Below are 54,535 nucleotides of genomic sequence, written 5' to 3' on the forward strand. Positions count from 1 at the left end.
CCCTGCCGTTCGGAACTGGTGGCGAGCAGCATTTCCTGGATGATCGTGTTCATGTCGGCTGCATCGCTCTGGGTCGCGCCGGTCAGCGGGTAGCAGCCCCGCGTCCGGAACCGCACCGACCGCATCACCGGATTCTCCGCCTCGGCCACAACCTCACGAAAAATGTGAATGCTCTCGGCTTCAAGCCGCTCAAGATGGGTCAAACTGCGCATGCGACCGCAGCTATACGCTGCGCTCGTCACGACAAGCGATTTTGCCTTTGCGCCGGGATGGCGCGCCTTGGGCTGTGGCTAACCATGTCGAGACTTGCCCTCAGCTATCAGGCACGCCAGAGACGCGGGCGAAAAGGGAGAAAGACATGAACCAGCCAGCAGGGCCGCTGTCCGGCCTCAGGGTGATCGAATTCAGTGGCATCGGCCCGGGCCCGCATGTCGCCATGTTGCTTGCCGATCTCGGCGCCGAGGTTGTGCGGATCGATCGACCCGGCACGCAGGTGAGCAATCCGGTGGTCGAGCGTGCGCGGCACCGGCTGGCGCTTGATCTCAAGAGCGAAGCAGGCAAAGCGCAAGTGCGCGACGCGGTGGCCAGCGCCGACGTGCTGATCGAAGGGTTCCGTCCCGGCGTGATGGAACGGCTGGGGCTGGGGCCGGAGGAGCTGCTCGCGCTCAACCCGCGCCTCGTCTATGCCCGCATGACCGGCTGGGGGCAGGACGGGCCGCTGGCGCACGCCGCGGGGCATGATATCAATTACATTGCTATCACCGGCGCGCTTGCAGCGGTCGGCAAGCCGGGTGAAACCGCCACCCCGCCGCAAAATCTTGTCGGTGATTTCGGCGGCGGGTCGATGTATTGCGCCTTCGGGATCATGGCTGCGCTCTATGAACGCGAAAAGTCGGGCAAGGGGCAAGTGGTCGACGCCGCGATTGTCGACGGGGCGACCAGCCTCATGAGCTTTTTCTTCGGTGTGCGCCATGCGCCGCACCTTTCCACAGCACGCGGGCAGGGCATGCTCGGCGGCGCAGCACATTTCTATCGCTGCTTTACCTGCGCCGACGGGAAGGAGATCTCGCTGGGCGCGATCGAGCCGCAGTTCTACGCGGAAATGCTCAGCCTTGCGGGCGCACCGGAGGAATTGGCGCAGGGTCAGATGAACCCTGCGAACTGGGACGATTACGCAGACAAGCTCGCCACTTTGTTCCGCACAAAATCGCAGGCCGAATGGTGCGCGTTGCTTGAAGGCTCGGACGCATGCTTTGCCCCGGTGCTTGAACTCGACGAGGCGCGCGAGCATCCGCACATGAAAGCGCGCGGCGCTTATCTGGAGCACGAGGGCGCATGGCACACGGCCCCCGCACCGCGCTTCAGCCGCACACCGGGCAGCGTTCGTTCGAGCGCGGATGATGGCGCGGATGTGGTCGGGCGCTGGCAGGCAGGCGCCTGATGGCGGGCAAGTTCTTTGACGAATGGGTTGTCGGCGAGCGGATCGAGCACGAGATCCGCCGTACGGTGACCGAGACCGACAATCTCCTGTTCTCGACCATGACCCACAATCCGCAGCCGCTGCACCTCGATGTCGAGGCAGCCAAGGCCAGCGGTTACGGGCAGATACTGGTGAATTCGACCTTCACTTTTGCGCTGCTGGTTGGCCTGTCGGTGGGCGATACGACGCTGGGCACGCTGGTGGCCAACCTCGGCTTCGACAAGGTGGTGACGCCCAAGCCGGTGTTCATCGGCGATACCTTGCGCGCGGTTAGCGAAGTCAAGGAACTGCGCGCCAGCAAGTCACGAGCCGATGCCGGGATCGTCACCTGGGTCCATGAAATGTGGAACCAGCGCGATGAAGTGGTGTGCAGGTGCGAGCGGTCAGCCCTGATCCAGCGGCGTGGCTGAGGCCCTGACTTCTCCGCCCAGCGCCTGCCACAACAGGATCCGCGCGCGCAACGCGCGGCCCATCGCTGCCGCCGAGCGCTCGCCGCTGGCATCGGCTGCGCGCCGGGCTTCGAGCACTTCGAGGAAGCTGGCCAGCCCGGCGCGATAACGGGTTTCGGCAAGGCTCGCCGCACGGGTGAGCTGGTCGCTTTCATTCACCGCCAGTCGGGATTCGGTATCGGCGGCAGCCACGATGCCGTAAGCTGCCTCGGCATCGCCCAGCGCCTGAAACACCGCTCCCCGATAGGCGGCAAAGGCGGCGCGCTTGTCAGCGGCGGCGGCATCGATCCCGGCACCCACGCGCCCGAAATCGAGCAACGGCCCGGCGATCCCGGCGGTCAATGTGCCGACGATCGAATCGTTGAAGAAATCCTCGGGATCGAAAGCCAGCAGGCCGATCACGCCCGACAGCGTGATCCGCGGGAAGCGTGCACGCGCAGCGGCGGCGAGATCGGCATCGCTCGCCGCAAGGTTGGCGGCTGCAGCGGCGACATCGGGCCGGTTGGCAAGCAGGTCTGATGGCAGCGCGGCGGGTGCTTCGGGGAGCGCCAGTGACGACACCGGAGCAGCCAGCGCCGTGCGCACGGCCGCGCCGTCCTGCCCGGTCAAGGTCACCAGCCGCCCGGTCAGGCGCGCGCGCTCGCTTTCAAGCGCGGCGAGGCGCACCTGCGACGAACTGGCGGTTGCTTCGGCCCGCACCCGGTCGAAACCCGGCGCAATACCGGCATCCTCGCGAACCTTTGCCAGCCCCGCGAGCTGCTGGGCCGCGGTGATATCGGCCTGGATTGCAGCGGTGCGCGCATCAAGCACGCGCCAGTCGGTAACGCTCGCGGCAATTTCAGCCAGCAGCGCCAGCCGCACGCCCTGCGCCTGCGCACTGGCAGCATCGATCCGGGCAATCGCAGCGCGTTCCTGTGCCTTCAGCTGCCCGAAGATATCGGGATCCCAGCTGGCGGCGATATTGGCGCCGTAGGATGTCTGTTCGCGCGGAATGAAACCCTGCTGCCCTGCTTGCCCGAATTGTGCGGGGTTGATGCGGTTGCGGGTGATCTCAGAACCTGCGGCGATGTTGGGCATTCGCTCTGCACCAGCGCGGCGTACGCCTGCACGCGCGGCCTCGATACGCGCAGCCGCTTCTGCGAGGCTCGGCGCGTTGGCCAGCGCGGCGCCCGATAATGCGCGATAGGCCGGATCATCCTGCGGCAAGAGCGCGGCCAGGCTGCTCCCCGACGCCGGGTCGGGCAGGAAGAAGTAGTTTTCGGGCAGCGCCGGTATCGGCGTCGCGATCTCTGGCGCGGGTTGCATCACGCAGGCGGCCAGCACCAGCGGCAGCAGTGCCGCGCTGGCGATCGGACCAAGCTTTGGGGAAACGGGGCGCATCGCCTTAGCCCTCCGTATCCGCCGGCGCATCCTTGGCTGGGATGAAGGCGTCCACTTGCTGACCGACGCGGAAATCGTCGCTTTCGGGCAAGGCATAGATCAGTTGCACGACCCGTACATCGACCCGTTCGGCGGCGCTGTTGGTGAGCGAACGCTTGGGCACCACCTGCGGCTCCGCGCGCACAAAGGCGGCATTGACGTGGAGCTCGGCCGCCCCGCGCGGGCTGACCACTGCCGGTGCGCCGAGCTTGACCCGCGCAGCCTCGTTCTCGTCGATATCGATGCGCACGTGAAGCGGATCAGTATCGCCCATCTGGATGAAGGGCTGGGTGTTGCCGCCGCCTTGTGTGGCAACGAATTCGCCCGGGCGGATATTGACGGCCAGTATCTCCCCGGCAATCGGCGCGCGCACGGTCAGGCGCTCGATCTCGGTGCGGGCAGCTGCGGCGGCGGCCTGCGTCGCGGCAAGGCGGGCGCGGGCAAGGCCGAGGCGGCTGGTGGCCGCGGCTTCCTCACCTTCGGCGCGGATCACTTCGGCGCGGCTGACGGCGGCAGGGTCGGTCAGGCTGCGGTAGAGATCGAGCTGCTGGCGGGCGGTCCGCTCTGCCGCCATCGCCTCACTAATGGCCGCACGCGCCTCGCTGATCGCGGCGGCGGCCTGCGTCAGGCTGGCGCGGGCGGCGCGGGCATCGACGGTGAACAGCACTTCGCCCTGGGCCACCCTGTCGCCCGGCTTGACCCTTACATCGGTTACCAGACCCGACAGCGCCGAGCCGATGTCGATGACCTCGCTCGCCGGTTCGACGATGCCTGCCCCGGCCACGCGTGGCGCATTGGCCAGCGCGCCGACCGCCTTGGGCGGCTGTTCGGCCGGTTCGACGGTGTCCCTGTTGGGCAGTTTGCCGATGATGAACCAGGCCGCCATGATCACCCCGACCACCGCAATGATCGGCAGGATCTGGCGCGAGAAACTCAGATTGCGGGGCAGGAGAGCCATGATGTCCTCGGGTTGCGGGAGAAAGGGATAGCGCTGCGCGAAGGGTGGGGGGCATCAGTGATCATCGGGCATGTCCTTGCCGTCATGGGTGATGCGCCCGTCCTCGAGCACGATGATACGGTCGGCGAGATCGAAGATACGGTTGTCGTGGGTAACGATGATGCAGGCGCGATCGGGAGCGACCGCGACTTCGCGCAGCAGGTCCATCACCCGCCGGCCCGAACGCGCATCGAGCGCGGCGGTTGGTTCGTCGCAGACGACGAGGCGCGGTTCGTGCACCAGCGCGCGGGCAATGGCGACGCGCTGCTGCTGCCCGCCCGAAAGCTGGCGCGGCAGCTTGTCCGCCTGATCGAGGATGTTGAGCTTTTCGAGCAGCACCTTGGCCCGTTCGCGCGCTTCGTTCACGGCCATGCCCTTGGCGATCAGCGGCACTGCGGCATTGGCGGCGGCATCGATCGAGGGGATGAGATTGTACTGCTGGAAGATAAAGCCGATATTGTTGAGACGGAAATTGACCAGCTCGGTGTCCGTCAGCTTGTAGATGTCGGTGCCGAACACCTTCACCTCTCCCGCCGTCGGATAGAGGATGCCGCACATGATCGAGATCAGCGTGGTCTTGCCCGATCCGCTTTCGCCCACGACATAGGTCATCTCGCCCGAACGGACGTCGGCGTCGATCCCGTGCAGCACGCGGATGGTGGTCTGCCCGGCCTCGAAATCGCGGGTGATGCCGCGCGCACAGATCGCAGATTGCGGGTCGCAGCCGCCGATCGCCTGGGTGTTCATGATGGCCGTCTCGCTCACCGGAACACCGAAGCCGGTTCGGTCTTGAGCACGCTGCGGATCGCAATCAGGCCGGTAATGGCGAGAATGATCACCACCGCCACGAAGCTGATGAGCGGGATCTGCCAGGGGATGTAGAAGCCCTTGAAGAAGGGGTTGGAGGAAAAGGCGGAGATGAACAGCACCGTCCCGATCACGCCCAGCGCATAGCCGATCAGCCCGACCAGCCCGGCCTGCGCGCCGACCATCGTAATGATCTTGCCATTGGTGACGCCGATCGCCTTCAGGGCCCCGAACTGCTTGATGTTGTCGCGGATGAACAGGCTGAAGGTCAGCCCGACAATGGCCACGCCGACGACGAAGCCGAGGAACACGGTGATGCCGAAATTGGTCGGGATGCCGGTGTTCTCGATGATGAAATTGACCCCGGCCTGAGCGAATTCGTCACGCGTGCGGGCCTTGAGGCCGGTCTCCCGTTCGATCCGGGCGGCGACATCGGAGGGGGTTTGTCCTTCGCTCACCCCGACCAGCACGAAGCTCAGGCGGTTGCGCGTGCCGGGGACGAAATTCAGCGCGTTGGAATAGCGGGTGTAAAGCACCACCGTGCTGGTGAAGCTGGGAATGGCATCGGCAACCCCGCGGATCACCGCGCGCTGGTCATTAAGTTCAAGCCGCTCGCCCACGGGATCGATTTCCGATGGGAAGAAATTCAGCGCGCCAGTATCATCAACCGCGACCGCATCAGGCGCGAACAGCACCGATTTATCGCCTTTGGCCATGCGTTCAGGCAGGCCGATCAGCGTCGCATCATCGACCCCGATCACCGCCACGCCTTCAAGATCGCCTTCCCTGGTGCGCACAGTGGCCTGTGCGCGCAGATGCGGCACAGCCCATTCGACGCCTTTGACCGATCGCACCTTGTCGAGCGCGGTCGGAGGCATGGCATAGCTGACATCGGTGGTGCGGCTGACCGGATCCATCACCCAGACCTCCGCCTCGGGGGCGTTGTAGACGCCGCTGGCCCCGCGCTGCACCAGATTGACGAAGATTGTCATCTGCTGGGTGATCAGCAGCGTCGAAAAGGCGATGCCGAACAGCAGCCCGTAGAACTTCTGGGCATCGCCGGTAAGCATCCTGATGGCTATCCAGAGCACGCTGGGGGACCTTTACGAGCAGACGGGGTTGCGTGAGTGGGCGAATCAAAGCATTATTGAACGGTTGCGTTTAAATGAACGGAGTCGTTCACTTTGTCAATCGGCGGTTCGCCAGAAAAAACAGGTTTTTGCGTCCCGCGCCGTGCGGGCCGTCCGCTCGACTCGGTCAAACGGCGTGCGATTATCGAAGCCGCCGCGCAGCATTTTTTTCACGGCGGCTTCGCTGCCACCGCGATCGAACAGGTCGCCGCCGATGCCGGGGTTTCCAAGGTCACGATCTACAATCAGTTCGGTGACAAGCGTGCCCTGTTTACGGCTGCGGTCGAATTCGAATGTGAAAAGATGCGCGGACATTTCTCGCTCGATGCTTTGCCTTCGGGCCCGATCCGCGAGCGTCTCATCGCGATTGCCGAGGTGATGTCCGCCTTCCTGTTCCGACCCGAGATGATCCAGTTCGAACGCCGCATCGCTGCCGAAACCGAACATGATCCGGCAATCGGTGAGGCTTTTCTTGCGGCCGGACCACGGCGGATGAAAGATGGATTTGCCGCCTATCTGCGGCGCGCGGTAGAGGCCGGAGAGCTGGTGATCGAAGATGCCGAGCTGGCTGCCGAACAATTCGTTTCGATGTGCAAGGGCATGGGTGATCTCGAGCGCCGCTTCGGCGCCGACGTCAGCCCGGAAAGCCGGCAGTCCCGCATTATCGGTGCGGTCGATGTGTTCCTTGCCGCCTATGGTGGGCCCGGCGCGCGCAGCGGACATCGATAATCCGCATCATCCTGTTCGAAAATTAGCATCACCGCGGCCCGCGTGCATTATCTTGCCATTCACCCTGCGCGCCCTACATTGAACGGGTGAGAAAGGAATCCAGCCGATGAGCGACCAGAACGATCCGCAGCAGCAGCCTGACGGGCCCAACCCATGGGTCAGGCAGTTGATGATCTGGGGCGGGATTTTCCTCGCCCTGTTGCTGGTGGTTACCTTGTTCAGCAATGCCGGGCAGACCCCTGGCACGGCGATCCGTTATTCCGACTTCCGCGATGCGGTCGCTCAGGGTGAGGTGCAGGACGTGCAGCTTGGCGACGAGCTGATCACCGGCACGCTCAAGAACGGGGAGACCTTCTCGACTGTTCCGGTTCCCAACGACATCGAGATTACCGGTCTCATGGAAGACAACGGGGTGCAGTTCACCGGTCGCCAGCGCGAACAGCCGAACATGCTGCTTTATATTCTCCTCAACTCGCTGCCATTCCTGCTGATTCTCGGCATTGCCTTCTTTGCCCTGCGCCAGATGCAGAAGGGCGGCGGCGGCGGCGCGATGGGGTTTGGCAAGTCCAAGGCCAAGCTGCTGACGGAGCGTTCGGGCAAAGTCACGTTCAATGATGTCGCCGGCATTGATGAAGCGCGCGAGGAATTGCAGGAAATCGTCGAGTTCCTGCGCGATCCGCAGCGCTTTTCCAAGCTTGGCGGCCAGATCCCCAAGGGCGCGCTGCTGGTCGGTTCGCCCGGCACCGGCAAGACCTTGCTCGCCCGCGCGATTGCGGGTGAGGCGGGCGTGCCGTTCTTCACCATTTCCGGTTCCGACTTTGTCGAGATGTTTGTCGGCGTCGGCGCGAGCCGCGTGCGCGACATGTTCGAACAAGCGAAAAAGAACGCACCGTGCATCGTCTTCATCGACGAAATCGACGCGGTCGGCCGTTCGCGCGGCAATGGGCTTGGCAATTCCAACGATGAACGCGAACAGACATTGAACCAGTTGCTGGTCGAAATGGACGGGTTTGAAGCCAACGAAGGCATCATCATCATCGCCGCGACCAACCGTCCCGACGTGCTTGACCCCGCGCTGCTGCGTCCGGGCCGGTTCGATCGCCAGGTCGTGGTGCCGATCCCCGATATCGACGGGCGCGAGAAGATTCTCGGCGTGCACATGAAGAAGGTGCCGCTGGCGCCTGACGTTAACCCGCGGGTGATCGCACGCGGCACGCCGGGCTTTTCGGGTGCGGACCTTGCCAACCTCGTCAACGAAGCTGCCCTGCTGGCCGCGCGCCGCAACAAGCGGCTGGTGGCGATGCAGGAATTCGAGGACGCCAAGGACAAGGTCATGATGGGCGCAGAACGCCGCAGCATGGTGATGACCGACGACGAGAAGAAGATGACCGCCTATCACGAAGCCGGCCATGCGATCGTTTCGGTGCACGAAGACGCGTCCGATCCGATCCACAAGGCCACCATCATCCCGCGCGGCCGCGCGCTGGGCATGGTGATGCGCCTGCCGGAGCGGGACTCCTATTCCTATCACCGCGACAAGATGCACGCGAACCTGTCGGTCAGCATGGGCGGGCGCGTGGCGGAAGAAATCATCTTCGGCCATGACAAGGTGTCCTCGGGCGCTTCGTCCGACATCCAGTATGCGACCGATCTGGCGCGCAACATGGTGACCCGCTGGGGGATGAGCGAGAAGCTCGGCCCGCTGCAGTATGAATCGAGCCAGGACGGCTATCTTGGCATGGGGCAGACGATGCGCACCATGGCGTCGGATGAAACCAACAAGCTGATCGATGCCGAAATCAAGGCGCTGGTCGAAGGCGCGCATTATCGGGCAACCGATATCCTCAAGACCCATGAGGATCAGCTTCACCTGCTCGCTCAGGCGTTGCTCGAATACGAGACGCTGACCGGGGAGGAGATCAGGATCCTGCTGGAAACCGGCAAGGTCGATCGCCCGGATTCGCCGCGCGGCCCCAGCATCCCGCAGGCAGTGCGCGGTTCGGCCATTCCCAAGGCGGGCAAGCGGTTTGGCGGTTCGAAGGAATCGGGCGGAGACGAGGCCCCTCAGGGCGCCTGACCCGATCTTGTCCTGATTTTGAGGGCGTCCGGAGCGATCCGGGCGCCCTTTTCATCGGCATTCAGAACGCCCCCAGCACCAGCAGGGCCTGCAGGAACAACAGCAGCACGATGGTGATGAAGAACAACAGCAGGAAGAAGCGCCACAGGGCTGAAAGCCGGGTCAGGCCATAGGCATGCTTCAACTGCTTGTAGAGGTGCAGCGGGGCCGCAATCGCAAACAGCGTGAAGGCCCAGCCGAGGCCGCCGGGAAGGGCGCTGATGATCGACATGGCGATAAACAACAGCGACATGAACGCCAGCGAATAGGTTACAAACACGGCGTGGTCATAGGCCTTGAACTTGCGACGCCATGCGAACAGCAGCCAGACGAAGGGGATCGACAGCGGGATCAGCAGCCAGCTGAACTTATATCCGTTGGCCTGCATCTTGTAGAGCATCAGGCCGGGGTTCTTCTGCCACTTCTCGACCATTCCGCGGTCGATTGTCTCGATCCCCGTCACGTTGACCTCGATCCCGTCTTTCGCCGTCGCCTTATTCGGGCGGCCGTCGAGCACCATGTTCAGTCCCTTGAGCTCGCTGTCGATCTCGGCCTTGCGCGGATCGGTCTCGCTCAGGTTGTTGCCCTCCTCCTCAAGCGTGGTGATCTGATCGCGGATATTGTTCTGAAAGGCGCTACCCTCGCCCGTGCCGAAGAAGTTGCCCGACAGGTCGGCCGGGGCGGAAAGGCCCACCATCTGGAACACCGCGAACATCGCGAAGACCGCGAACAGGAACATCGCCATCGGGCTGACGAACTTGGCGCGCTCGCCTTCGATGTAGCGGCGGGTGAGCTGGCCCGGCTTGAAGGCCAGCAGCGGCAAGGTGTTCCACAGCTTGCCATCGAGATGCAAAACGCCGTGCATGATATCGTGGCCGATTGCCGCAAGGCTGCGGTGGACATGCGCCTTCTGGCCGCATTGCCCGCAGTAATGGCCCGTCACCATGGCCCCGCAATTGGCGCATTCCGCTGGCGAATGCGGCGCGCCGGATGCCTCGCCATGGGCCGGCTCCACCACCCGGCCGAACAATCCGCCTTCGATGACCGCGCCGATCCCTTCACCTACACCATTCATCGCCAGCGCCCTTTCGTCCTTTGTGACAGCGCAATTGTGACGGTAAAAATCAGCCGAGACCAGCCGCGCCTATGCCTGCCGCTATCGCGAAGCGAGCTTGCGTTCGATGGCGGTCCACAATTGGGCAAAGCTGCGCGTGGCCGGGGCGCGCGGCGCAAAGGCGCCCACCGGCTTGCGTTCGACCGCGCATTGTTCGACCGCGCTTGCCAGCGGGATCGCGGGCCATTTCGGATTGGCCGTGCGGGCATCGCGGTGCAGCGTGCGGCGAAGGTCGATCATCGACAGCACTGGCAGGATCGGCGGATGGCCCTTGCCCGACCCGCGCACTTCCTCGACCACCACCTCAAGAGCGCGGGACGACAGCGGCGAGGGCGGCAGCGGCACGATCACCAGATCGGCGGCACGCATCACCTGCGCGCTCACCTCGTTGAGCACCGGCGGGCAGTCGAAGATGATCCGATCGTAGTTTCTGGTCAGCCCTTCGACCAGCTTGAGGAGGCGTTTCTTCTTGCCCAGCCGATCAAGCTGACGGCCCAGCGTGCGGATGCTTTCATCGGCGGGTAGCAGATCGAGATTGGTGTAGCCGGTGGTCTGGATCAGCCTGGCCGGATCGACCCCGTCAGCAAACACGCTTTCGGCCGCGCGCTTCTTCTTCGGATCAATCCCGAGCAGAAAGCCCGAGCCATTGGCCGGATCGAGATCCCACAGCAGCGTCTTGCGACGCGAGATGTTGGCCGCGCACCACGCCAGATTGACCGCCAGCGTCGTTTTCCCGACCCCGCCCTTCACGCTGTAGACCGCAATTGTTGCCATGCCTTGCCGCAGCCCCTGGATGTTACGCTTTGATTACAGCCTGATGGGATAGGCGTGCAAGCCGCAAAGGCAAGCGCAGGGCGGGGCGGGTCAGAATCCGGTCATTCAGCAGCCCACGAAAAAGGCCGCCCGAAAGCGGCCCTGTCCATTTTGTTTCGGGAAAATCAGGCCTTAGCCGTCGTAATCGCTACCCAGCGAAGTGGTGCGCGGCGGCGCCGAAGCGGTAATCCGCAGCGCTTCTGCCGACTGGCTGAGCGAGCCGATTTCATCCGCCTCGTCCTCATCATCAGGCAGGATCTTCTGCAGGCTGGTCACCAGCGATTCGTGCAGGTTCTTGGGCGCGACGGTCTGTTCCGCGATTTCGCGCAGCGCCACGACCGGGTTCTTGTCCCGGTCACGATCGATGGTCAGTTCGCTGCCACCGGAAATCTCGCGCGCGCGCTGGGCGGCCAACAGGACGAGATCGAAGCGGTTGGGAACCTTGTCGACGCAATCTTCAACGGTAACGCGTGCCATGGGCGGCCTTTTTGGTCAGAATCGCGGGGGATGGTCAAGCGCGCAGCTAGGCAGACCGGGGCAAGAAGTCAAGAAACGGACAGCGGCAGGCCCGAAAGCCTGCCGCTCCGAGCCTGTCCGGACCCCGCAGGAAGCCCGGACAGGTGGTATCACCGGGTTACCGGGTGTTCTGGTTGATCGTCACCGCGTTGTTGGTGCCCATCTGGATCACGTGCGACAGGTTCCCCGTGCCGTCCTGATTGACAGTCGCCAGGTTGGAAAGACCACCCTGTTCGATCTTGCTGACATTGAGCGTCCCGCGCTGGTTGGTCACCGCGACATTGTCGCTACCGTACTGGAGCGTTGCAGACATCAGGCCGTCGCCTTGCTGCATCACCGCGACGCGGTTGTTCAGGCCGCCGGCCTTCTGGATCGCCAAGGACGCATTATTGTCCCCAATCTGGGAAATGAAGGCGAGGTCATTGGTCCCCGATTGCACCACGTCCGAGGTGTTGTCATCGCCGGTTTGCCGGACTTCGGCCGAAACCTGGCTGACATAGCCCAGATCATACATCCCGTTCTGGATCAGGCCAGAGCGATTGCGGGCCCCGTTCTGGCGCAGTTCCACCCGCGACAGCGTGCGCGAGGGGGTGTCGGCATCCAGCCTGACCGCGATCTGGTTGTCATCGCCGGTCTGGGACGCGATGGCAAAATTGCTGTTGCCATCCTGTCCGACGATCGCACTGTTGCGATCACCGGTCTGGGCCACCGATGCGAAGTTCGAAACACCGGTCTGATCGATCAGCGAGACGTTCTCTTCTCCCGCCTGCCTGACAGTCGCGCTGGGCGACGTCAGCGGGCTGGTGCGGCGTCGCCAGAATCCGTGCGTGCCGGTCTGGTTGATCACCGACAGGTTGTCGGCACCGCTCTGATCGACGAATGCACCGGGCAGGCGCTCGAACTGGTTGGCAGGCAGGCTCTGGTTGATGATCGAGGCCTGGCCGCTGCCGGTCTGGGTGACAGAGGCAAAGGCACCGGCGCCCGCCTGTGAGATCACCGATCGGCTGTCACTGGCGCGCTGATCGACAATCGCCTCGCCAAGCGCGCCGGACTGGGCGGTCTTGGCAATGTTGCCGCTGCCGTTCTGCGCCACATCGGCGCGGTTTTCCGAGCCATTCTGGAACGTGACGGCAAGGTTGTCGCTGCCGGTCTGCGTCAGGGCCACGCTGCTGTCGCTGCCGGTCTGGTTGAGCAGCGCCGCATTCGCGCTGCCGAATTGTTCGACATCGATCATGTTGCCGGCGCCGGACTGGGTGATCGCGCTGGCATTGCCCGATCCGTTCGCCCCGCCATCATCCAGCGTGGTCTGCGTCAAAGTGATCGTGCTGTCGCTTGCCTTCTGGAGCACAAGGCTGCTGCCGCTATCACCGAACTGGTCGACCGCAATGTTCGCATCGTCCCCGTCCTGAAACACGTCCGAGGCGCTGCTGCCGGTCTGGTTGACCGTTACGCTCAGCCCGGAGCCGCCGCGCTGGGTGGTGTCGCTGGATGCGCTTTCGCCCCCTTGCGTCACCGCAACGCGGTTGGGGTTCGCGGCATCGGCGCCCTGGCCACTCTGGTCGATGGTCGCCCTCGCACCGCTTCCTGATTGTTCTAGCGTGGCTTCGCTGAAGCGGCTTTCGCCTTGCTGGGTCACATCGGCGGTGTTTTCGGAACCGCTCTGCGTGACTGTAACGATATTGTCGCTGCCGGCTTGCGCAACGCTGCTGTCATTCTGCTGCGCCGTCGCCACCGCCGCCGTGGTAAACGCGAGAAGTGACGCTCCCGCCAGGATCAGGTTCTTCATGCTATTCTCCGTTAGTGAGGCTGCACACGGCTGGGGTGCTTTGTTCGTATGCACAAACAGGACTCTACGCAGTAATGCGTAAAGATGTGGTTAGCCGCCCACGATGCCGCGGCAGTGCGTAAGGGTGGGCAAATTGGAATTGCCTGCGGCCCCGGTTGCCTCGCCCGGTCGCGAGCGGCCTGGTGCCTTGTTGAAAAGTGGTCCAGTCCTGCGGCTTCGTGCTAAGATCAGGAGATGGATACCCCTCCTGATGCCTCCTACCGCGATCCCGATCCCTTCACGGTCCAAGCGCAAGGGCACAGTTTCACCTTCCTGCCCCACGGCGCCGATCGCCTGTCCGCGCTGATCGAAATGATCGAAAGCGCGCAGGCGAGCATCGCCATGTATTACTATCTGTTCGACGATGATGTGTGCGGCACGCAGGTGCGCGACGCGCTGGCAGACGCAGCGCGGCGCGGGGTGGCGGTGCGGCTGATCGTCGATGATTTCGGCAATGACGCAGGCCGGGCCTTCTTCGACCCGCTGATCGAGGCGGGCGGGAGTTTCGCGCTGTTCTCCTCGCGCTGGAGCATGCGCTATCTGGTCCGCAACCACCAGAAGATCGTGATAGCCGACGATCTCAGGGCGATGACCGGCGGGGCCAATGTCTCGGATCACTATTTCAAACCGCCCGAGGAAAACGGCTGGTGCGATCTGTCGGTGATCATCGAAGGGCCGGTGGTTGCAAAGTTCGTGGCGTGGTTTGCGCTGGTCAACCGCTGGGTCCAAAGCGAGCAATCCGGACAGGTCGAACAGTTGCGCCAGTTGCGCGATATCGTCAGCCGGTGGGATGCCGGGGATGGCCCTGTTCGCCTGCTGGTCGGCGGCCCGCTGGTGCGCGATGGGCATTGGGCATGGCAGTTCCGCCAGGATCTGATCCGGGCCAAACGGCTGGATGCGGTCTCGGCCTATTTCTCGCCCCCGCGCAGTTTCCGCCTTCAGATCGCCAAGCTTGCGCGGCGCGGGCGGGTGCGGCTGATCATGGCGGGCAAATCCGATATCGGCGCGGCGATCGACATGGCGCGGCTGCTTTACAGGAAACTGCTGGCGGCCGGCACCAGTATCTTCGAATTCCAGCCGTGCAAGCTGCACATGAAGCTGATTGTGGTCGATGATGCCAGCTATGTCGGCAGCGCCAACCTCGACAAGCGTTCGTTCCGCATCAATGTCGAACTGATGGTGCGGATCGAGGATGCCGCGGTGGCCGCCGCCTTGCGCGGCATGATCGACCATTTCGAAAGCGCGAGCATCGCTGTCACGCCGCAATGGTATGCGCGGCTGGCTGGCCCGTTCACCCGGCTGCGCTGGCGGCTGGCCTACTGGATGTCGCTGGCCGATTATCGCGTCAGCAGCCTGTCAGCGCGCTAAGGGTCGCCGCCAGCCTGCGTGTTGGAGACACATGAGACACTGTACAGGGCCGGAAATCCCCGCCCCCCAAACGCGCATCGTGGGCAGATTGCGGGGCGGGGCAATGGTCCATGCACGCAAGCCTGCCCGTTATATGCCGGGTAGGAAAGCTGCACGGCTGCCCCGGCCAGCGGGCGGCCGGTAACGGATCGGCAGGATCGGTGAACGAAAACCGCTCCAATTGCCAGATGACGGGAAGTGTGTGTTAAGATCGCACTGCAAGTTATCGCTTGGGGGGAGAAATACATCACGACCATCCACCAAAGATTGCGTCAGCAACACCTCAGGACCGTCAGCGGATCATGTCGGCAGTCATGCTCGCATTCGCGACTGATCCTATGATGCGTTTTGCATCGCCCACGGCCGACAAATACCTAGGGCCACTTCTTGAATTCATGACCTTGTTTGGCGGCAACGCCTTTCACCGCTCATTACGCCAATGTATCGTGCGGCACGCCGATGATCGCGGGAAGTGGATTATCTTGACCCGCCAGATCGAGCGACTTCAAAATCCATCCGGTTTTATGCCCGCTCACCACCCGATTCCTGACGCAGGACGGCCCAGACACCGCCCGAAAGCGGCCATTGCCCCAACGCACCTCGCCGCGCCTCATTCGTAGCCGTAGTCGGAGTAATCCTTGAAGCTGGGTGAGGTGAATTTGGTGATGTCGCTCTGGAAATGGAGCGGGACATTGCCGGTCGAACCGTGGCGCTGCTTGGCGACGATCAGCGTCGCTTTGCCCACCATCTGTTCGAACTTTTCCTCCCACGCGCGGTATTTTTCCTGCACGTCCGGGGTGGAGTTGGCATCGGGCGTGTCGGGCTTGACCAGCATCTGATAGTAATCCGAGCGGAAGATGAACCACACCATGTCCGCATCCTGCTCGATCGAGCCGGATTCGCGCAGGTCGGACAATTGCGGGCGCTTGTCCTCGCGGCTTTCGACTGCGCGCGACAGCTGCGACAGGGCGATCACCGGCACCTGCAATTCCTTGGCCAGCGTTTTCAGGCCCCGGCTGATTTCGGAAATCTCGTTGACGCGGTTGTCGTTGGCGCGGCCCGAACCTTGCAGCAATTGCAGGTAATCGACCACGATCAGCCCGATATCATGCCGCCGCTTCATCCGCCGTGCGCGGGTGCGCAGGGCGGCGATGGTGAGCGCCGGGGTGTCATCAATATAAAGCGGCAATTCGGACAGCCGCTGGCTGGCGAACGACAGCTTCTGGAACTCCTCGCGCGACAATTTCCCGCTGCGCAGGTTTTCCGATGATATCTCCGCTTGTTCGGCCAGAATACGGGTGGCGAGCTGATCGGCGCTCATTTCAAGGCTGAAGAAGGCGACCGGCGCGCCGTAATTGAATTCGCCCCCGTCGCGCTGCCATTCCAGATGCTGTTCAGCGCAGTTGAACGCGATGTTGGTGGCCAGCGAAGTCTTGCCCATGCCCGGCCGTCCGGCAAGGATGATGAGGTCGGAATTGTGCAGGCCCGACGTTTTCTGGTCGATCGTGGCCAGCCCGGTGGTTTTGCCCGACAGCCCGCCGCCCGAATTCATCGCCGCTTCGGCCATCTTGATCGCGGTCAGCGCGGCATCGCGGAAGGTCGCCGCCTCGCGCCCGGTCGCCGCACCTTCGGCCACGCGGAACAGATCAGCCTCGGCCTGCGCGATGCGATCCATCGGCGAGGTGTCTTCAGAGGTATCAAGCGCGCCTTCGACCAACCCGCGCCCGACGCTCACCAGCTCGCGCAGCAGGGCCAGATCATAGATCTGCTGCGCCAGTTCGCGCGGGGCCAGCAGGCCCGCTCCGCTGGCGGTAAGCTGCGCAAGGTAGGACGTGCCGCCCAGATCCTTGAGCGGTTCGTCAGCCTCGAAATAGGGGCGCAAGGTGACGGGCGAGGCCGTGGCATTGCGCTCGATCAGCACCAGAATGCGTTCGTGGATGCGCTGGTGGACCGGTTCGAAGAAATGTTCGGGCCGAATCGGCACCTGCAATTCCTCGATCACCCGGTTATCGATCAGCACCGCGCCAAGAAACGCGGCCTCGGCCTCGAGATTCGCCGGCAGCTTGCGCAGCGGACTGTCCGCTGCAGGCGCTGACGCGCTGATCGGAGTGACTTTTTCGGGTTCGGCCATGCGCGCCTGATGCGCTGTGCGGGACGCATCAGGCAAGAGCGAAACGCGCCAATATTTATTTTCCCGGCTGTGGATAGCGGGGAGATTTCATCGAAGTGCTTGAAGTGCGGCCCCTGCATCTGCGAAGGCGGGTGTATGGTCGATCTGCCGCCCGATTCCCTGCCCATCTCGCCCGCCGCCGGAGGTTCGGGCGCGTACCGCATTGGGGAGGTGACGCTCGACGAGGCGACGATCCTGTGGCGCAACGCCGATGTCGAGCAGGAACGCCGGGTCGCGATCTATGACCTGATCGAGGAAAACACCTTCAAGCCGCTGCGCGCCGCCGAGCGCGGGGGCAAGGGGCCGTATCACCTGCACCTTTCCGTCAATGACGGGCGGCTGGCGATGGATATCAGCGACAAGGCCGGGCAATTGCTGGAAACCCTGCTGATCGGCATGGCCCGTTTCCGCCGCCCGATCCGCGAATATTTCGCCATTTGCGACAGTTATTATCAGGCGATCCGAAAGGCCACCCCGACCGAGATCGAGACCATCGACATGGCCCGCCGCGGCATCCACAACAACGCCGCTGAGCTGCTGCTTGAGCGGCTGGAAGGCAAGGTCGAGACCGATTTCGCCACCGCGCGGCGGTTGTTCACGCTGATCTGCGTGTTGCACATCAAGGGCTGAGGCGGCAGGGGATGGCCCGCAAGCGTCCCCGAAGGACGGCATCGGCGCGCGCCGTGTCGCGTGGGGGCACATGGCGCTGGATGCTGCGCGGTTTTGCGCTGGTGGGGCTGGTGGCCTTCGCCTTTGCCGCATGGTTGTGGTGGGACATGCGCGAATGGCAGCCGGACGAAGCGCTTTATCCCGAACAGGGGGCGGTGATCGCCAGCGGGGCCGGGCCGGTGCGGTTCGAGACGATCCGCGCGCTGGGCGGGGCGTTTGTCTATCTTGAACTTCCCGTCACCGGCGGGGCAGCCGATCCGGGCTTTGCCGCGCGGCTGGGTGCGGCGCGTGCGGCGGGTCTCAGGGTCGGGGTGATCCATCCCTTCGATCCGTGCCAGCGGGCTGATCGGCAATCAGGCGATTTCACCCGCCAGATCGCCCGCGATCCCGAACTGCTGCCGCCTGCGATCACCTTGGTGCCGCTGGCTGATGGCTGCAATCCGAACGTCAGCGACGCAGCGGTTGAAAGCGAGCTGATGACGCTGATCAACCAGATCGAAATGCACACCGGCAAGCCTGCGATCCTCAGGCTGGGGCGGGCGTTCGAAGGGCGGCATGGCATCGCGACCATGATCCAACGTGACCTGTGGCTGATGCGTGACCGCGCCCGGCCCGACTATGCCGGGCGGCCATGGCTGCTATGGAGCGCCAACAGCCAGCGGATGACCCAGGCAGCCGAGGAGCCGATCGAATGGGTGGTGGTGCAGAAATGATGCTCGAACCTGCGCAGGAACAGGCGCTGGTCGCCGCTGCCTTGGCCGCGGCAGAGCGGGCCTATGCGCCCTATTCCGACTATCCGGTGGGCGCGGCGCTGTTGTTTGATGATGGCGCGGTGATCACGGGCTGCAACGTCGAGAATGCGAGCTACGGCCTTGCCCTGTGCGCTGAAACGGTCGCCGTGGGCAAGGCGTTTGCCGAAGGGCGGCGCGGCGGATTGCTGGCAGTGGCGGTGGTGGGATTGAAGGCCGGGGCCGCACCGATCACCCCCTGCGGGCGCTGCCGTCAGGTGCTCAATGAAATTGCGGCGCTGGGCAACACCGATCCGCTGGTGCTGTGCATCGGTTCAGACGACACGCGCCGCGTCACGCTGTCAGCGCTGCTGCCGCACGCCTTCGGACCGGCCAATCTCAAGCCGGACTAATTGCCCAGCAGGCCGCCCAGCCCGCCCAGCGGGTTCTTGCGAAAGCCGCGTTCTTCGCGCCCGATATAGGTGAAGATACCGTCCAGCCCCTGATCGGTGACCGAACGGTTGATGCTTTCGCGGTTCAGTCCGGCATCGCGGATAAAGCTGTGCTGCTGGGCCAGCTTGTCGAATTCGCGGTGAATTCCGGCATTGTCGAGCGCGCTGTCGATCAGCGGCTGAAGCCGCGAATGGAGCCGGTCATTGGCGGAGCTGCGCAGATATTGCGTGCCGCCGTCGTCCTCGCGGATAATGCCCGGCGCATCGTCGAAAGACAGATCATCGATCGCATCGCGGAAGATCGGCTTGGCCTCTCCGGCAGCGGTCCCGGCGGCGTCATTGATGCCGCGGGTCAGCCCGTCGAGCAGGCCGAGCCGGCTGCCTGCGCCCATCACCGATCCCAGCAGGCCGCCGCTGCGCCCGCCGGCATTGCCGATGATCGGCAGGCCGATGCGCACATCCTCGTCACCGAAGAACGCCCCCGGCTGCGCCAGCTTGTCGAGCGCGGAATCGGTCGCCTTGCCCAGCAGCGCGGACAGGCCGCCGCCTGCTTTCTTGCCGCCGAGCCGCAATCCGCCCAGCCCTTGCGCGCCGACTGCGGAAGGCAGCAGGATCGCCAGCGAGATGGCCCCCATCCCGGCCATGATCCGGCGACGGGTCAGCAAATCGTGCTGTGATGTCATGGTCTTTCTCCTTTTTGCGCAAGAAACCCGATAGCATACTGGCCACCCGGCGGGGAGAAAAAGGCGCTGCCCCACCCGGTTGCTACCCCGCGCGTGTTTCCAGCCATTCGGCCAGCGCTGCCATGCATTCGCGGCCCAGCAGCTTGCAGCGTTCGGGCGACCAGCCCTGATCGGGCTCGGGGAAATCGGCCAGATCCTTGTACGGCATTTCCAGCGTCATCGCGACCGCGCCGAAACGTTCGGCCAGCTGGTTGGTGCTCATCGACAGGTTGGCGGTGCCGGCGCGCGCCTTGGGATAGCCGAGCTTCGTCTGGAAATCCGGGGTGCGACGGTCAAGGATGCGCTGGTAGAGGGAATAGCCCTCGCCCTGCTGCTCGGTCCATGACGGGATGCCATCGAACCCGGCCAGAAACACGGCCGGGATTGCCTCGTCAGCGTGGACATCCATCGCGAAATCGACGCCGGTTTCATCCATCCGGTTGCGGATGGCGAGCACTTCGGGCGATTTGCCGGGGGTGGGTATGGCCCATTCGCGGTTGAGGTTGCTTCCAACCGCATTGGTTCGCAAATGCCCCCTGCGCGAACCATCGGGGTTGCAATTGGGCACGATATGGATGCGGCACTTCGCTCTGAGCGCGCGCGCGACCGGATCGGCCGGATCGGTCAGGCATTCCAGCGCGCCTTCGATCCACCATTCGGCCTGGGTTTCGCCCGGATGCTGGCGGGCATAAAGCCACACCTGCGTGTTTCCCTCGCCCAGTTCAAGGCAATCGATCGGCTGCCCGTCGATCGTGGTACCAAGGCGGACGTAATCGACCCCCTCGCTCGCCGCGGCTTCAGCGACAAGATCATGGTGCCGTTCCATCGAAAAGGGCGCAAAATAGGCCACCCAGAACACGTCGGAGGCAGGCAGGTGGCGGATCGTCAGCGTGCCGCCTTCCTCGTCCTTGTCGAAACTGCTGGCCGCGCGCGCCCAGTAATCGCGGTCTTCCGACACGCAGGCGTTGTAATCGGGCCAGCCGCCGGGATAGGCGCTGGCATTGAGGCCGGTGATCTTCAGCACCACTTCATTGCCCGCGCTGGCCGCGACGCGGAAATGGAACCACTGGAAGAATTCGGAATCCTGATCGCGGCGGATGGCAAGCCGGGCGGTGCGGTCTGCAATCGCCAGCACTTCGATATTGCCGCTGTCGAAGGCGGCATCCACAAACATCGCGGTCATCAGGATCCCTGGAGCTTCTTGGCGTTGATCGTCACGGTTTCGCCATTGCCACCCGGGAAGTCTTTGAACAACCCGGCGGCGAGCGTCGCTGCGCTGGTGGTGAGCTGCGAAAACGGCGATTTGACCCCGGTGGCAAGCTGAGCGCGGCCTTCCCACAGCGTCTCTCCGTCGGTGCGGGTGATGCGCACGGCAAGATCGGTCAGGACGCTGGGGCTTTCGCGTCCGCCGCCCAGATTGATGCCAACGCCCATGCCCACGCCCGAACCAAAACTGCCGGTCTGCCCGCCAACCCCGACATTCACCGGATTGCCGCGCGTGTCGGCGGCGGCGATGGCATTGCGGCTGGTGCGGATCGCGGCGGTCTGTGCCGCCGGGACGCCTTCCGGCACGACGGTATAGCCGAGCTGCGCCAGTTCCTTGCCAACCGCCGCAGTAAAGGCCGACCGCGCCGCGGCATTGCCGACTTCGTCCGGAAAGCTCAGCATGATCGTGCCTTGCCCAAGCCCGGCCGAATCGGGCGCGACAAAGCGGGTGACCTCGACCGGGCCGGTGTAGGGGCTGGATGCACAGGCCGGCAGCATCAGTGCGGCGGCGCAGGCAAGCAGGGCGATGGGTCGGAAACGGGGCATGGCGATATCCTTTCGTGGCCGACCTTATAGGTGGTGCTGGCGGCTATCCACAATCTCTGCTTTTCGGCACAAGGTGTTGACGTTTTGGCAGAGCAATCCTGTTAGAGGCCCGTTTCATGAATTTGGCCAAGAAACCTCCCGTGCTGGTGACCGGCGGCGCCGGCTATATCGGCAGCCATGCTGTGCTCGCGCTGAAAGATGCGGGCTGGCGGCCTGCGGTGATCGACAACCTTTCAACCGGGTTCCGCTTTGCAATCCCCGATGGCGTGCCGCTGTATAAAGGCGATATTGGCGATGCTGCGCTGCTGGCGCGGATCTTTGCCGAGCAGGGCATGGGTCATGGCAAGGGCGCGATCATGCATTTTGCAGGGTCCATCGTGGTGCCCGAAAGCGTTGCCGACCCGCTCAAATATTATCACAACAACACCGCCAACAGCCGGGCGCTGATCGCAGCGGCGGTGCAGGCGGGCGTGCCACATTTCATCTTTTCCTCGACCGCGGCGACCTATGGCATCCCCGATGTCGCAGCGGTGAGCGAGGATACGCCGCAGCGCCCGATCAATCCCTATGGCTGGTCCAAGCTGATGACCGAGCAGATGCTGGCCGATGTCGCGGCGGCCCATCCGTTCAACTATGGCGTGCTGCGCTATTTCAATGTCGCCGGCGCCGATCCTGCGGCGCGCAGCGGGCAATCCACCGCAGGCGCGACGCATCTTATCAAGGTGGCGATCGAGGCCGCGCTGGGCATGCGCGAATCGGTTGCGGTGTTCGGCACCGACTATGCGACGCCTGACGGGACGGGCGTGCGCGATTACATCCATGTCAGCGATCTGGCAGCCGCGCACGTGCTGACGCTGGAGGCGCTGATTGCCGAGCCAGCGCGCTCGCTGACGATGAATTGCGGCTATGGCCGGGGGTTTTCGGTGCTTGAGGTGCTGGACGCGGTTGACCGGGTGACCAATCGCCAGCTTGATCGCCGCATCCAGAGCCGTCGCGCAGGCGATCCCGATTCGCTGATTTCCGATTCGCGCCACCTGCGGGCCACTCTCGGCTGGGAGCCTGCTCATGCCGATCTCGACACGATCATCGCCCATGCACTGGCGTGGGAGCGCAAGCTGGCCGATTTGCGGGCCGGTTGATCCGGGTGCGCATGGCAGACTCGCATTGACGCGGGGGGGCTTGGTCGCTAACGGCACGCTTCAATTTCCGCGCGTCGGGCCTGCTCCGGCGCGCTTCTCTTTTGGAAACGAAACCCATGAAGATCGTCAACAGCCTCAAGTCGCTGAAGGGCCGCCACCGCGACAACCGCGTGATCCGTCGTCGCGGGCGCACCTATGTCATCAACAAGACCAACCGCCGTTTCAAGGCCCGCCAAGGTTAATTGGCGCGCTGATTGATGCGCGGTGCGGCTGCCATGGGTGGCCGATGAATTCAGCGGCCCGCCTCCTGCAACGGAGCGCGGGCCGACTGCATTTGAGGAGCAGGCGAAGTGCAGCAGGCGGTGGTGTTCGATGTCGGGCGGGTTCTGTTCCAGTGGCAGCTTGCCGCCTTGTTCGAAAAGCTGATCGACGACCGTGAGGAGCTTGACTGGTTTCTCACCCACGTCGTGACCGAGGAATGGCATTTCGAACATGACCGCGGGCGCGCGCTGGCCGACATGGTGCCCGAACGGATCGCGCTGTTCCCGCAATACGAAGCCCATATCCGCGCCTATGCGACGCGTTTCAACGAGACGGTGCCGGGGCCGGTCGCAGGCGCGCATGCGATTGTCGAGCGGCTCCACGCGGCGAATGTGCCCTTGTTCTGCCTGACCAATTTCGGCGACGAGTTCTGGCAGGCCTTCCGCCCGACCCAGCCGATCTTCGACCTGTTCGACGATATCATCGTGTCGGGCGTGGAGAAGGTCGCAAAGCCTCACCCGCGCATCTACGAAATCGTCGAGGCGCGAACGGGCCGGACGGGCGAGGCGCTGTTCTTCACCGATGACAACCCCGCCAACATCGTCGCCGCACAGGCGCGCGGCTGGAACGCGCACCTGTTCACCGACGCGCCAGGGCTTGAGGCCGCATTGGCGGAGGCCCGGCTGCTTTAGGGCTTTTGCCAAAGCTAAATCGGATGCCTTCAAACGACGCCGAAGGCGTCGCAAGGCCGACCGGCCGCCCGCAGGCGCCCGTAGCGAAGCGGAGGAGCAGCGCCGAGGACGCACCCGCGCAAGGCAGGTGCGCAACACAAGGGACTCTTCAAAAAACCCCCGGTCGCGCTTTGGGGAATGCGCGCCGGGGGTTTTGGAGATCCGCGCGGGCTGGAGAGGCGCCCGCGCGGGGAGGATCAGCTACGGGGCTGAATCAGCCGTTGCACTTGGCCAGTTCTTCGGCGGGCAGTTCTTCGCCATCGACCACGAAGCTCGCCACTTCGCCGAACTTGCGGTTGAGGCCGCGGCAGATGCGCAGCGGGCGGGCGCTCGCCTTGTTGGCGACACAGGTGGTGCCTTCGCAGGCCCAGGCCACACCGCTGGCGACCGCGCGGCTTTCGCCCGCCGGAGCCGTCAGCGTGGCGTTGTAATAGGCGCCATTGGCGGCGGTCACCGGGCTGGCGCCCGTGGCCACGCCAAAAGCAAGGCCGGTGTAAAGCACGGCCGAAGCGAGGATGGCGAGCTTGCCAGTGCGGGAAAGAGAGAGGGTATTGGTCATCGGGGGGATCCTTTGCCTTGGTCTGTTTTGGGCGGTTGCGCTGTGGCCCTTGTCATCTCATTTTGCAATGCAACATTTCAATTCGAAACCAGTTGCTATTCGCTACCTAATCGCTTAAGTTTCGACTTGCAACTGAAAACTGAATTTTTTTTGTGACTGCCCGCAAAAGCGGTTACACATTACCCCGCAAGGGGAAGGGACTGACAAAATGGGCGACTTGAGAGAACCGCTGCGCGACCTGATCGAATGCGGTCTGCCGCAGGCGCTGGAGGTGATGGGGGAACGCTGGTCGTTCATGATTCTGCGCGCCAGCTTCAACGGGCTCAAGCATTTCGAGGAATTCCTGAGCGAGCTCGGGATTGCCCGCAACATCCTTTCCAACCGGCTGGCCAAGCTGGTCGAACATGGCATTCTCAAGCGTGAGCCCTGCGCCGATGATCGCCGCAAGATCGAATACCGCCTGACCGAAAAGGGCTTTGATCTGCTGCCCGCAATGGTGGCGCTGCGCCAATGGGGCCAGAAATACGGCAGCGAACAGGTGATCGAGGATCCGGTGCTGGTGGACGAGCATGACCGCCTGCCGATCGGCCCGGTCTCGATTCTCGCGCATGATGGCCGCATCCTTGGCCCGCAGGACTTGTTGCTGGTGCGTCCCGCCAACCTCGGCAAGCGCGCGGATGGCTCGGTTGCCACGCCGGGTGCCGGACTGGGCATCGGCCTGGGCCGGGGCGATGTGGTCGATCTTGCCACGGCAAAAGCGGCCGCCGCCGGATAAGCCGTCGATAGCGGCCCCGGCATGGGTGCCTTCTGCGCCGTGGATCGGTAAGAGCGGCAGGCATGAACGTGGTCGCAAACCCCGATATTCACGAAATCCTGCGCCGCACTTTCGGCTTTCCCGGCTTTCGCGGGCAACAGGAGGCGGTGATCGGGCGTGTCATGCGCGGTCAGCACAGCCTTGCGCTGATGCCGACCGGCGCGGGCAAGAGCCTGTGCTATCAGGTGCCCGCGCTTGCCCGCAATGGCACCGCAATCGTCATCTCGCCGCTGATTGCGCTGATGCACGACCAGATCCGCTCGGCCGGTGCGGCGGGCATCCGCGCTGCCTCGATGACTTCCGCCGATACGGATAATGCCGCCACTGCCCACGCGTTTCGCAATGGCGAGCTTGATCTGCTTTACGTGGCCCCCGAACGCGCATCGACGCCGGGCTTTCAGGCGTTGCTGGAACGCGCCGAGATCGCGCTGTTCGCCATCGACGAGGCGCATTGCGTGTCCGAATGGGGGCATGATTTCCGCCCCGATTACCGGATGCTGCGCCCGGTGCTCGATCGTTTTGCGCATGTCCCGCGGCTGGCGCTTACGGCGACCGCTGACCCGGCGACCCGCGCCGATATCCTGCGCCAATTGGGCATTCCGGAAGACGGGATGATCATCGCCGGGTTTGACCGGCCCAATATCCGCTATGCCATCACCCCGCGGCAAAGCGGCCCGCGCCAGATCGCCGATCTGCTGGCCCGGCTGCCCGGCGCTGGCATTGTCTATGCCCCGAGCCGCAAGGCGACCGAGGATATCGCCGCACAGATCGCCCGGACGGGCCGCGAGGCGGGGTTCTATCACGCCGGCCTTGATCCGGAACGCCGCGCCGCCGTGCAGGCGCAATTCGTGCGGTCGGAAAGCATGGTGATGGTCGCCACGATCGCGTTCGGCATGGGGATCGACAAGCCCGACGTGCGCTTTGTCATCCATGCGGGCCTGCCCAAGTCGATCGAGGCCTATTATCAGGAAACCGGCCGCGCGGGCCGTGATGGCGATCCCGCCGAAGCGCACCTGCTGTGGGGGGTGAGCGATTTTTCGCGCGCGCGCCAATGGCTTGGCGATGTCGAGCCTGAGCGGTTGGCGGGCGAACAGGCGCGATTGAACAGCCTTGCCGCGCTGGTCGAGGCGCCCGACTGCCGCCGTGCGATCCTGCTCAGGCATTTCGGCGAACACCCGCCCGCGCAATGCGGGAACTGCGACAATTGCGAAAATCCGCCGACCATGATCGATGCCAGCGAGTTGGCGCGCAAGCTGCTGTCGGCGGTCTATCGCACCGGGCAGAGCTTCGGCATCGGCCATGTCGAAAAGGTGCTGACCGGCCAGAGCGACGAACGGATCACCGCGCGCGGGCATGACAGGCTGTCGGTGTTCGGAATTGTCACGCCGCAAGATGCGCCGGTGCTGCGCCCGCTCGCCCGCACGCTGACGGCGCGCGGGATGCTGGCCGCGACCGAGCATGGCGGGCTGATGCTCGGCCCGCAGGCGCGCAGCGTGCTGAAGGGCGAGGAAGCTGTCACGCTGGCTGAGCCGCCGCCCAAGGCCCGCCGTTCGCGCAAGTCGCGCGGCGAGGCAGTGCCCAACCCGATCGGCAATCCGCTGTTCGAGGCGCTGAGGGCCCGGCGCAAGGAACTGGCGGCTGAACACGGCATCCCTGCCTATGTGATCTTCCATGATTCGGTGCTGCGCGACATGGCGCATCGCTGCCCCGAAACGCTCGCCGAAATGGGCACGATCCCCGGTGTCGGGGCCAAGAAGCTGGAAACATGGGGCGGCGATTTCATCGCTGTGATCCGCGATTCCCTGCGTGGTTAGCGTACCCGGGCCAGCGAATAGTCGATCCGGATCCGCACCCAGGTGCCGAACTGCTCGCGCCCGCCGATCCGTGCCGGACGCACCCGGAATTGCCACGCGGCGGCCATGACCGCGCGGCCCATTTGCGATCCTTGCGGGCTTTCGCTCAGCAATTCACAATCCTCGACGTAATAACCGGACACGATCCTGCAGGCGATCAGCGCCGATGCCGGCCCGGTGGCGGTCGAGAGATATCCGGCCAGTTCCTGCCGGGTCGGTTCGCGATACCAACGCGCGGCGTAAAGCGGCTCGCCATTGGGCGCGGTGCCGACCCGCTCGCTGTCGGTGCTGCCCCGCGGCGGGCCGGTATCAGCCGGGCCAAAATTGCGGCCGGGATTGATCCGCGCGGCGATGGTTGGCGATGCGCTCGGCTGGGCGCTGGGCTGGGGTTGGGCCGGGGGCGGTGGAGGAGGAGCAGGGGTCGGGTTGGACACCAGCGGCGGGGGCGGACGCACCGGTTCGGGCGGCAACAGCGGCTGGGCCTCGTCCGGGACCGGTTGCGGTTCGGGCGGGGTGGCGGCGCTTTCAGCCGGTGGTTCGGGCGGCTGCTCGGGCTCGGCCTCGGGTTCGGGGGCGAAATCGGTGGCGGCAAATTCGGTCACGATCTCGCTGGCCTGCTTGTCGCCCGCAATCTGCGTGCCGAGCGTGAACAGCAGCAAGATGATCAGCGCCTCGATCAGCAGCGCGATGGCAAGGCTCGCCGCCTTGCGCTGCCGCGCACTATCCCCCAGCCGCGCCTGCAGGTCGTCCCGCAGGTCGTTCCATCGGGCAGCAAGCCCGCGGGGCAGCTTGGCCGCCAATGCTGAAGGATCGTCCGAAATTGCCAATGCGCCCTTGATCGGCCCGGCGGGAGGGGGGATTGCGGCCCGGCCTGCCTTATCCAATAGGACGAAACGCGCCGGATTTGAACCGCGCTTCAGCCGGTCATCTGACGATAGGACAGCGCCTCGGCAATATGGGTGCGGCCCACGCTCTCGGCCCTGGCAAGATCGGCGATGGTGCGCGCAACCCGCAGCATCCTGGTATAACCGCGCGCCGACAGGTGCAGCTTTTCCGCCGCCTGCAACAACAGCTTGCCTCCCGCCTCGTCAGGGGTGGCGAAGGTTTCGAGCTTGTCGCCCTCCAGTTCGGCGTTGGAGCGCACGCCCCGCGCAGTCTGCCGCGCGCGGGCTGTCGCAACGCGCCGCGCGACTGCGTCGCTGCCCTCGGTGGGCGGGGGCAGGGCCATGTCGATCGCGCTGACCGCCGCGACATGAACGTGCAGATCGATCCGGTCGAGCAGCGGGCCGGACAATCGCGCCTGATAATCGCCGACACAGCGGGGATATTTGTTGCAGTTGCGCGCCGGATCGCCCGCGTATCCGCAGCGGCACGGGTTCATTGCCGCCACCAGCTGCACCCTTGCCGGGAAGGTGACATGGGCATTGGCGCGGGCGACATCGACGCGGCCTGTCTCCAGCGGCTGGCGCAGCGAATCGAGCACCGGGCGCTGGAATTCGGGCAGTTCATCGAGGAACAATACGCCCAGATGGGCCAGGCTGACCTCGCCGGGCCGCACCTTCAGCCCGCCGCCGGTCAGCGCCGCCATGCTGGCCGAATGGTGCGGGGCGCGGAACGGGCGCGCGCGGCTGATCCGGCCTGCCTCCAGCGTGCCCGCGACCGATTGCACCATCGACACCTCCAGCGCCTCGGCCGGCGGCAGGTCGGGCAGGATGCCGGGCAGGCAGCTCGCCAGCAGGCTCTTGCCTGATCCCGGCGGGCCGACCATCAGCAGATTATGCCCGCCAGCGGCTGCGATTTCGAGCGCGCGCTTGGCCGTTTCCTGCCCCTTTACCTGTTTCAGATCATTGCCGAGAGCCGCCTCGGCCACCGCTCCGCGCTGCGGCTCGTCGAGCACCAGGCTGCCCTTGAGATGGCCCAGCAGGCTGACCAGATCGCGCGGGGCCAGCACTGGCACCCCGCTGGCCCAGCGTGCCTCCGGCCCCTGTTCGGCCGGGCAGATCAGGCCGGTCCCCGCCTCGCTGGCGTGCAGCGCGGCGATCAGCACGCCGGGGCTGGCGACCACCCGGCCATCCAGCGCCAGTTCGCCCACCGCGATCCAGTCACCCAATTGCTCGGCATCGGTCACCCCCATCGCCGCCAGCAGTGCAAGCGCAATCGGCAGATCGTAATGCGATCCGTCCTTGGGCAGATCGGCGGGTGACAGGTTGATCGTGATCCGTTTGGGCGGCAGCGCAAGGCCCATGGCGGACAGCGCCGCCTGCACCCGTTCACGGCTTTCGCTCACCGCCTTGTCGGGCAGGCCGACCACGGTGAAGCGCGGCAGGCCGGGGGCGACCTGACACTGCACCTCGACGCTGCGCGCCTCCAGCCCGAGATAGGCAACCGTCCTCACCAGCGCGACCATCTGCAACCCCTTGCACGCCCCCGAGCGGCGTTTGTGCAGGGTCTGGAGAGGCTTGTCGAGCGGCTTGGGAACCGCGCTAAGGAGTTTTTAAAGGATATATCTTGGCAATTTCGGAAGGCGCGCGGGTCAAAGCTGTGCAGCATGAACCGCGCCCTTGTTCTTTTGCTTGCCGCCTTTGCGCTGCTGCCCGGCACCAACGCTCTTGCGCAACCGGGGGCGCAATCGGGCGCGCAATCGGGCGCGCGGGTGGTGGCGACCACCAGCTGGGTCGAGGAATGGGACCCGGCCACCGGCCAATGGGTGCGGGTGGATGACAATCCGGCCTCTGTCGCCCCGGCTGCCTATCAGGCCACGACCACCACCCGCGCGGGCGGTGTGACAATTACCGAGACCGTGATCGCCGAACCGGTGCGCTTCATCGCCCGTCCGGCGCGCAATGCTGGCAAAATCGCGGCGCTCGGCCAATACGGCCCCTTCCGCGTGCTCGACAACCGGCGCGCTGCGCTGGTGGATTCGACCGATGCCGCCAGCCCCGGCGCGTTCAGGGCGATGCTTGCGGCTTTTCCGGGGCTTGAGGTCATCGAATTTCTCGATGCGCCGGGCACCAGCAATGATCTTGCCAATCTTGCGCTGGGCCGCGCGATCCGGGCGGCGGGCCTTGCAACCCATGTGCCCGAGGGCGGATCGGCACGGTCGGGCGCGGTCGAGCTGTTCCTTGCCGGAATCCGCCGCAGCATGGACGAAGGCGCGCTGTTTGCGGTGCATTCGTGGCGCGACGAGGCCGGCCGGGAGCCTGATGATTTTGCGCCGGACGCGCCGGAAAACCGGCTCTATCTCGATTACTATGCCGAAATGGGCATGAGCGAGGATGAGGCCCGCACGTTTTATGCGATGACCAATTCGGTGCCGCATGCTGGCGCGTTCTGGCTGAAAGGCAGCCAGATGGCGCAGTGGATCGCGCCCGAAGCCCCTGAGCGCAGCCGGATCATGCCGCCGTTGCTGCCCAAGCCGGTGCTGCTGGCTGGCTTGCCCGCCGCCACGGTGCTGGGCGACAGCGCGCATGCCGCGCTGGCGGCCTTGCTGGCCCCCTCGCTGGCCACCTCGCTGGCAGTGCTGCCGGACAGCGCGTGTCCGACCGCGCGCCCCATACTGGCGTATGCCGGGCTTGACCGGATGGCGCTGGGTTTGCTTGACTCGCGGTTGGCTTTCCCATAAGCGCCCGCCCCTGATCAAGGCTGCCCCGTGGCGGCCTCGTGCCGGCCAGCCGGCCACATTTTTCGAGGATGATATGAAGCGGACGTTCCAACCCAGCAATCTCGTGCGTGCCCGTCGCCACGGTTTCTTCGCACGCAAGGCGACCCCGGGTGGCCGCAAGGTGCTGCGCGCCCGCCGCAACCGCGGCCGCAAGAAGCTCTGCGCGTGATTGATTTTCGCACCCGCCTCCGCGGGTGCGACTTCCTCGCTCATGCGATCTGAAGATCGCGTCGCTGCGGGCGGCCGGTCAGCCTTGCGGGCTCCCTTTGGGAGCCCGTTTGTCGTATGGTGACCTGCGTGATCTCTGTCCTCACCAAGCGCGCGGACTTTCTGGCCGCGAACAGCGGCATCCGCAATGCGCGGCCCGGATTCGTGCTGCTGACCCGGCCGAATGATGGGCAGGGCATGCGTTACGGGATCACCGTCACCAAGAAGATCGGCAATGCGGTGGTGCGCAACCGGATGAAGCGGCGCTTTCGCGAATTGCTGCGCGCCGGGCTGCCTGATCAGGGCCTTGCCGATCACGATCACGTGCTGATCGGCCGGGCTGGCGGGGTGGAGCGCGATTTTCACATGATGGCCACGGAACTCGCTAGGGCGCTGGAACGCGCAGGCGAGGGCAAGGGCGATCCGGCGGGCGGGCGGCGGCCGCGCAAGGGGAATCGCGTCAGGAAAGGCGGGCGGTGAAGCAGATCCTGATCCTGATTGCACGGTTCTGGCAGCTCGGCCCTTCGCGCCTACTGCCGCCGACTTGCCGCTATGCACCTTCATGCAGCGAATACGCGATTCAGGCGATCGGCAAGTATGGTGCGCTCAAGGGTGGATGGATGGCATTTAAGCGGCTAATGCGCTGCCACCCATGGGGCGGGCACGGGCATGATCCGGTGCCCTGAGGGTGGAAATCGCAGCGTCATAGTACCATAATACACTTCTGGTCGTATTCTTTCAGGGCTTCATCTTGGACAATCAGCGTAATCTCCTGCTCGCCGTCGTGCTTTCCGGCCTGCTCATTCTCGGTTGGGATGTGGGCATGCGGTTCTTCTATCCGGAAGCCTCGCTTACCGCGGCGATGGACCCGGCCGATCCGGCCGCGCAGACCAGCGCTGCCGGCGCGCCCGGCACAAGCGTGGTCGCCGCCGATCTGGGCGGCGAAGGCACGCTTGCACAGACAGTCGATCTGTCCGCCGCGCTCGCCAGCCCTGACCGGGTGGCAATCGACACTCCGCGCATGGCCGGTTCGATCAACCTTGTCGGCGCGCGGATCGATGACATCGTGCTGAAGGACTACCGGCAGGATGTAGACAAGGATTCCGGCCCGGTCCGCCTGTTCGCGCCCGAGGCAACGCCAGACCAGTATTTCGCCGAATTCGGCTTTGTCACCGGCGGGGTGCGCCAGCCTTCGACCGCGCGCTGGCAGGCCGATGGCGAAAAGCTGACGCCTGAAACCCCCGTGACCCTGACCCGCACCGACGCGGACGGCGTGTCCTATACCATCCGACTTGTGGTGGACAAAAACTACATGATCACGGCCGAGCAGACTGCGACCAATGCAGGCGAGGCGGCGGCAATCATCCAGCCTTTTGCCTTGATCAAGCGGACCGACAGGAACGCCACGCCCGACCAGTTCATTGCCCATTCCGGCCCGGTCGGCGTGTTCGGCGGGACGCTGTGGGATCCCCATGCCTATCACGAGCTCGCCGAAATCGGACGCGAGACGCCCGAAGGCGCGGCCAGCTGGCTTGGCTTTACCGACCAGTACTGGCTTGCCGCGCTGGTGCCGGTGAAGAATGGCCAGACCGACAATGTCGGGTTCCGTTCGCTGGGTGACACCCTGTTCCGGGCCGATCTTCTCTATGCCGCACAAACCGTGCCCGCAGGCGGCAGCCTGACACAGTCGACCGGCCTTTATGCCGGGGCCAAGGACAGCGAGATCCTCGATGCTTACGAGGATTCAGGGATCACCTATTTCGGCAAGGCAATCAGCTGGGGCTGGTTCGAGATCATCGAAAAGCCGCTGCTATGGCTGCTGCGCACGCTGAACGGGCTGGCGGGCAATTTCGGCGTGGCGATCATCCTGCTGACGGTGATTATCCGCGGGGCAATGTTCCCGATCGCGCAGAAGCAATTCTCCTCGATGGCCGCAATGAAAGCGGTCCAGCCCAAAATGAAGGCGATCCAGGAACGCTTCAAGGAGGACAAGCAGCGCCAGCAGCAGGAAATCATGAAGCTCTACAAGGACGAGAAGGTGAACCCGTTGGCCGGGTGTCTGCCGCTGGTCCTGCAGATCCCGATCTTCTTTGCGCTGTACAAGGTGCTGGTGCTGGCGATCGAGATGCGCCACGAGCCTTTCGTACTGTGGATCCGCGACCTTTCGGCCCCTGATCCTGCGCATATCCTCAACCTGTTCGGGATGCTGCCCTATGATGTGCCGGGCTTCCTTGCGATCGGCCCGCTGGCGGTGCTGCTGGGTGTGACCATGTGGCTGACTTTCAGGCTGAACCCGACCGCGATGGACCCGATCCAGCAGCAGATGTTTGCGATCATGCCGTGGATCCTGATGTTCGTGATGGCGCCGTTTGCGGCTGGCCTGTTGCTGTACTGGGTCACCTCGAACCTGCTCACCCTGGCACAGCAGAGCTATCTTTATTCCAAGCACCCGCAGTTGAAGGCGGCGAGCGCGAAGGAAAAGGAAGCGGCCGAACGCGAGAAGGCAAAGGGTTAGCGCCGTGACCGATCCGGAGGATCAGGCCACCCGCGAGGAAGCCGCATCGAAGCTCTTTTCCGGGCCGGTGGATTTCCTGCTGTCCGCGCCGCAGCTGAAGTTCCTGCCTGAGCCGCAAGTGCCGGAAATCGCCTTTTGCGGGCGGAGCAATGTCGGCAAGTCATCGCTGCTCAACGCGCTTACCGGCAGGAAGGCGATCGCGCGGGCTTCGGTCACGCCGGGACGCACGCAGGAGTTGAACTTCTTCGATGTGGGCCGCCCGGAAGAGGACGGCGCGCTGCCGCTGTTCCGGCTGGTCGACATGCCGGGCTACGGCTTTGCCAAGGCGCCGATCAAGGTGGTCGAAAAGTGGAAGTCGCTGGTGAACTCCTACCTGCGCGGGCGGCAGGTGCTGGCGCGCACACTGGTGCTGGTCGATAGCCGTCACGGGCTGAAAGAGGTCGACCGGGCGATGATGAAAATGCTCGATGAAGCCGCGGTCGGATACCGGATCGTGCTGACCAAGACCGACAAGATCAAGGCGAGCGAACTTGCCGCAGTGGCCGAAAAGACCGCCGCCGAAGCGAAGAAACACGTCGCCGCCCACCCCGAACTGCACCTGACCAGCGCCGAAAAAGGCATGGGCATAGCGGCCCTGCGCGCTGCCGTGCTGGCCGATGCGCTGGGCGAGGGCTGGACCGGCTAGGCTGTCCGTTGGCGGGCTTGCCTGCGCCGCTTTCAGTCGCCCATCTGCCATTTCCTGCTCACAGGGCAGGCCTGCTACCGCGATGATCTGCGCAGGATGGCGTATTCTTTGCCCGGAGTGCCCGGCCTAGGGGTAGCGCGCGCTATCAAGCAGGGGACGAGACATGAAGCAGACCCTCATCAACCTCGTGCCGCCGGCGACCGTCGCGGCGGTGCTGGCCTTCTGGGCCTTTGCCCCGCGAGCCTGGATCGAGGCGCCGTGGACCATCATTCTGGTCGGGCTGGCGGTGATCGCGCTGGTGCAATTGCTCGAACTGCTGTTCGAACGCCACGAAGGCTGGCGCATCAATGGCACGGAGCTGGCGACCGATATCTTCTATGTCGTCTTCGGCTACGGCGTGATCGGCACGCTGAGCGAATTGTTGGTCACCGAGCCGATGATGGAGCTGAAACAGTCGCTTGGCATTGCCACCCCGTGGCTGGCCGAATTGCCGTTTCTGGTGCAGGTCGCGGTGGTGATGCTGGTGTTCGAATTCGGCCAGTACTGGATGCACCGCGCGATGCACAACTGGCATCCGCTGTGGCTGACCCATGCGCCGCATCATCACGTCACGCAGCTCAATGCGATGAAGGGTTTCATCGGCAATCCGATCGAACTGTTCCTGATCAGTCTCAGTGTGATCGCGCTGCTGGATGTCGATCTGCCGGCATTGTTTGCCGCGTTCAGCACCTTGGGCGTGATCGCCACCTATGCGCATGCCAATGTCCGCGCCGATCCGCCGTTCTGGTACGGGTTCTTTTTCACCACCATCCGCAACCACAGCCTGCACCACACCGCATTGAGTTACGAGGACACGCGCTGCAATTACGGCAACAGCGTGATCCTGTGGGACCGGGTGTTCGGCACCTATCGCGAAGGCGAATCCGCGGTCGTAGGACAGGATGACCGGCGGCGCCTGTCGATCAGGGAGCAGTTCCTGTTCCCCTTCCGCCCGCCGCCCGCAGGACAGGCCGAAACCAGCGGGCAATAATCCGGCTGCGCAAGCTCGCCGCCTGCCGCATCTGGCCAAGCGGCTGAAAAACCTTATGCTGGCGGCCCCTGCTTGGCCCACAGGTAGCACGAGGTCGTCGCATGAAATTCTGTCCGGTCTGGTGGATCGCCTTTGTTCTGGCGCTGGCTTGGGCGCAGCCGGGGCTCGCCGCGTGGCACGAAGCGTCGAGCGATAATTTCGTCATCTATGCCGATGAAAAGCCTGCCGCGCTGCAACGCTATGCCGAGAATCTCGAACGCTATCATGCCGCCATGGCTGCCCTGCTTGGCCGCCAGCTCGATCCGCCAAGCCCGTCCAACCGCGTGGTGATCTTCGCGGTTGGCGACCAGCGCGATATCCGGCGATTGTCCGATTCGGGTTCGCGCAGCATTGCCGGCTTCTATATCCCGCGCGCCGGGGGCAGCCGCGCCTTTGTGCAGGACCTGCGCAATGATGGTGACGGGGATTATCCCAGCTTTTCAACCATCGTCCTGCTTCACGAATATGCCCATCACTTTCTGATTGCGAGCAGCAATTTCGCGATGCCGCGCTGGCTCAATGAAGGCGCGGCGGAGTTCTTCGCGGCGGCGAGCTTCCAGCGCGATGGCAGCGTGATGATCGGGCGGGTCGCCCAGCATCGCGCGGGCGAGATCCTGTTCGGCGACCGGATGACCGTGCGCGACCTGTTCGAAGCCGATCTGCGCAGCGATGACGAGCGGGGCAAGCGCGACAACGCCTTTTACGGCTATAGCTGGCTGCTTTATCATTACCTGACCTTTTCGGAAGAACGCGCCGAACAGCTGAGGGAATATCAGCGCAATCTGATCGCCGGGATGGATGCGCTCGCGGCGGGAGAGGTGGCCTTCGGCGATCTCGCCGCGCTCGATCGCGAGCTCAAGGCCTATACCCGCGAACGGCTCAAGACCTTCCGGCTGCCGCCCGAACGTTTGCAGATCGGTGCGGTCCGCATCCGCGCGCTGCCGCAGGGCGAGGCGGCGATGATGCCGATCATCATGCGATCGCAGCGCGGTGTCGATGCCGATGCCGCCGCCCAGCTGCTGGTCGAGGCGCGCCGCCTTGCCGTGCGCTATCCCGATGATCCGGGCGTGCTGACCGCGCTGGCCGAAGTGGAATATGACGCAGGCCATGATGCCGAGGCCATCGCCGCAGCCGACCGCGCCATCGCGCTCCATCCGATGCGGGCCAATGCCTATCTGCAGAAAGGCTATGCGCTGTTCCGTCAGGCCGACGCGGCGGATGATCCGCCCGCCGCCTATGCCGCGGCGATGGCGCCGTTCGAAGCGCTCAACCGGATCGAGAACGACCATCCGATCCCGCTGGTCTATTTCTACCAGAGCTTCATCCGCAAGGGCGAGCAGCCCAATGAAACCGCGCGCGCCGCGCTTGAACGCGCGGCACAGCTTGCGCCGTTCGACCTCGGGCTGAAGTTCAATGCCGGGCTGATGCTGCTGGGCGAAGGCAAGATCGGCATTGCCCGCACGTTTCTCCAGCCGGTGGCGGTCAATCCCCATGGCGGCAGGCTGGCGGCCAATGCCCGCAAGCTGATCGATGTTCTTGCCGCGGTGCCCGAAGGCACGCCGATCGGGCCGGACCAGCTGCCCGATATCGGCGGTGATGAGGAGGCTGGAGAGGCGGGATAGGCCGCAGCGCAAACCCGGCGGACGCGCGCGATGCAGCAGCGCGAACAGGCCTTCCCCGCCCGGCCCCGGCGTGAATCCCGAAAGCCCGGAGCCTTGCGGCTCCGGGCTCGGTGGTCGCCTCGAAGGGGGGACGAGAGCGACGCGGGGGTCTTACCGCAGCAGCGACAACACGTTCTGCTGCGACTGGTTGGCCTGGGCCAGCATCGCGGTGGAGGCCTGGCCGAGGATCTGCGCCTTGGCGAGCGCGGTGGTTTCCGCCGAATAATCGGTGTCCATGATCCGCGAACGGGCATCGGTCAGGTTCGTCGACACGTTGGTGAGGTTGTTCACCGCCGACTGCAGACGGTTCTGGAACGCACCCAGATCGGAACGCGCCGTGGTGACGGCACCGATCGCGGTATCATACTGATCCAGCGTCGCCGCCCCGACCGCTGCCGGGGTGGCCCCGAAGGTGACGACCGCAGTCATCGCGGCGGCCTGTTCCAGATCGGGCAGGGTCACCGTCAGCGCATCCACGGCTTCCGCGCCGGCCTGGATGGAAATTTCGTTGGTCGCGGTTGAAAACAGGTTGATGCCGTTGAAGGTGGTGTTCTCGATCACCGAGTTGATCTGCCCGGCCAGCGCGTCGCGTTCGGAATCGATGTTGGCGATGTCGGTGGTGGAATAGGTTTCGTTCGAACGCTGCACCGTCAGCTCGCGCATCCGCTGGAGCATGTTGGTGACTTCATCGAGCGCGCCTTCGGCCGTCTGGGCCAGCGAAATGCCGTCATTGGCGTTGCGCACGCCCTGCGCCATGCCGCGGATCTGCGACGTGAAGGAGGCCGCGATGGCAAGGCCCGCAGCGTCGTCAGCGGCGCTGTTGATGCGGCGGCCGGTCGACAGACGCTCCATCGAAGTGCCGAGCATGCGGCCGGCCTGCGTGCTGGCATTGGTGGCGCGCAGGGCCGAGATATTGGTGTTGACTACGTTCATTGTTCAAGCTCCCGAATGGTCAGGCAGGACGAACAGGCCCGTCGCTGCTGGCCATTAGATCGGCCGGTTATCGGGATGTTTAAGCCGGTTTTTTTCAGCGCTTGCCCGAATGCCTGCCCCAAAGCCTGTCACGCCTGCTGTCTGCCGCAGCGGCAAACCGCCGCCGCCCGCTGCCGGTTCGCATCGCGGCATCCCGCCCCGCACCTCCCCGGTGACTAAGGGAAGGTACGGGGGCTTAAATTTGCATCATGTTTGACGTCCACGCGGCAATTGCTTGCCATAAGGTAAGAACAGGGGCGACCATGACCATTCCATCGCGCGCTGCGGAAATCCCGTCAGCCAATGCAACCAATCCGCGTCCACATGCCGGCGCAGGGGCGGCGCATGATGCGCTGATCGACATGACAGTGCCCTTGATGGGCCGCCGCTGGCAGCGTGACCGGATCGTGCTGGGCGAAAGCGGGCGCAGCGCGCTTACGCCGGGCGGTTTGCGCAGCGCAAAGATCGCGATCGATCTGGCCCATGCCAACACGCCCGCGCTGGCGCTGGCCGCGCCCGGTCGCATTACGCTCGCCTATGATCCTGCCGCGCCCGAACGCGCACGCCCGGCGCTGCTCGCCGCTTCGGCTCATGGTGGCTGGCCGATTGCGGGCGACACCCAGTCGATGGCGCTGCTGACCCTTGCCGAGCGGATTTCGGCGAGCACCATTCCGGTGCTGCTTGAAGGGCCGACCGGCACCGGCAAGGAAGTGCTGGCGCGTTTCGTCCACCACCTTTCCGCGCGCGGGGATGGCCCGTTCATCGCGGTCAATTGTGCAGCCATGCCCGAGGCGATGCTGGAAGCCCTGCTGTTCGGCCACCGCAAGGGCGCCTTTACCGGCGCATCCGAAGCGGGCGAAGGCCTGTTCCGCGCCGCCGACAAGGGCACGCTGCTGCTTGACGAGATCGGCGAATTGCCGCTGGCGCTGCAGGCCAAATTGTTGCGCACGCTGCAGGAAGGCGAAGTGCTGCCGCTGGGCGCGACCCGCCCGGTCAGCATCGACGTGCGGATTATCGCCTGCACCAACCGGCATCTGGCCGCCGAGGTCGAGGCCGGGCGTTTCCGCGAAGATCTGCTTTACCGCCTCAATGTCTTCCCGCTGCGTATCCCGGCCCTGCGCGACCGGCCCGGCGATATTGCCCCGCTCGCCTTCGGGATGCTGCTGCGCCATGCGGCTGAGCCCGGCCAGCCGGGCTGGATCAGCGAGACAGCGCTGGCACTGCTGGAAAGCCACGCTTGGCCCGGCAATGTCCGCGAACTGGAGAACGTGATCCGCCGCGCGATCCTGCTGAGCGGCGAGGCCCGCGCCATCGCGGCGGAGCATATCGTGTTCGATACTGCGGTGCGGGCCGTGTCCGATACCGGTGCGCCCGCGCCGCTGGTAACGCCGTCCGGGCTGGCCAAGACGCTATCCGACGTCGCCTTTGCTTCCGAAGCGCAGGCGATCCTTGCCGCGCTGGGCAGCCATGACGGCAATCGCAGCGCCACGGCGCGCAGCCTTGGCATATCCGAGCGTACCTTGCGCTATCGGCTCGCCTCGATGCGTGCGAGCGGGATGATGGCCGCCACTGCCACCGCTGCCGCCACTGCTGCCGCCACAGCTGCCGGAGGCCGGGCATGAGCGCCATCCGCCCCGGATTCGGTATCGCCGATGTCATGTCGCTGCGTCAGCAGGTGCTTGCCCGCAATGCCGCCTTGCAGGATGTGCGCGCGGCAAGCGCAACAGCGCCTGCACAAGGCCCCGCGAATGTTCCGGCTGCAGGCTTCGCCGACACGCTCACCAATGCGCTCGGTCAGGTGAATGCGGTGCAGCAGCGATCATCCGACATGCAGGTTGCCTATGAACGCGGACAAGTGACCGATATCGCCGAAGTGATGTTGGCTCGGCAGGAAGCGGGTGTCGCCTTCGAGGCGACCCTGCAGGTGCGCAACAAGTTGCTCACCGCCTACCAGGACATCATGCGGATGGGGGGCTGATTAGATGGCCGATACAAGCCTTTCCGTCACCGCCGATACGGCGGGTCTTCCTGCCGCGCCGCCGCCAGCCGGTTGGCGCACCCTGCTGCCCGAACCGGTCGCCGGCTTCATGGCCCAGCCCGCCCTGTCGCGCGCACTGCCTGCTCTTGCGGGGGTTGGCGCGCTGGCGGCAGCGGGCGCGTTGTGGGTGACGCTCGCTTCCGGGCCGGATCGCCTGCTTTATGCCAGCCTGACCGATGGCGAACGCGCCAAGGTGGTCGAGACGCTCGACGCGGGCGGGATCGGCTATAACATCGACAACCAGACCGGCGCCTTGTCGGTGTCCGAAAGCGATGTCTACCGCGCGCGCATGCTGGTCGCCAGCGATGCCGGGATTGCGGCCCCGCAAGGCGCAAGCGAGATGCTCGACGCGATGCCGCTGGGCACCTCGCGCACGCTCGAAGGCGAACGCCTGCGGCTGGCGCGCGAACGCGAACTGATGCTGACAATCCGCGAGATCGACGGGATCGAGTCCGTGCGGGTCCACCTTGCCACGCCCGAACGATCGGTGTTCGTGCGCGAGAACAACCCGCCCAGCGCCTCTGTGATGCTGCGGCTGGTGGGCGGGCGCAGCCTGACGCAATCGCAGGTCGAGGCGATCGTCAACCTCGTCGCCGCTTCGGTTCCCGGCATGAGCGCGGATGCGGTGCGGGTGGTCGATCAGAACGGGCGGCTGCTGTCTTCCCCGCGCGAGGAAGCGCTCGATTCGCTGGTGCTCCAGCGCGAATTTGAAGCCAAGCTGCGCGAACAGATCGACACGCTGCTGCTGCCCTTGCTGGGCGAAGGCAATTATTCGGCGCAGGTGCAGGTCGCGCTTGACCAGAACGAGGTCACCTCGGCGCGAGAAACCTATGAAAAGGAAGGCGTGGTCCGCAATGAAAGCGAGCGCAACGCGACGCGTTCCGGCGCAGGCGTGGTCGGCGGCGTGCCGGGGGTTCCCGCCAACACTCCGCCCCCCGATGCCGAGCTGGTCGATGGCGCACCGCAGCCCGAAGCGCCCGCCACAGCGAACGGGACCGACACCGAAAGCGCCGTGCAGCGCAGTTATGAACTGGGGCGCGAGGTTGCCGTCACCAGCACGAGGCCCGGCAGCCTGACCAAGCTTTCGGTCGCGGTCGCGGTTAGCGACGAGGCCTTGAAGGCCGCGGCCCCGATGACTGCTGCCCAGCTTGAAGCACTGGTGGGCGCGGCGGTCGGCGCCAATGCTGAACGCGGCGACCGGGTCGAGGTGGTGGCCAGCAAGTTCGAGCCGGTGAACCTTGAACCGCCGGCATTCTACGAACAGCCGTGGTTCGCGATGCTGGTGCGTTATGGCACGGCGTTGATTGCGGTGTTGCTGGTGCTGTTGCTGGCGGTGCGCCCGCTGGTCGCCAAGCTGCGCGGCAAGGATGAAGCGCCTGCCGCACCGGATTCCGCCACCACCGAGGCGACGGCGCTGCTGGCCGATAATGGCGTGCCGATTGCGTCCGGCGCGGATGGCGTCCCGCTCAGCGATCTGCCGCAACAGGTCGAGCTTGCCCGCCGTCTCGCGGCAAGCCAGCCCGAACGTGCGGTCGAGGCGCTGCAGCGGATGCTGGCAGCGCCCGATAACAGCCCGGAGGCGAGCGCGACATGAGCATCGACCTTGCCCTTGATGATGCCGCGGCTGCGGCGGCACCTGCAAACCTGCTGAACCGGATCGATCGGGCTGCGGTGTTCCTGATGCTGCTTGACGACGAGGAAGCGAGCGGCATCCTTGGCCGCCTTGCGCCCGAAGAACTCGAACAGCTGGGCGCGGCGATGATGGCGCTGGGCGAAATCGACCAGTCGCGCATGGTCGAGGCGCTGGCCGATTTCGTCCAGGAGGCGGCGCGCGAGATTCTCCCGCAGCGCGGACGCAATGACCGGGTGCGGACGCTGCTCGACAAGGCGCTCGGCCCGGTGCGGGCGGACAGCATGATGCAGCGGATCGAGCCCGAGGCCCGCCCGCGCAGCCTCGAAATGGCGCGCTGGCTGGTGCCGGCGGTGCTGATCCGCCTGATCGAGGATGAACATCCCCAGGTGATCGCCGCGCTGTTGCTGCTGATCGAACCGGAGCCTGCCGCCGAGGTGCTGTCCGCACTGCCGCACGAATTGCAGACTATGGTGGTCGAACGGGTGGCCAAAAGCGGCCCGGTTTCGCCCCGCGCCATCGGCACCATCGATACGTTGCTGACCCAGCGCATCACCGCGACCTTTGGTGCGGCCGCACTGGCACTGGGCGGCCCGCGCGAAGCGGCAAACCTGATCAACCTAGCCGCAGGCGATCTGCGCGACACGGTGCTGCCCGCCATTGCCGAGCGCGACTCCCTGCTGGCGACAAGGATCGAGGAGGAACTGTTCACCTTCGAGATGCTGTTCGCGCTCGATCCGATGTCGATGGGCCGCCTGCTGCGCGATGTGGATTCGGAAAAGCTGGTCGATGCCTTGAAGGGTCTCAAGGAGCCCGATCGCGCCCCGTTCTTCGCCGCCATGTCGAGCCGTGCGGCCGACGGGGTCAAGGACGAGATCGAATTGCGCGGGCGTTTGGCCAAGAGCGATGTGGCTGCTGCGCAGAAGGCGATTGTGGAGGTTGCGCGCGGTCTTGCCGATGCGGGCGAGATCGTGATCGGAAGCGGCGATGGCGAGTTCGTCTGACTGGCTCGGCGCGCTGGCCGCGCCGCCATCCCCCGAGCCCGGCTGGCTGTCGCTGCTTGGCGAACCGGCGGATTTCCGCGAGCTGGCGCGGTTTGGCGCGCCGGATCCTGAGGCCGCGCGCGCGCCTGCCGCGACCCCGGCGCCGCACGCCGATCTTGCGCCGGATGCGCTGGCGCTGGCCTATGCCGAAGGCGCGGCGGCAGGGCGCGCTGCTGCGCTGGCGGAGGCCGAACGCGACGCTGCCCGCCAGCGTGAGTTGCGGCTGGCCTTTCGCCGGCTTGATGCGGCGGCTCTCGATGCGCTTTCGACCGATCTTGCCGATACCGTGATCGCCCTGTGTGACGGCGTGCTGGCGGGGCATGCCACCGACCGCGAGGCGCTGCTGGCCCGCTGCCGCGCGGCGGCGGTGCGGATCGGCGGCGCGGCGGCGGCGCTGCGGCTGCACCTTCATCCCGATGACATCGAACAGCTCGGCCCCGAGGCGCTCGCCGATTGGGCGGTGATTGCCGATTCCGCGCTCGAACCCGGCGCGCTGCTGCTTGAAGGGCCGGACGGCGCGGTGCGCGATGGCCCTGCCGACTGGCGCCGCACGATTGCCGCTGCGGTGCGCGGATGATCGCCGAATTGCAGCTTGATCTGGCGCGCATGCGCATGGCCTGCGTCGATAGCGGGCCGGTGCGCATGGGCCGCGTGGTCGCCTGCGATGGCGGGTTGATCGAGGTCGCGGGCCTGCCGCTGCCGGTCGGGTCGCTGGGCCTCATCGAAAATGACGCGGGCAGCGAATGTCTTGCCGAAGTGATCGGCTTTCGTGCCGGCCATTCGCTGATGATGCTGCTGGGCGATGCCATGCTTTTGCGCCCGCGTGCGAGCGTGCGGGCGCTGGGCAATCCCGGCGAGGTGCGGGTCGGCGAAGCCTTGTTGGGGCGCGCGGTCGATGCGCTGGGCGAAGCCATTGATGGCGGCCCGCGGCTCGATCTGCCGCACGCCTGGCCGCTGGCCGGGCAGCGCGAGGGCGCATTGGAACGCGCCAGCGTCCACCATCCCTTTGATTGCGGCGTGCGTGCAATCAACGCGCTGGCGACGATGGGCGTGGGCCAAAGGCTTGGCATCATGGCGGGATCAGGCGTCGGCAAATCGGTGCTGGTCGATACCATCGCCGGCCACGCGGTTGCCGATGTCACCGTGGTCGCGCTGATCGGCGAGCGCGCGCGCGAGGTGTCTGATTTCGTCAATCGCCACATGGCCGGCCATCGCCGGGGCGGGATCGTGGTGGTTGCCGTGCCCGCCGATCACGCTCCCAACCTGCGGCTGCGTGCAGCGCAATATGCCAGCGCCATCGCCGAATATTTCCGCAGCCAAGGCAAGCGCGTGCTGCTGATCCTCGACAGCCTGACCCGCGTCGCCCACGCCGCGCGCGAACTGGCGCTGGTGCTGGGGGAGCCCGGCGCGGCGCGGGGTTATCCCCCATCCGCGCTGGCGGCGGTCACCCGGCTGGTTGAACGCGCGGGCAATTCTGCACGCACCGGCGGCGCGGTGACGGGCATTTACACCGTGCTGGCCGATGGTGACGACACCAATGATCCGGTGGTCGATACTGCGCGGGCCATCCTTGACGGGCACATCGTGCTGTCGCGCGAGTTGGCGCAGCGCGGGCATTACCCGGCGATTGACGTGCCCGCTTCGCTCAGCCGGGTGATGGACGAACTGGTTTCGCCTGACATTGCCCGCGCCGCGCGCCGCCTGCGCGCGCTGATCGCCGCGCGCGAAACGAACCGCGATCTGGTGCTGATGGGGGCCTATCGTGCCGGGAGCGATCCGCTGCTGGATGAGGCCCTGACGATGAGCGGGCAGGTGGATGCCTTCCTGACGCAGGAGCGCGGGGCCGCCGAGCCGCTCGCCGACAGCCACACCGCGCTCGCCGCGCTGATGGCGCAGGCCGTCGGGGGCAGAGATGCGTGAGGCCCGCCGCCTTGCGCTGATGGAGCGGCAGGCGCTGATTGCACGGGTCGCCCGGCGTCAGGCCTTGCGCGGCCTTGCCGAAGCGCTTGAGGCCGAGGCCCGCAGCGAGGCGCTGGCCGCAAGGAGCCGCCAGCTTGTCGCTGCCAGCGCGCCGCAGCCCGGAGCGATGGCGGCTGAAGTGTTCACCGCGCGCGCCATCTTTGCCGCCAGCCTCGTCCAGCTTGCCGCCAACGCCGCCGATGCTGCCGATGATGCCGCGCGCCAATCGGCATGGCAGGCCGATATGCTGGCGCAGGCCGAAACCCGCGCCAAACGCCTCGCCGAGCGCGAGGCCGAGGCGCGGGCCGCGCTCGATGCGCTGAAACGCCGCCGCGCCGAAGCCGATCCGCCGCAGCTGGCACGCAAGTTGCAATCACGCGATTTGCAATCACGCGATTTGCAAACGCGCGAGTTGAAAACGCTCAAGGTGCAGAACTGAAGCGCGCACCTCTCTTGACCCATCACGAGGACGACCCGATGATTTCCTTCCTGCCTGAACTGCCTGCCGCTGCCGGTTCCGCCCCGATTTTACCGCTGCAACCCGGCGCGGGCGGTAGTGCGCTTGGCGGGCAGGCAAGGCTCGATTTCGCAGGTCTGCTGAATATCGCGCTGCCTGCCGAGGTCGAACTGGCGCGTGAGACAGGCTTGCCCGAGGCGGATTTGGCCACACCTGCGCCTGGCGCTGTGCCGCTGCCCCCGATGATGCCCGATCTTGCGCTGGCTCCCAAACCGCTGCCCGAGGCGTTGCCTCCCGGCACGATCCTGCCGGAAAGCGGCGAGCCCTTGCCGCAGCCCGGCGCGGATGTGCCGCCTGCCGCCATCCCGGCCGTGCCGCAGGACCTATCCGCCGGGGGTCCCGCCATCGCGGATTCGGCCACGGATGCCCCCGGCGCGTTGTCGCGCGATAGTGGCGATCAGATGGACATGTCCGGCCTTGCGGCGGGCATGCTGACGGCCATCCCCGCGCCTGCAACCGCCTTGGCCAAGGCGCTGACACAAGCCCCGCCAACCCCGCCTTCCGGCCTGCCTGCCTCTCTGGCCTCACCCGCGGCGATCCGCCAGCCGGGCGCGCAGCGCATGCCTGCCCAGCTTGCCGAGCCTGTTGCCGAGCCGGTTACAGAGGGCGCGCCGGCCAGCCCGGTTTCCACAGCGCCGCTTTCCGATGCGCCCGAAGCCGCCGGCCAGTCTGCCGCCTCGCCTGCATCCGGCGCGCTGGCGGCGCAGCCTTCCACCCCCGCGCCCGCTCCGGCCCTTTCTGCCGCCGTTCCTGTTGCCGAGCAGCGCACCGAGCAGCGGATCGGGCCGCAGCAGGAAAGCACGATTCTCCAGGTCGGCGAGATCCGCGAGGCGTTGCGGGCTGCACGGCCCGAAATGACCTTGCGCCACGCAGAGTTCGGCCTTGTCTCGCTCCGGATCGAGGCGACTGGCGCGGCGCAGGATTGGCGGGCGGTGCTGGCCAGCCGCGATCCGGCCTTTATCCCCGCGATCCAGACCGCACTGGCAGAGCGCACGGTTGCCGCCTCGTCAGAGACTGCCACGACCGGCAACGGCGCAGGTTCCGGTGCGGGTCAGGCTGGCTCATCCGATCAGCGCTACGGGTTATCCCCGGGGTCAGGGCAAGGTTCGTCTCAACCATACCTGTCGCATTCCGGACAGCGCGACGAGGGGGCCTCGCAGCATCAGCACCAGCAGCAACGTCAGGCCGACGAGGCCGCGTCTGCCGCGGCGCAGGATGCTGAAAGCCCCTGGCATCACGAAGGCGGATTGTTCGCCTGAACGGCGCATCGCCAACAGGGAGTTGATCATTCATGGCCAAAGGCAAGGACAAGGCTGACAAGGACAGCGAAGACGGCGGCAAGCCCGGCAAGAGCGGCATGATCAAGATCATCCTCGGCGCAGTGCTGCTGCTCGGACTGGGCGCGGGCGGGGCTTACGGCGCATTTGCCGCGGGCCTGTTTGGCGCAGCTGGCGGCCCGACAGAGCCGGACGAGCCCAAGCTAGTGCTCAAGGGCGAGGCCGATCCCTACCCGCCGCCGGGCGCTGAAAAGGCCAAGGATGGCGCCGAACCGGTTTATGGCGAGGGCGGCAGCAAGTATCGCACGGCCTATTTCAGCTTCGCGGAAAGTTTCACCTCCAACCTCGCGGATTCGCCCGGCCTGATTCAGGTCGAACTGGCGGTTTCCACCCGGCGTGATGGCCGCGTGCTGCAATGGGTCAGCAACCACGAACTGGCGATCCGTTCCGCGATGCTTGCCCAGCTTGCCGCCACCACCGAGGCCGAGGTCTATGACGTCAAGGGCAAGCAGCGCCTGGCTGCGCGCCTGACCCGTTCAGTCAACGAAGTGCTGGAAGAGAAAGAAGGCTTTGGCGGTATCGACGCGGTGCATTTCCGGGGGTTTCTGGTTCAATGAGGATCTCCCATGAATTCGCCGCTGCTCGGGCCGCCGCGCAGCACTGCCAAGAGCTGACCGCGCACGGCATGGCGCGCGGCCCGCGCCCGGAAGAGCGCGCGGCGCTGCTGTCGGCGTGGCGGCGCGACCTTGCGCGCATCCTTGCCGAAGATCTGTCGCCCCTCCTGTCCGGCGACCGGCTTGAAGTCACCGTGTCCGAGCCCGAGAGCCTGTCCGGCAAGGCTGCGCTGGCCCGCATCGGCCCGATTGCCGCCAACGCATTGCTGCGTGTGGGAGGCTTGGGCGGAGCGAGCGGCGAGACCGCGCTTCTGACCTTCGATTTCGCCACTGCCATCGCGCTGACCGATCGTTCCTTTGGCGGGGATGGCATGCTTACCGCCAGCCCACCCGAACAGCTTCCGCGCTCGGCCGCGCTGCTGGCGGAAGAGATCGCCGCCATCATCGCGCAGGCCATCACCCGCGCCAGCCTTGGTGACGAGGCCCCGCCTGTGGGTGCGATGACAAGCGGCGAAGTGATTATCCGCAGCGAAAGCGCCGCGCGCTTGAAACCCTTTGATCCTGACGCAGGGGCCGTGCTGTTCACGCTCGACATCGCCAACGCGGAGGGCTGCGAATGGCGCTGCCTCCTGGCTGTCGCTGCCGATCGGATGGAGCGTCTGCTACCAGTGCCCGGACGCGCGCAACCGCATTCCGGCAGCCGCACCCTGCGCCCGCCCGCCAGCGCCGCCGCCGCGCCTTTTGCCGCGATCCCGCTGCCGCTTCATGTCGTGCTGGCGGAGGTCGATCTTTCGCTTGTCCGGCTGCAGGCCCTGACACCGGGCGAGTGCATCCCGCTGACGATGGGTCGGCAGGTGCCGCTGATGCTGGGCGACCAGCCGATTGCCCATGGCAGCATCGGCACGCTGGAAGACCGCATGGCCATTCGCCTGACCCGCTTTTCCGCAGAAGGAACCGCATCATGAGTGACTTGCAACCCGCGTCGTTCCATCGTTTCGGCGCGGTCGCCGTGCGCCTGTCGGTCGAACTGGGCCGCACCGAGATGGCCTTGCGCGATGTGCTCCGGCTGAACGAGGGCAGCACTGTGGCGCTTGACCGGCTGACCGACGAATTGCTCGATGTGACCGCCAATGGCCGGGTGATCGCGCGCGGCGAGGTGGTGGCGGAAAAGGGCCGATTTGCCTTACGGATCGTCCATCTGGTGGGCGAGGACGGACAGGACGTGCCGCCTGCCCCCACGGCCGAAGCTCCGCCCGAAGCGCCCGCCGATCCGGCGGTCAGCGCTGTCAATGCCGGTTGACGGGCGGCGGCGATGATCGAATACCTACTGCGCCTTGCGCTGCTGCTGCCGCTGCTGGCGGGGCTGATCTGGGGCAGCCTGTGGCTGACCCGGTACATGCAGACGCGCCTGGCCGGCCAGCCGCGCGCCGGGATGCGTGGCGGCGGGCGGCAGCTGCACCTTGTCGAAACCAGTCTGATCGCGCCCGGAGTGAAGCTTGCGGTGGTGCGTTTCCGCGACCGCGAGATTCTGCTCGGCCTGTCGCGTCACGGGATGGTGCGGCTGAGTGAATTGCAGGTGGACGAAGCGCCTGCGCCTGACACCGCAGCGCCGCCGGAGAGCGAGTGATGCGCGCATCATCGATGATCCGCGCGGGTTTGGTCGGCCTTGCCGCATTAACCATGTTCATGGCGTCGCCCGACTGGGCGCACGCCGCCGCGCCCGCCGCCCAAGCCCCCAACCCCGTGGCGGCGGGCGTCGGCACTGCGATCGAGCGCGCATTGGGCGACAACGGCGCAGGTGATGACAGCCCGTTGAGCATGTCGCTCCAGCTGCTGGTGGTGATGAGTCTGCTCACCATCCTGCCCGCGCTGGTGCTGATGATGACGAGCTTCCTGCGCATTCTGGTGGTGCTGGCGATTTTGCGGCAGGCGCTGGGCCTGCAAGGATCGCCGCCCGGGCAGGTGCTGGCCGGCCTTGCGCTGTTCCTGTCGTTGTTCGTGATGTCACCGACGCTTGAACTGGTGAACGCGCAGGCGATCGCCCCCTATGCCGCCGGAAGCATCGGCGCGGACGCCGCGATCGGGCAGGCGGGCGAGGCCTTCCACGCCTTCATGCTGCGCCAGACACGCGAGGCGAATCTGATGATGTTCACCGATATTGCCGGAGGAGGGTCGTTCCAGACCGGCACCGACGTGCCGTTCTCGATCCTGCTTCCGGCCTTTGTGACCTCCGAACTGGAGACCGCCTTCCAGATCGGCTTCATGATTTTCCTGCCGTTTCTGGTGATCGATCTGGTGGTGGCGAGCGTGCTGATGAGCCTTGGCATGATGATGCTGTCGCCCACGATCATCTCGCTGCCGTTCAAATTGCTCTTGTTCGTGCTGGTCGATGGCTGGGCGTTGCTGATGGGCAGCCTTGCCATGAGTTTTGCCTGAAAGGCGCGTGATGCAGGAAGACGCGCAACTCCTCGCGCTGGCCGACCAGACCTTGTGGGTGACCGCGCTGATCGCCGGGCCGGTGCTGATCGCGGCGCTGGTGGTGGGGCTGGTGGTCGGGATCATCCAGGCGGCCACATCGGTCAACGAACAGACGCTTTCCTTTATCCCCAAACTCGCCGTCACGGCGCTGGTCTTCGTGGTGCTGGGCGGTGCGATGATGGCGTTGCTGGGCGATTTCCTGCGCGAGATCATGGCGCAGGTGGCGCAGATTTCGGCGTGATCCGGTGAACGTCCTCGATCTCGGTTTCGGCAGCCTCGAAGCCCAGCTGTGGCAGATATTCTTCCTGTCGATCCGCTGCGGCGCAGCGCTGATGGCCGCGCCGATGGTGGGCGGGATGGCGGTGCCTGCACCGATCCGCATCCTGCTGAGCATTGTGCTGGGCTTCTTCGTGGCCAGCTGGGTGCCGCTTGCGCCTGCACCGGACATGCTGAGTTTCGCCGCCGTGCTGGCGGTGCTGCACGAGGTGCTGATCGGCACCGCACTGGGGTTTGTCCTGCAAGTTGCCTTTGCCGTGCCGCTGATCGCCGCCGAGCAGATTTCGGGCACGATGGGCCTTGCCATCGCCACGTCGATCGACCCGTCGAGCGGCGCACAATCGGGCGCGCTGGGCACATTCTTCGGCCTCGTGCTCAGCCTGCTGTTCTATATTATCGGCGCGCATCTGCTGTGGTTCGAACTGCTGATCGAAAGCTACCGCCTGCTGCCTGCGGGAGACTTTGCCTTCGCCGCCTGGCGGGCCGAAAGTGTCGTCATGTTCTTCGGACTTGGCCTCGCCACTGCCGCTGCGATTGCGCTGCCGGTGGTGCTGGTGCTGCTGCTGGTGCAGGTGGTGACCGGCATGCTCGCCCGTTCAGCGCCCGCACTGAACCTGTTCGCGCTGGGCCTGCCCGCAGGCGTGCTTGCCGGGATTGCCGCGCTGATCATCGCCGTGCCGGTGATGGTGGAGCAATTCGAAGGCGTGATCGAAGCCGGGTTTGACGAGGCACGCACGCTGGTGGTGGGCGCGCCGCAATGACCGGGCAGACGCGCCATGGCTGAAGAGACTCCCGGCGAAAAGACCTTCGACCCGACGCCCAAGCGCCGCAGCGATGCGGCGAAAAAGGGCGATGTACTGCGTTCAAAGGAGGTGGCGACACTGGCTGCGACCGGCACCGGCGCACTGGTCTTGCTGGGGCTGGGGCCATGGCTGGCTGACAGCATGGCGGCAACCGCGCGGGCAGGCTTCATGTTCGATCGCCGCGCGCTTGATGGCTTTGCCCCGGGTGCAGCGGTCGCCGATGCCGCGCTGGCGATCCTGCCGCCGGTGATGGCGCTGGGGCTGGCGGCGGCACTGGTGACGATTGTCTCGCAACTGCTGCTGGGCGAAGGGCGGTTCAATCCCGGCAACATGGCCTTCAAGGGTTCGCGCATCAATCCGTTGTCGGGGCTGAAGCGGATCTTCGGCTGGCAGGGGCTGATCGAGCTGGGCAAGGGGCTGCTCAAGCTGGCCCTGCTGGGCGGGATCGCGTGGTTCTGGGCCGCGGCGCATCTGCCTGCGCTGCTTGTGCTGGGGCGCAGCCCGCTGGAGGCGCAGCTGGGCCTTGCGATCGGGGCGATCACCGGGTTGGTCGGCGCGCTGCTGGCAGGTCTCGCGGTGATCGCGATGATCGATTATCCGCTGCAACGCTTCCAGCAGAACAAGCGATTGAAGATGAGCCTGCAGGACCTGCGTGACGAGAACAAGCAGGCCGAAGGATCGCCCGAGATGAAATCCGCCCGCCGCCAGCGCCAGCGCGACCTGTCGCGCGGCGGGGTCGCCAAGGCGATGAAGGACGCGCAGTTCGTGATCGTCAACCCGCTGCATTTCGCGGTTGCGCTGACCTATGATCCGGCCATCGCGCCTGCGCCGGTGGTGCTGGCCAAGGGGCGCGGCGAGACCGCGCTCGCCATGCGCGAGCTGGCCGGAGAGGGCGGCCTGCCCGTGCTCGAATATCCGCAGCTTGCCCGCGCGGTCTATTTCACCACTCAGGCAAACCAGATGGTGCGCGAGGAATTATATGTCGCAATCGCCGCGCTGGTCGCTTTCGTGATGGCCCTGAAGCGCGGCCAGCACCCCAGCCGCCCGCTGATCGACGTACCGCCAGAGCTGTGTTTCGACGGCGACGGGAAGGTGGAGGCCCGCGCTTAAGATCCGCCGGTTGCACCCGTTCTGCGAGGCATGGAAAATCCCGGCTCCTCGATCATATCGGCGCTTGGCGCAGGCAGCGGCATCGATTTTATCGCTTTGGCGAATAATATCTCCACCGCCAGCTTCGCGTTTCAGCGCGATACCGTGGAGGCGCGGCGCGAGACGCTGGAGGCGCAGATTTCCGCTGCCGGGCAGTTGCGCAATGCCGTGACGAGCCTTGCCAGCGCGCTGGGTGACCGGATCCGCAATGGCGACCTGGCCCCGCGCGGCGAGCTGGGCAACACCAGTGTGGCGCGGGTCAGCGTGCCTGCGGGACTTTCCCCCCGCGGCACGTTCTCACTTGAAGTCACCAGCCTTGCGCAGGGGCAGACGCTGGTCGGCAATGCCTATGCCAGCCGCGATGATCTGGTGGGCGAAGGCACGCTCAATATCCGTTTCGGCAGCATCGACGGCGCAAGCTTCAGCGCCGACGCGGCGCGCGATCCGCTGGCGATTGACGTCACCGCCGATGATACGCTGGCCACACTGGCGGCGAAGATCACCCGCGAAAGCGGCGGGGGGGTAACCGCCTACGTCGCCGCCGGCGCCACCGGCGCGCAACTGGTGCTGAAGGGCGCGGAAGGGGCGGCCAACGGCTTCGTGATCGAACCAGCAGGGGCGGGCGGCGGCGCGGTGCCGGGCGATCTTGCCTACCTTGGCTGGAGCCCGGCGAGCGATGCAGGCGAGCTGCGCACCGTAGCGGGCGACGCCGAATTCCTGCTCGATACCGTGGCGATGACCAGCGCGACCAACCGCGTCACCGGCCTGCCGGGCGGCTTCACGCTGAACCTCACCGGCACCAATCAGGGTGCGCCCACCAATCTGACTTTTGCCAACAACACCGAAGCGATTTCCGGAGTGATGGGCGATTTCGTCGCGGCGCTGAACGATATCGTCGAGCAGGCGAACCAGCTTGCCTCCCCCTTCGGCGGCGCGCTTGGCAATGATCCGGGCGCGCGCGAATTGCGCCGCGATCTGGCTGCGCTGGCCGGACAGGTGATAATGCCGGGCGCGGCGGCGGGCGAACCGCGCACGCTGGCCGATATCGGGCTGGCGCTGAACCGCGACGGGACGTTCCGGCTCGATACGGCGCGGCTGGGTCAGACGCTTGATGCCAGTCCGGATGCGGTCGCGGCAATGTTCACCACCGGCGCTTCGGGTGTGTTTGCCACGATTGATCGGTTCGCGCGTGAAAACAGCCTTGTCAGCGATCCCGGCTCGCTTGGCGGGTCGGTGCGGCGGTTCGAGGCGCAGCTCGAACGCAGCGATGATCGGCTGGCGCGCATTGCCGAACAGCAGGAGTCCCTGCGTGATCGCCTGACCCGCGATCTGGTCGCCGCCGAACGCCGGGTCGCGGCATCGCAATCAACGCTGACCTTCATTCGCCAGCAGGTGGATATCTGGTCGGCGGATAATTGAGGGAGCAGGGCAGATGCAGATGCTTTCGCGCAACCCCGCCGCCGCCTATCGCCGGGTCGAACTGGACGCCCGGATCGAGGCGTCAAGCGCCGCCGATCTCACCCGGATATGTCTGGAAGAGGCCATCGCCGCGCTCGGTCAGGCGTTGCTGGCGCTTGACCGGATGCCCGGCGAGATCCCGCGCGAGGTGCTGACGCGGGCGCAGACCATTGCCCTGTGGCTGGCGCGCTCGGTCGCGCCGGAACACCCGCTGCGCGAAAGCCTGGTGACTTTCTATGGCGGGCTGGCGGGCCAGATCGGTGCCAATTTCACCCGCGCGCGTCCTGATGAAATCGCCCGCGTGCGCGATGATCTCAAGGATCTGCTGGTTGCAGCCGGGTGAGCGTTTGCCCATGCTCCACGTGGAACCGAAGCCTTGCCACGCAGAACCATTGCAAGAACACAGCTCTCCTCAGCCCAGCATCCCAGCGATGATCCGCGCTGCATCCTGCGGGTCTTCGAACGGGTGGAAATGGGTGCGGTCGGGGCGGTGCAGATCGATGCCCTGCGGCAGGATCGATGCAAGATCAGGCCAGGTCGGCGAGCTTTTGAAGTCGGTGAGGCTGGTCATCTGCGCGCGCACCACCAGCACTGGGATATCGACCTGTTTTGCCGCTTCCAGAATCGCGCCATTGCTGCGGCTTGAGGCATAGACGCTGGCCTCCACCTCTGGCGCGCAGGCGAGTTCCATGCCCTTGCCCGAGGGTGCGGGGACAAGCCCGTAGCGGCAATAATCTGCGAAAACGCGGGGCGCGAACAGGCAATAGGGATCGCGGCTGCGGAACCGTTCCATCATCGCTTCCGGGCTGACGAAATCGCGCTTGCGGCGGATTGCAGGATGCGGGTTGTCGGCGGAAAAGAGCACTTCTGCGGTGGTGTAGTAATCGGGCGCAAGGATCACCGGATCAAACAGCACGAGGCAACTGAAGGCGTGGCGGTGATCGGCGGCGACCTGCAACAGCGTGTGCGCGCCCATCGAATGGCCGATGCCGACCGCGCCTGTAAGGCCCGCCTGGTCGAGAAAGCCCGCGACATCGCTTGCCAGGTCCCGCCAATCATCGATCGGCCCGCCGCCCGATTGCCCGTGCCCGCGCATGTCGATGGCGTAGACGGCATGGGCAGGAAAGTGTTCGATGATGGCGTCGAACACCCGTCCGTGAAACCCGGTCGCATGGGCGAAGACCAGTGGCGGGGCTGGCGGGGCATCGGGCACAGGCGCCCATTCATGCACCGCCAGATCAATGCCATTGACGGCGTAGGTGCGGGTGACGGGTAGGGGACGGTTCGGGTTCATCACCCACCCACAACCGGATCATATCGGGCAAGTCAATCACGCGCTTTTGGCAGGGGTCACTCTGCTGGGAGGGGCTCGCTTTCACCCCGTGTCCGCGCAAAACGGAGCGCTTCGGCCATCCGGTCTGGTGCAATCAGGTGGAGCACAGCGCCATAAAGCGCGACCCCGAGCGGCACCACAATCCCCAGCGCCAGCAGATCAATCACAGGCGGCAGCCAATGCAAGCCCAGCGCTACGCCTGCGGCCATCGCCAGCGCAGCGGCCAGCGGCGGCGCAATCGCCCGCATCAGCGCGCCGATCTGCAACCCCAGCACCCGGCGCGACAGCAGGATGGTCGCCCCCGTCAGCACCGCCATCCCGCCGACCCAGCCCCAGGCAAAACCTGTCACGCCCCATTGCGATCCGATCAGGAAACCGGCGGGCATCACCACGCTGCCCAGCATCGTGATCTTCAGGGCGATACCGGGAAACCCGCGTGCATTGGTGGCGGGCGAAAACAGGATCTGCAGGGTCAGCA

The 54,535-nt window shown here is 65.5% G+C and carries 58 protein-coding genes and 1 pseudogene (1 of these 59 cut by a window edge); 40 read left to right on the plus strand and 19 right to left on the minus strand.

What is annotated here, in order from left to right:
- Positions 1-137: pseudogene (locus tag BUA05_RS14610) on the minus strand (sulfate adenylyltransferase subunit CysD); the annotation flags it as partial.
- 221 nt (positions 138-358) lie between these two features.
- Here BUA05_RS14610 and BUA05_RS12660 point away from each other — a divergent pair.
- Together BUA05_RS12660 and BUA05_RS12665 are read left to right on the plus strand one after the other, a co-directional pair.
- Complete coding sequence (locus BUA05_RS12660; RefSeq protein WP_072675392.1) at positions 359-1,441, plus strand: CaiB/BaiF CoA transferase family protein; 1,083 nt, start codon at positions 359-361, stop codon at positions 1,439-1,441.
- Positions 1,441-1,890: a MaoC family dehydratase gene (locus BUA05_RS12665; RefSeq protein ID WP_072675393.1), complete on the plus strand. Its 450-nt coding sequence runs from the start codon at positions 1,441-1,443 to the stop codon at positions 1,888-1,890. The genes BUA05_RS12660 and BUA05_RS12665 overlap by 1 nt, the downstream gene beginning before the upstream one ends.
- Here the strand turns inward: BUA05_RS12665 and BUA05_RS12670 are convergent.
- The 4 genes from BUA05_RS12670 to BUA05_RS12685 are packed head-to-tail and all read right to left on the minus strand — an operon-like array spanning position 1,864 to position 6,243.
- Positions 1,864-3,309 carry an efflux transporter outer membrane subunit gene (locus BUA05_RS12670; protein WP_072675394.1) on the minus strand — a complete coding sequence of 482 codons (1,446 nt, stop codon included), beginning with the start codon at positions 3,307-3,309 and terminating at the stop codon, positions 1,864-1,866. The genes BUA05_RS12665 and BUA05_RS12670 overlap by 27 nt on opposite strands.
- Positions 3,310-3,313: 4 nt before the next feature.
- The gene (locus BUA05_RS12675) at positions 3,314-4,306 is read right to left on the minus strand and encodes an efflux RND transporter periplasmic adaptor subunit (RefSeq protein ID WP_072675395.1); all 993 of its coding nucleotides are present in this window, start codon (positions 4,304-4,306) and stop codon (positions 3,314-3,316) included.
- A 54-nt stretch (positions 4,307-4,360) separates the two neighbouring features.
- On the minus strand, positions 4,361-5,092 hold the full coding sequence (locus tag BUA05_RS12680) for an ABC transporter ATP-binding protein (RefSeq protein WP_072675473.1): 732 nt from the start codon (positions 5,090-5,092) through the stop codon (positions 4,361-4,363).
- A gap of 14 nt (positions 5,093-5,106) precedes the next feature.
- Positions 5,107-6,243: an ABC transporter permease gene (locus BUA05_RS12685; RefSeq protein WP_072675396.1), complete on the minus strand. Its 1,137-nt coding sequence runs from the start codon at positions 6,241-6,243 to the stop codon at positions 5,107-5,109.
- A 93-nt stretch (positions 6,244-6,336) separates the two neighbouring features.
- Between BUA05_RS12685 and BUA05_RS12690 the strand changes: the two genes are divergently transcribed.
- Both BUA05_RS12690 and ftsH read left to right on the plus strand, forming a co-directional pair.
- The gene (locus tag BUA05_RS12690; protein ID WP_072675397.1) at positions 6,337-7,011 is read left to right on the plus strand and encodes a TetR/AcrR family transcriptional regulator; all 675 of its coding nucleotides are present in this window, start codon (positions 6,337-6,339) and stop codon (positions 7,009-7,011) included.
- Between the two features lie 106 nt (positions 7,012-7,117).
- Positions 7,118-9,088, plus strand: coding sequence for an ATP-dependent zinc metalloprotease FtsH (gene ftsH / locus BUA05_RS12695; protein ID WP_072675398.1), 1,971 nt, complete (start codon positions 7,118-7,120; stop codon positions 9,086-9,088).
- Positions 9,089-9,149: 61 nt separating this feature from the next.
- Here ftsH and BUA05_RS12700 read toward each other — a convergent pair whose 3' ends face one another.
- From BUA05_RS12700 to BUA05_RS12715, 4 genes are all read right to left on the minus strand, one after another.
- Positions 9,150-10,202, minus strand: a complete 1,053-nt coding sequence (locus BUA05_RS12700) for a DUF3667 domain-containing protein (protein WP_072675399.1) — start codon at positions 10,200-10,202, stop codon at positions 9,150-9,152.
- 81 nt (positions 10,203-10,283) lie between these two features.
- Positions 10,284-11,015, minus strand: coding sequence for a ParA family protein (locus BUA05_RS12705; RefSeq protein WP_072675400.1), 732 nt, complete (start codon positions 11,013-11,015; stop codon positions 10,284-10,286).
- A gap of 171 nt (positions 11,016-11,186) precedes the next feature.
- Complete coding sequence (rpoZ, locus tag BUA05_RS12710) at positions 11,187-11,531, minus strand: DNA-directed RNA polymerase subunit omega (protein ID WP_072675401.1); 345 nt, start codon at positions 11,529-11,531, stop codon at positions 11,187-11,189.
- Positions 11,532-11,688: 157 nt separating this feature from the next.
- Complete coding sequence (locus BUA05_RS12715) at positions 11,689-13,356, minus strand: hypothetical protein (RefSeq protein ID WP_072675402.1); 1,668 nt, start codon at positions 13,354-13,356, stop codon at positions 11,689-11,691.
- 234 nt (positions 13,357-13,590) lie between these two features.
- Here BUA05_RS12715 and BUA05_RS12720 point away from each other — a divergent pair, with 234 nt between their 5' ends.
- Positions 13,591-14,763 carry a phospholipase D-like domain-containing protein gene (locus tag BUA05_RS12720; protein WP_072675403.1) on the plus strand — a complete coding sequence of 391 codons (1,173 nt, stop codon included), beginning with the start codon at positions 13,591-13,593 and terminating at the stop codon, positions 14,761-14,763.
- A 341-nt stretch (positions 14,764-15,104) separates the two neighbouring features.
- Positions 15,105-15,422 (plus strand): hypothetical protein, encoded by a 318-nt coding sequence (locus tag BUA05_RS14615; RefSeq protein WP_143150316.1) that lies wholly within the window; start codon positions 15,105-15,107, stop codon positions 15,420-15,422.
- On the opposite strand, the gene BUA05_RS12725 is transcribed toward BUA05_RS14615, so the two are convergent.
- Complete coding sequence (locus BUA05_RS12725; RefSeq protein WP_072675404.1) at positions 15,413-16,933, minus strand: replicative DNA helicase; 1,521 nt, start codon at positions 16,931-16,933, stop codon at positions 15,413-15,415. The genes BUA05_RS14615 and BUA05_RS12725 overlap by 10 nt on opposite strands.
- A 135-nt stretch (positions 16,934-17,068) precedes the next feature.
- Between BUA05_RS12725 and BUA05_RS12730 the strand changes: the two genes are divergently transcribed.
- Genes BUA05_RS12730 through BUA05_RS12740 form a run of 3 tightly spaced genes read left to right on the plus strand, consistent with a single transcriptional unit; the run spans position 17,069 to position 18,782 of the window.
- On the plus strand, positions 17,069-17,602 hold the full coding sequence (locus BUA05_RS12730) for a UPF0262 family protein (protein ID WP_084662685.1): 534 nt from the start codon (positions 17,069-17,071) through the stop codon (positions 17,600-17,602).
- Positions 17,603-17,613: 11 nt separating this feature from the next.
- On the plus strand, positions 17,614-18,354 hold the full coding sequence (locus tag BUA05_RS12735) for a glycoside hydrolase family 25 protein (RefSeq protein WP_072675405.1): 741 nt from the start codon (positions 17,614-17,616) through the stop codon (positions 18,352-18,354).
- Positions 18,333-18,782, plus strand: coding sequence for a cytidine deaminase (locus BUA05_RS12740; protein WP_245790198.1), 450 nt, complete (start codon positions 18,333-18,335; stop codon positions 18,780-18,782). The genes BUA05_RS12735 and BUA05_RS12740 overlap by 22 nt, the downstream gene beginning before the upstream one ends.
- On the opposite strand, the gene BUA05_RS12745 is transcribed toward BUA05_RS12740, so the two are convergent.
- The 3 genes from BUA05_RS12745 to BUA05_RS12755 form a co-directional block, all read right to left on the minus strand.
- Positions 18,779-19,504, minus strand: a complete 726-nt coding sequence (locus tag BUA05_RS12745) for a DUF4197 domain-containing protein (RefSeq protein WP_084662687.1) — start codon at positions 19,502-19,504, stop codon at positions 18,779-18,781. The genes BUA05_RS12740 and BUA05_RS12745 overlap by 4 nt on opposite strands.
- Before the next feature lie 82 nt (positions 19,505-19,586).
- Positions 19,587-20,726, minus strand: a complete 1,140-nt coding sequence (locus BUA05_RS12750) for a M14 family metallopeptidase (RefSeq protein WP_072675407.1) — start codon at positions 20,724-20,726, stop codon at positions 19,587-19,589.
- Positions 20,726-21,355: a hypothetical protein gene (locus BUA05_RS12755; RefSeq protein WP_072675408.1), complete on the minus strand. Its 630-nt coding sequence runs from the start codon at positions 21,353-21,355 to the stop codon at positions 20,726-20,728. Before BUA05_RS12755 ends, BUA05_RS12750 begins: the two co-directional genes overlap by 1 nt.
- A gap of 116 nt (positions 21,356-21,471) precedes the next feature.
- Between BUA05_RS12755 and galE the strand changes: the two genes are divergently transcribed.
- From galE to BUA05_RS12770, 3 genes are all read left to right on the plus strand, one after another.
- Positions 21,472-22,494, plus strand: a complete 1,023-nt coding sequence (galE, locus tag BUA05_RS12760; RefSeq protein ID WP_072675409.1) for a UDP-glucose 4-epimerase GalE — start codon at positions 21,472-21,474, stop codon at positions 22,492-22,494.
- A 116-nt stretch (positions 22,495-22,610) separates the two neighbouring features.
- Positions 22,611-22,736 carry a type B 50S ribosomal protein L36 gene (gene ykgO, locus BUA05_RS12765; protein ID WP_029724010.1) on the plus strand — a complete coding sequence of 42 codons (126 nt, stop codon included), beginning with the start codon at positions 22,611-22,613 and terminating at the stop codon, positions 22,734-22,736.
- Positions 22,737-22,844: 108 nt separating this feature from the next.
- Positions 22,845-23,447, plus strand: a complete 603-nt coding sequence (locus BUA05_RS12770) for an HAD-IA family hydrolase (RefSeq protein WP_072675410.1) — start codon at positions 22,845-22,847, stop codon at positions 23,445-23,447.
- 253 nt (positions 23,448-23,700) lie between these two features.
- On the opposite strand, the gene BUA05_RS12775 is transcribed toward BUA05_RS12770, so the two are convergent.
- Positions 23,701-24,045: a DUF8200 family protein gene (locus tag BUA05_RS12775; protein ID WP_084662689.1), complete on the minus strand. Its 345-nt coding sequence runs from the start codon at positions 24,043-24,045 to the stop codon at positions 23,701-23,703.
- Positions 24,046-24,253: 208 nt separating this feature from the next.
- Here BUA05_RS12775 and BUA05_RS12780 point away from each other — a divergent pair, with 208 nt between their 5' ends.
- A complete protein-coding gene (locus tag BUA05_RS12780) occupies positions 24,254-24,820 on the plus strand; it encodes a winged helix-turn-helix transcriptional regulator (RefSeq protein ID WP_072675411.1) in 567 nt (188 codons plus the stop codon).
- A 62-nt stretch (positions 24,821-24,882) separates the two neighbouring features.
- On the plus strand, positions 24,883-26,673 hold the full coding sequence (gene recQ, locus BUA05_RS12785) for a DNA helicase RecQ (protein ID WP_072675412.1): 1,791 nt from the start codon (positions 24,883-24,885) through the stop codon (positions 26,671-26,673).
- Here recQ and BUA05_RS15050 read toward each other — a convergent pair.
- The gene (locus tag BUA05_RS15050; protein ID WP_086616577.1) at positions 26,670-27,596 is read right to left on the minus strand and encodes a hypothetical protein; all 927 of its coding nucleotides are present in this window, start codon (positions 27,594-27,596) and stop codon (positions 26,670-26,672) included. The two genes, recQ and BUA05_RS15050, sit on opposite strands and share 4 nt — an antisense overlap.
- A 32-nt stretch (positions 27,597-27,628) precedes the next feature.
- Complete coding sequence (locus BUA05_RS12795) at positions 27,629-29,119, minus strand: YifB family Mg chelatase-like AAA ATPase (RefSeq protein WP_072675413.1); 1,491 nt, start codon at positions 29,117-29,119, stop codon at positions 27,629-27,631.
- 141 nt (positions 29,120-29,260) lie between these two features.
- Between BUA05_RS12795 and BUA05_RS15070 the strand changes: the two genes are divergently transcribed.
- The 8 genes from BUA05_RS15070 to BUA05_RS12835 all read left to right on the plus strand — a co-directional run bounded on the left by BUA05_RS15070 (position 29,261) and on the right by BUA05_RS12835 (position 36,471).
- A complete protein-coding gene (locus BUA05_RS15070; RefSeq protein ID WP_072675414.1) occupies positions 29,261-30,334 on the plus strand; it encodes a hypothetical protein in 1,074 nt (357 codons plus the stop codon).
- 73 nt (positions 30,335-30,407) lie between these two features.
- Complete coding sequence (gene rpmH, locus BUA05_RS12805; RefSeq protein WP_036801591.1) at positions 30,408-30,542, plus strand: 50S ribosomal protein L34; 135 nt, start codon at positions 30,408-30,410, stop codon at positions 30,540-30,542.
- 116 nt (positions 30,543-30,658) lie between these two features.
- Entirely contained in the window at positions 30,659-31,060 is a 402-nt protein-coding gene (gene rnpA, locus BUA05_RS12810; RefSeq protein WP_072675415.1) for a ribonuclease P protein component, read from the plus strand.
- A complete protein-coding gene (gene yidD, locus BUA05_RS12815) occupies positions 31,057-31,266 on the plus strand; it encodes a membrane protein insertion efficiency factor YidD (protein ID WP_072675416.1) in 210 nt (69 codons plus the stop codon). The genes rnpA and yidD overlap by 4 nt, the downstream gene beginning before the upstream one ends.
- A gap of 65 nt (positions 31,267-31,331) precedes the next feature.
- The gene (yidC, locus tag BUA05_RS12820; protein WP_072675417.1) at positions 31,332-33,095 is read left to right on the plus strand and encodes a membrane protein insertase YidC; all 1,764 of its coding nucleotides are present in this window, start codon (positions 31,332-31,334) and stop codon (positions 33,093-33,095) included.
- Between the two features lie 4 nt (positions 33,096-33,099).
- The gene (gene yihA / locus BUA05_RS12825) at positions 33,100-33,780 is read left to right on the plus strand and encodes a ribosome biogenesis GTP-binding protein YihA/YsxC (protein WP_072675418.1); all 681 of its coding nucleotides are present in this window, start codon (positions 33,100-33,102) and stop codon (positions 33,778-33,780) included.
- A 163-nt stretch (positions 33,781-33,943) separates the two neighbouring features.
- On the plus strand, positions 33,944-34,810 hold the full coding sequence (locus tag BUA05_RS12830) for a sterol desaturase family protein (protein WP_072675419.1): 867 nt from the start codon (positions 33,944-33,946) through the stop codon (positions 34,808-34,810).
- Positions 34,811-34,911: 101 nt separating this feature from the next.
- Entirely contained in the window at positions 34,912-36,471 is a 1,560-nt protein-coding gene (locus BUA05_RS12835) for a DUF1570 domain-containing protein (protein ID WP_072675420.1), read from the plus strand.
- A 150-nt stretch (positions 36,472-36,621) separates the two neighbouring features.
- On the opposite strand, the gene BUA05_RS12840 is transcribed toward BUA05_RS12835, so the two are convergent.
- On the minus strand, positions 36,622-37,443 hold the full coding sequence (locus BUA05_RS12840; protein ID WP_072675421.1) for a flagellin N-terminal helical domain-containing protein: 822 nt from the start codon (positions 37,441-37,443) through the stop codon (positions 36,622-36,624).
- A gap of 302 nt (positions 37,444-37,745) precedes the next feature.
- On the opposite strand from BUA05_RS12840, the gene BUA05_RS12845 reads away from it, so the two are divergent.
- Genes BUA05_RS12845 through BUA05_RS12930 form a run of 18 tightly spaced genes read left to right on the plus strand, consistent with a single transcriptional unit; the run spans position 37,746 to position 53,067 of the window.
- A complete protein-coding gene (locus tag BUA05_RS12845; protein WP_072675422.1) occupies positions 37,746-39,104 on the plus strand; it encodes a sigma-54 interaction domain-containing protein in 1,359 nt (452 codons plus the stop codon).
- Complete coding sequence (gene fliE, locus BUA05_RS12850; RefSeq protein ID WP_072675423.1) at positions 39,101-39,460, plus strand: flagellar hook-basal body complex protein FliE; 360 nt, start codon at positions 39,101-39,103, stop codon at positions 39,458-39,460. Before BUA05_RS12845 ends, fliE begins: the two co-directional genes overlap by 4 nt.
- A gap of 4 nt (positions 39,461-39,464) precedes the next feature.
- Complete coding sequence (gene fliF / locus BUA05_RS12855) at positions 39,465-41,114, plus strand: flagellar basal-body MS-ring/collar protein FliF (protein WP_072675424.1); 1,650 nt, start codon at positions 39,465-39,467, stop codon at positions 41,112-41,114.
- The gene (gene fliG / locus BUA05_RS12860) at positions 41,111-42,154 is read left to right on the plus strand and encodes a flagellar motor switch protein FliG (RefSeq protein WP_084662691.1); all 1,044 of its coding nucleotides are present in this window, start codon (positions 41,111-41,113) and stop codon (positions 42,152-42,154) included. Before fliF ends, fliG begins: the two co-directional genes overlap by 4 nt.
- On the plus strand, positions 42,138-42,770 hold the full coding sequence (locus BUA05_RS12865; RefSeq protein WP_072675425.1) for a FliH/SctL family protein: 633 nt from the start codon (positions 42,138-42,140) through the stop codon (positions 42,768-42,770). The genes fliG and BUA05_RS12865 overlap by 17 nt, the downstream gene beginning before the upstream one ends.
- Positions 42,767-44,113 (plus strand): FliI/YscN family ATPase, encoded by a 1,347-nt coding sequence (locus BUA05_RS12870; protein WP_072675426.1) that lies wholly within the window; start codon positions 42,767-42,769, stop codon positions 44,111-44,113. Before BUA05_RS12865 ends, BUA05_RS12870 begins: the two co-directional genes overlap by 4 nt.
- Positions 44,106-44,591 (plus strand): hypothetical protein, encoded by a 486-nt coding sequence (locus tag BUA05_RS12875; RefSeq protein ID WP_072675427.1) that lies wholly within the window; start codon positions 44,106-44,108, stop codon positions 44,589-44,591. The genes BUA05_RS12870 and BUA05_RS12875 overlap by 8 nt, the downstream gene beginning before the upstream one ends.
- Before the next feature lie 38 nt (positions 44,592-44,629).
- Positions 44,630-45,928, plus strand: coding sequence for a hypothetical protein (locus tag BUA05_RS12880; RefSeq protein WP_072675428.1), 1,299 nt, complete (start codon positions 44,630-44,632; stop codon positions 45,926-45,928).
- Positions 45,929-45,960: 32 nt separating this feature from the next.
- Positions 45,961-46,563 carry a flagellar basal body-associated FliL family protein gene (locus tag BUA05_RS12885; RefSeq protein ID WP_072675429.1) on the plus strand — a complete coding sequence of 201 codons (603 nt, stop codon included), beginning with the start codon at positions 45,961-45,963 and terminating at the stop codon, positions 46,561-46,563.
- The gene (locus BUA05_RS12890) at positions 46,560-47,525 is read left to right on the plus strand and encodes a FliM/FliN family flagellar motor switch protein (protein ID WP_072675430.1); all 966 of its coding nucleotides are present in this window, start codon (positions 46,560-46,562) and stop codon (positions 47,523-47,525) included. Before BUA05_RS12885 ends, BUA05_RS12890 begins: the two co-directional genes overlap by 4 nt.
- Positions 47,522-47,860, plus strand: coding sequence for a FliM/FliN family flagellar motor switch protein (locus tag BUA05_RS12895; protein WP_072675431.1), 339 nt, complete (start codon positions 47,522-47,524; stop codon positions 47,858-47,860). Before BUA05_RS12890 ends, BUA05_RS12895 begins: the two co-directional genes overlap by 4 nt.
- A gap of 12 nt (positions 47,861-47,872) precedes the next feature.
- Positions 47,873-48,187 carry a flagellar biosynthetic protein FliO gene (locus tag BUA05_RS12900; protein ID WP_072675432.1) on the plus strand — a complete coding sequence of 105 codons (315 nt, stop codon included), beginning with the start codon at positions 47,873-47,875 and terminating at the stop codon, positions 48,185-48,187.
- On the plus strand, positions 48,187-48,996 hold the full coding sequence (fliP, locus tag BUA05_RS12905; RefSeq protein ID WP_084662693.1) for a flagellar type III secretion system pore protein FliP: 810 nt from the start codon (positions 48,187-48,189) through the stop codon (positions 48,994-48,996). Before BUA05_RS12900 ends, fliP begins: the two co-directional genes overlap by 1 nt.
- Positions 48,997-49,006: 10 nt before the next feature.
- On the plus strand, positions 49,007-49,279 hold the full coding sequence (locus tag BUA05_RS12910; protein ID WP_036798683.1) for a flagellar biosynthetic protein FliQ: 273 nt from the start codon (positions 49,007-49,009) through the stop codon (positions 49,277-49,279).
- 4 nt (positions 49,280-49,283) lie between these two features.
- Entirely contained in the window at positions 49,284-50,075 is a 792-nt protein-coding gene (locus BUA05_RS12915) for a flagellar biosynthetic protein FliR (protein WP_072675433.1), read from the plus strand.
- Positions 50,076-50,090: 15 nt separating this feature from the next.
- Positions 50,091-51,227 (plus strand): EscU/YscU/HrcU family type III secretion system export apparatus switch protein, encoded by a 1,137-nt coding sequence (locus BUA05_RS12920; protein WP_072675434.1) that lies wholly within the window; start codon positions 50,091-50,093, stop codon positions 51,225-51,227.
- A gap of 30 nt (positions 51,228-51,257) precedes the next feature.
- Entirely contained in the window at positions 51,258-52,685 is a 1,428-nt protein-coding gene (gene fliD, locus BUA05_RS12925) for a flagellar filament capping protein FliD (RefSeq protein ID WP_072675435.1), read from the plus strand.
- Positions 52,686-52,698: 13 nt separating this feature from the next.
- On the plus strand, positions 52,699-53,067 hold the full coding sequence (locus BUA05_RS12930) for a hypothetical protein (RefSeq protein WP_072675436.1): 369 nt from the start codon (positions 52,699-52,701) through the stop codon (positions 53,065-53,067).
- Between the two features lie 69 nt (positions 53,068-53,136).
- Here BUA05_RS12930 and BUA05_RS12935 read toward each other — a convergent pair whose 3' ends face one another.
- Entirely contained in the window at positions 53,137-54,018 is an 882-nt protein-coding gene (locus BUA05_RS12935) for an alpha/beta hydrolase (RefSeq protein WP_072675437.1), read from the minus strand.
- A 56-nt stretch (positions 54,019-54,074) separates the two neighbouring features.
- Positions 54,075-54,535: the end of a lipopolysaccharide biosynthesis protein gene (locus tag BUA05_RS12940; protein ID WP_072675438.1), read on the minus strand. The gene runs 1,036 nt beyond the window's last position; only the last 461 of its 1,497 coding nucleotides appear in the window; its start codon lies off the right edge, out of view; it ends in the stop codon at positions 54,075-54,077.

The sequence above is a fragment of the Erythrobacter sanguineus genome (assembly GCF_900143235.1).
In the GTDB taxonomy this organism is placed as follows: domain Bacteria; phylum Pseudomonadota; class Alphaproteobacteria; order Sphingomonadales; family Sphingomonadaceae; genus Erythrobacter; species Erythrobacter sanguineus.

What these genes read in the sequence shown, in the direction of transcription:
- BUA05_RS12660 (WP_072675392.1), top strand. Translation starts at nt 359, where the DNA reads ATGAACCAGCCAGCAGGGCCGCTGTCCGGCCTCAGGGTGATCGAATTC.
- BUA05_RS12665 (WP_072675393.1), top strand. Translation starts at nt 1,441, where the DNA reads ATGGCGGGCAAGTTCTTTGACGAATGGGTTGTCGGCGAGCGGATCGAG.
- BUA05_RS12670 (WP_072675394.1), bottom strand. Translation starts at nt 3,309, where the DNA reads ATGCGCCCCGTTTCCCCAAAGCTTGGTCCGATCGCCAGCGCGGCACTG.
- BUA05_RS12675 (WP_072675395.1), bottom strand. Translation starts at nt 4,306, where the DNA reads ATGGCTCTCCTGCCCCGCAATCTGAGTTTCTCGCGCCAGATCCTGCCG.
- BUA05_RS12680 (WP_072675473.1), bottom strand. Translation starts at nt 5,092, where the DNA reads ATGAACACCCAGGCGATCGGCGGCTGCGACCCGCAATCTGCGATCTGT.
- ftsH (WP_072675398.1), top strand. Translation starts at nt 7,118, where the DNA reads ATGAGCGACCAGAACGATCCGCAGCAGCAGCCTGACGGGCCCAACCCA.
- BUA05_RS12700 (WP_072675399.1), bottom strand. Translation starts at nt 10,202, where the DNA reads ATGAATGGTGTAGGTGAAGGGATCGGCGCGGTCATCGAAGGCGGATTG.
- BUA05_RS12705 (WP_072675400.1), bottom strand. Translation starts at nt 11,015, where the DNA reads ATGGCAACAATTGCGGTCTACAGCGTGAAGGGCGGGGTCGGGAAAACG.
- rpoZ (WP_072675401.1), bottom strand. Translation starts at nt 11,531, where the DNA reads ATGGCACGCGTTACCGTTGAAGATTGCGTCGACAAGGTTCCCAACCGC.
- BUA05_RS12715 (WP_072675402.1), bottom strand. Translation starts at nt 13,356, where the DNA reads ATGAAGAACCTGATCCTGGCGGGAGCGTCACTTCTCGCGTTTACCACG.
- BUA05_RS12720 (WP_072675403.1), top strand. Translation starts at nt 13,591, where the DNA reads ATGGATACCCCTCCTGATGCCTCCTACCGCGATCCCGATCCCTTCACG.
- BUA05_RS14615 (WP_143150316.1), top strand. Translation starts at nt 15,105, where the DNA reads ATGTCGGCAGTCATGCTCGCATTCGCGACTGATCCTATGATGCGTTTT.
- BUA05_RS12725 (WP_072675404.1), bottom strand. Translation starts at nt 16,933, where the DNA reads ATGGCCGAACCCGAAAAAGTCACTCCGATCAGCGCGTCAGCGCCTGCA.
- BUA05_RS12730 (WP_084662685.1), top strand. Translation starts at nt 17,069, where the DNA reads ATGGTCGATCTGCCGCCCGATTCCCTGCCCATCTCGCCCGCCGCCGGA.
- BUA05_RS12735 (WP_072675405.1), top strand. Translation starts at nt 17,614, where the DNA reads ATGGCCCGCAAGCGTCCCCGAAGGACGGCATCGGCGCGCGCCGTGTCG.
- BUA05_RS12740 (WP_245790198.1), top strand. Translation starts at nt 18,333, where the DNA reads ATGGGTGGTGGTGCAGAAATGATGCTCGAACCTGCGCAGGAACAGGCG.
- BUA05_RS12745 (WP_084662687.1), bottom strand. Translation starts at nt 19,504, where the DNA reads ATGACATCACAGCACGATTTGCTGACCCGTCGCCGGATCATGGCCGGG.
- BUA05_RS12750 (WP_072675407.1), bottom strand. Translation starts at nt 20,726, where the DNA reads ATGACCGCGATGTTTGTGGATGCCGCCTTCGACAGCGGCAATATCGAA.
- BUA05_RS12755 (WP_072675408.1), bottom strand. Translation starts at nt 21,355, where the DNA reads ATGCCCCGTTTCCGACCCATCGCCCTGCTTGCCTGCGCCGCCGCACTG.
- galE (WP_072675409.1), top strand. Translation starts at nt 21,472, where the DNA reads ATGAATTTGGCCAAGAAACCTCCCGTGCTGGTGACCGGCGGCGCCGGC.
- ykgO (WP_029724010.1), top strand. Translation starts at nt 22,611, where the DNA reads ATGAAGATCGTCAACAGCCTCAAGTCGCTGAAGGGCCGCCACCGCGAC.
- BUA05_RS12775 (WP_084662689.1), bottom strand. Translation starts at nt 24,045, where the DNA reads ATGACCAATACCCTCTCTCTTTCCCGCACTGGCAAGCTCGCCATCCTC.
- BUA05_RS12780 (WP_072675411.1), top strand. Translation starts at nt 24,254, where the DNA reads ATGGGCGACTTGAGAGAACCGCTGCGCGACCTGATCGAATGCGGTCTG.
- recQ (WP_072675412.1), top strand. Translation starts at nt 24,883, where the DNA reads ATGAACGTGGTCGCAAACCCCGATATTCACGAAATCCTGCGCCGCACT.
- BUA05_RS12795 (WP_072675413.1), bottom strand. Translation starts at nt 29,119, where the DNA reads ATGGTCGCGCTGGTGAGGACGGTTGCCTATCTCGGGCTGGAGGCGCGC.
- BUA05_RS15070 (WP_072675414.1), top strand. Translation starts at nt 29,261, where the DNA reads ATGAACCGCGCCCTTGTTCTTTTGCTTGCCGCCTTTGCGCTGCTGCCC.
- rpmH (WP_036801591.1), top strand. Translation starts at nt 30,408, where the DNA reads ATGAAGCGGACGTTCCAACCCAGCAATCTCGTGCGTGCCCGTCGCCAC.
- rnpA (WP_072675415.1), top strand. Translation starts at nt 30,659, where the DNA reads ATGGTGACCTGCGTGATCTCTGTCCTCACCAAGCGCGCGGACTTTCTG.
- BUA05_RS12830 (WP_072675419.1), top strand. Translation starts at nt 33,944, where the DNA reads ATGAAGCAGACCCTCATCAACCTCGTGCCGCCGGCGACCGTCGCGGCG.
- BUA05_RS12835 (WP_072675420.1), top strand. Translation starts at nt 34,912, where the DNA reads ATGAAATTCTGTCCGGTCTGGTGGATCGCCTTTGTTCTGGCGCTGGCT.
- BUA05_RS12840 (WP_072675421.1), bottom strand. Translation starts at nt 37,443, where the DNA reads ATGAACGTAGTCAACACCAATATCTCGGCCCTGCGCGCCACCAATGCC.
- BUA05_RS12845 (WP_072675422.1), top strand. Translation starts at nt 37,746, where the DNA reads ATGACCATTCCATCGCGCGCTGCGGAAATCCCGTCAGCCAATGCAACC.
- fliE (WP_072675423.1), top strand. Translation starts at nt 39,101, where the DNA reads ATGAGCGCCATCCGCCCCGGATTCGGTATCGCCGATGTCATGTCGCTG.
- fliF (WP_072675424.1), top strand. Translation starts at nt 39,465, where the DNA reads ATGGCCGATACAAGCCTTTCCGTCACCGCCGATACGGCGGGTCTTCCT.
- fliG (WP_084662691.1), top strand. Translation starts at nt 41,111, where the DNA reads ATGAGCATCGACCTTGCCCTTGATGATGCCGCGGCTGCGGCGGCACCT.
- BUA05_RS12865 (WP_072675425.1), top strand. Translation starts at nt 42,138, where the DNA reads ATGGCGAGTTCGTCTGACTGGCTCGGCGCGCTGGCCGCGCCGCCATCC.
- BUA05_RS12870 (WP_072675426.1), top strand. Translation starts at nt 42,767, where the DNA reads ATGATCGCCGAATTGCAGCTTGATCTGGCGCGCATGCGCATGGCCTGC.
- BUA05_RS12875 (WP_072675427.1), top strand. Translation starts at nt 44,106, where the DNA reads ATGCGTGAGGCCCGCCGCCTTGCGCTGATGGAGCGGCAGGCGCTGATT.
- BUA05_RS12880 (WP_072675428.1), top strand. Translation starts at nt 44,630, where the DNA reads ATGATTTCCTTCCTGCCTGAACTGCCTGCCGCTGCCGGTTCCGCCCCG.
- BUA05_RS12885 (WP_072675429.1), top strand. Translation starts at nt 45,961, where the DNA reads ATGGCCAAAGGCAAGGACAAGGCTGACAAGGACAGCGAAGACGGCGGC.
- BUA05_RS12890 (WP_072675430.1), top strand. Translation starts at nt 46,560, where the DNA reads ATGAGGATCTCCCATGAATTCGCCGCTGCTCGGGCCGCCGCGCAGCAC.
- BUA05_RS12895 (WP_072675431.1), top strand. Translation starts at nt 47,522, where the DNA reads ATGAGTGACTTGCAACCCGCGTCGTTCCATCGTTTCGGCGCGGTCGCC.
- BUA05_RS12900 (WP_072675432.1), top strand. Translation starts at nt 47,873, where the DNA reads ATGATCGAATACCTACTGCGCCTTGCGCTGCTGCTGCCGCTGCTGGCG.
- fliP (WP_084662693.1), top strand. Translation starts at nt 48,187, where the DNA reads ATGCGCGCATCATCGATGATCCGCGCGGGTTTGGTCGGCCTTGCCGCA.
- BUA05_RS12910 (WP_036798683.1), top strand. Translation starts at nt 49,007, where the DNA reads ATGCAGGAAGACGCGCAACTCCTCGCGCTGGCCGACCAGACCTTGTGG.
- BUA05_RS12920 (WP_072675434.1), top strand. Translation starts at nt 50,091, where the DNA reads ATGGCTGAAGAGACTCCCGGCGAAAAGACCTTCGACCCGACGCCCAAG.
- fliD (WP_072675435.1), top strand. Translation starts at nt 51,258, where the DNA reads ATGGAAAATCCCGGCTCCTCGATCATATCGGCGCTTGGCGCAGGCAGC.
- BUA05_RS12930 (WP_072675436.1), top strand. Translation starts at nt 52,699, where the DNA reads ATGCAGATGCTTTCGCGCAACCCCGCCGCCGCCTATCGCCGGGTCGAA.
- BUA05_RS12935 (WP_072675437.1), bottom strand. Translation starts at nt 54,018, where the DNA reads ATGAACCCGAACCGTCCCCTACCCGTCACCCGCACCTACGCCGTCAAT.